The following is a 54,852-nucleotide window of genomic DNA, read 5'->3' as shown; positions in this document are numbered from 1 at the left end:
CACCCGCTCGCTCATCATCCACTCGGCCTCGACCACCCACCGGCAGCTGGACGAGAACCAGCAGCGCGCGGCGGGCGCTGACCCCGAGGTGGTGCGCGTCAGCATCGGGATCGAGGATCCCGACGACCTGATCGCCGACCTGGACCAGGCGCTGGCCAAGGCCACGGCATAGGGCGTTCGCCCGTTCAGCCCGGCTGCGCCACGTCGCGCGGGCTGAGCGGGCGTTCGGTCACCGTGTCCGAGCGCATGACCGGAAGGGCCAGCAGCGGCAAAGCCCCCGTGGCGAGGAACATCGTCGTGGTCCCCGCCGCGTCCGACAGCCAGCCCGCCAGCGCGGGGCCCACCACGCTGCCCACGGCCGACACCACCAGGATCGCGGTGAAGCTGAGCGACGGGAGCGACGGAAACAGCCGTTCCGACCAGAAGGCGAGCACGGCGCTGGTGGTCAGCACGAAGGCGCCCTGCAGACCGGCCGAGACCGACAGGCTCAGCCAGCCGGCCGGCCCCAGCACGACCAGCGCGCAGGAGACGGCCGATGCGACCAGCAGCACCCTGACGAGCCAGATCAGCCCCAGCCGGTTGTGCAGGCGGTCCGCCACCAGGCCCAGCAACCCGACGACACCGTAGATCATGAAGACCAGCGCCGGGATCGTCGCCTGCGGCACGCCCGCAAGCTCGCCCCGCCCGCGAAACGTGTCGGCGGCGAAGGACAGGTAGATCGCCGAGACGGTGCCGAAGACCAGCGACAGCACCACCACGGGGATCGTGCCCCGGCGCAGAAGGTCGCGCGCGTCGTCCTGCCGGGTCACGCGGTCCGCCGGCTCGATGGGGTGCAGCGAGATGCCGTTCACCACCAGCGTCACGATCGAGCAGCCCACGAAGACCAGCCAGCAGGTCCGCCAGTCCAGGTCGCTCAGCACCATGGCGAAGGCCAGTGCCCCCGCAAGGAAGATCCCCACGCCCGTCCCGCTGCTGATGCGCGACAGGGCCGCGGCGCGCGCGACCTCGCCCACCTTCTGGTTGACCGCGTGATTGAACGGGGTCCAGGCGAACCCCGCGCTGGCGGCGGCCAGGGCGACGCCCGCGGCCAGCACCCAGACGCTGGTGGCCGCGGCGACGATGCCCATGCCCAGCGTCGCGGCCAGAAGGCCCGCCAGCACGGGCCATTCGGGGCCGCGCCGATCCAGCAGCATCTGCGCCACGATCAGCGACACCAGGAAGGATCCGAAGGCCAGGCTCGAGATCAGGCCGACCGTGCTGGACGACAGGTCGAACGCCGCGCGGAACTCCGGCACGTAAAGTCCGAAGCCCATCCGCGCGGGGCCGAAGCTGATCGCCGTGGCCATGAAGCCCGAGGCCGAGAGCGATTGGAAAAAGGTGATGCCGTGCCTCCAGATCCCCCGACCGGCTTTCGGTCAGGTTCCGCGTGTCCTTCTTGCGGAAAACGATCCGGAGGGCGGGCCAGGTTCCCGCGCGGCGCTGTCGCAGGGGTCCTGCTTATGGGCGGATGGCGAAGCGCAATTCGACCTGTGCCGTGACCTCGAGCGATCCCGGCGCGGTGGGGATGGACCGGTCCATGCTGGCCATCTCCATCATCACCGGACCGGGCGGACGGCTGCCGCCCTGTTCGACCACGGCCAGGGGCGCGCCGATGGTCAGGCCCGCCGCTTCCGCCAGGACCGCCGCCTTGCGCAGCCCGTCCTCGACCGCGGCGGCCAGGGCCGCGTCGCGCACGGGCGCAGGATCCGACAGCCCGTAACTCAGACCGTCCAGCCGGTTGGTCCCGGCCCCCACCGCGCCATCCAGCACCGCGCTCAGATCGTCGAGCGCGCGGACCGAAACGGTCACGGTCGACGACGCAGTATAGCCGGTGATATGCGGCCCCTCCTCCAAGGGCTGGTCGCGATTTGCGTAGACGGGCCGCAGCGACAGGGTGCTGGTCTGGATATCGGCGGCCTCGACGCCGTCCTCGGCCAGCTGTTCGAGCAGGTCGCTCATCGGCGCCGCCATGGCATCGACCGCCTCCGAGGGGCTGACCGCCTCGGCCTCGACCCCCAGCCGGATGGTCGCCATGTCGGGTGCGGCGGACACGCGGCCCTCGCCGGTGACGTGCAGATAGGGCGGCTGGGCGTCCTGCGCCGCCGCTGGCGACGCCAGGCCCAGCGTCAGGACAAGGCCCATGACGGGCGCGGCAAGGTACGATAAGGTCTGCATGGCGGTCTCCTCCGATGGTGTCCAGACACGCCCGAACCACCGGGCGATGCTCAAACGCGGGCCGGGCAATGTGGTTGCCTCGGCGAAAAGCTGCTATAGAACAGTCGCAGGGATCAACGGGTCTCGGCAATCCCGCTTCGCGTGGTAAACGATTGACATGAGAACGACATTTCACCTCGACCTCGATCATACGGGGATCCGTCTCCGGCGTGGGTCCGGCAAGGGCCAGTCGATTCTCGGAGAGGTTGCGCTCGACGATCCGCATTTCGAGACCCGGGTCGAGGATCTGCGCCGCGAGGCGATGGCCAACACCGACGGTCCCCTGCTGACCGACATCACAATTCCGCAATCGGAAGTGCTGTATACCACGGTTGACCTGCCCGAGGACGCCAAGGACGACGCCGCGCGCAAGGCCGCGATCGAGGCCGAGCTCGACGGCATGACGCCCTACGCGATGGACGACCTGGTCTACGACTGGAAGCTCAAGGGCAAGTCCGAGGCTGCCGTCGCCGCCGTGGCGCGCGAAACCCTTGACCAGGCCGAGGATTTCGCCGTCGCGAACGGCTTCAACCCGCAGCGTTTCACGGCCGAGCCGCGCAAGGGTCTGTTCAGCGCGGGGCCCGACTTCGGCCAGACGACCTTCGCCGCCAGTGGCAGCGCCCCGGTGGCGCCTCCGCCCGAGGCGCCGGTCACCCGTATCGCCGACCTGTCCTTCGACGAGATCGACCATCCCGCCGACATGACGCCCCTGGCGGTTCCCGCCACACCCGAGAGCCCGCCCGAGTCCGAGTCCACACTGGCTGAGCCCGTCGAAGAGAAATCCGAGACGCAGGAAGCCTCCGCGCCATCCGACGCGTCGGAAGCCGAGACCGCCGAAGCGACGACGGACGCGGACAAGGCCTCCGAACGCGACGGTGCGCCTGCGAAGGTTGATGATCCGAACGACAAACCGGCGGCGTCCGGTAAGCCCCTGCGCGCGGCAGGCACCAAGTCGAAGGCGCCTGTCCCGGCAGCGAAGGAATCTTCCGAGAAATCCAGTCCGGATGATGCGCTCGAGGGGACAGGCGAGGTGGCACTCGCCGCGCAACCCGATACCACGACCGACGAGAGGCCCGCACCCAAGACACCGTCGGCCCCGTCCTTTTCGACCAGCCGGCCCGCGGCAGCCACAGGCGCCGCCGCCGGCAACTCGGCCCTGGGGTCCATCGCGTCTCGCATCGCCATGATGCCCGACGGCGGTGCAGGCCCGAGCGCGGATGCCAAGTCATCGCCCCGCCCGGCGCGCGCGGCACCGGTTCCGCCGCGCCCGAACGGGGCCGCCGCCCCAGCGCGCCGAAACAGCCCGACCCCGACCGTTCGCAAGGTGGCCCCGCCGCCGTCAAGCGCGTCGGCGGCCAGCCTCACGCCCGGGACCGCTTCCCCCGCCATTCACCCGTCGACCCCGATGGACGGCGATGTCGAGAGGTCAGAAGCCGAGCGCATGACCGTCTTCGGCGAGCGGAATGCCGGCGGTGCCGGTCTGTCGCTGGTTCCGCTGCTGGTGGGCATCGCCGTGGCGCTGGCGCTCGCCGTCGGGATCTGGGCTGCCTATCTGCTCCTGTCGCCGTCGCGCAATGCCTTGCTGCAACCCGGGGGCGGCACCGAAGCCGTGGTCGAAGATGGGATCGGCGCCATCGAACCTGCGGACGTGGCCCCGTCCGAGGACCTGGCGCCCGAGCTCGCTTCGCCCGTCGGGTCCGCATCTTCCGAGGATGCGCCGCAGACCGCGGCGCTGGATGATACGGCAGCGCCCGAGGCACCGTCGGAAGACAGCGCCCCCAGCCTGCCCGATGCCGCGGACACTGCGCAATCCGACGATCAGATGGCGGCCCTCAGCCAGCCCGACCAGACCGCGGCACCCGATACCGCGCCCGACCCCTTGCAGGCCGCGGCACCCGACAGCGCCGCAACGGAAGGCGAAGGTGCAAGCGAGAACGTGGCGGCTCCTGACACCACGCCCTCGCCTGAAGATCCGTTGCAGCGCCCCGCGGACGCGGACGAGACGTCACGCTATGCCGCCACCGGCGTCGAGGCGGCACCGCCCGCCAGCCCCGGAGCCCCCGGAGCCGACCGGATCGAGGATCTGTTCCTGTCACGCAGCGATAATCCCCTCCGCGCGCAGGACCGCGTTGCAGCCCTGTCCTTGCCGCAGGATACAGGCCCTGCCGCGCCCGACGCGCTGATGCCGCCGCCCGCGCCGGACGCTCGGTTCGAGCTGGACGAAGACGGCCTTGTCGTGGCGACCCCCGAAGGCGCGGTCAGTCCGCAGGGCGTGCTGGTGACCGCGGGCGCGCCGCCGGCCGTGCCCCCCGAGGCACCGGACCGCCCGGCCGCCGCGCCCGAGCCGCCCAGCGAGGACGACCTGGTCATCCCGGTCAACGCGGGCGAACCTGCCCTCCGACCCAGGACACGGCCAGGCGACGCGGGCCAGCGCGACGACGCCGCGCTGGAGGCGGATGCAGACCCTTCGCCCGCAGAGGGGGCCGAAACGTTGGTAACGCGCCTCGCCGGACTGAGTCCGATGCCGCGCCCGGCGCGCCCCGGCGACGCGCGCGACGAGGAGGAGCAGGCGGAAGAGCCGCTTGCGCCCCTCCCCGCGGTGCTGGTCAACAGCGCCCCTGACATTACCCCCGAGGCCCGTCCTGCCAGCCTGACCGCCGAACTGACCCAGGCCGACACCGAGGCCGGCACCGCCACGGGCAGCGCCGCCGCCAGCGCCGCGGCGGCCGCGCTCGCCGGTCTTGCCACGGCGCTCGAGGAGCCGATCAGCCCTTACGCCGTGGCCGCGTCCCAGCGTCCCGCCAACCGGCCCAGCGGCCTGGCCGCCAGGGTGGCCCGCGCCCGGGAAGAGCCTGTGCGCGTGGCCCAGGCCAGCGCTGTGGCGACGCCCAGTGCCCCCACACGCGGCAGCGTCGCCAGCCGCGCCACCGTCGCCAATGCAATCAACCTGCGCCGCGTGAACCTGGTGGGTGTCTACGGCACCCAGTCCAACCGCCGCGCGCTGGTGCGCCTGCCTTCGGGCCGGTTCGTGAAGGTCAAAGTCGGCGACCGGGTGGATGGTGGCCGTGTCCGCGCCATCGGCGACAGCCGGTTGAGCTACGTCAAGGGCGGCCGCCAGATCGTTCTGGAAATGCCCCGCGGCTAGGACGCTGGCGGCCATGCGTCGCGAGCGGCCCCCTGCCGGGGCCTGTCATGTGAATTCGGTCGGGACAGTGGGCCCGGCCACAAGGGGATCGTAAACGCGCAATGGAGTCGTTTCTTTACCAAGCCACGATCTATCTCGCCGCGTCCGTGATCGCCGTCCCCCTGGCAGCCCGCCTGGGCTTCGGATCCGTGCTGGGATACCTTGCGGCCGGCATCGCCGTCGGGCCGATTCTGGGGCTCGTTGGTTCAGAAACGCAAGACCTCCAGCATTTCGCCGAGTTCGGCGTCGTCATGATGCTGTTCCTCATCGGGCTCGAGCTTGAGCCCCGCGCGCTGTGGAACATGCGTCACAAGCTTCTGGGCCTCGGCGGCAGCCAGGTTGTCCTGACCATGGGTCTCATCACCGGCGGCATGTTTCTGCTGGGCCTGCCGCTGAACTCGTCGCTGGCCATCGGCATGATCTTCGCGCTGTCCTCGACCGCCATCGTGCTGCAGACTCTGAACGAGAAACGGCTGATGCAGACGGCCGGCGGACGCTCGTCCTTCTCGGTGCTGCTGACGCAGGATATCGCGGTGATCCCCATGCTCGCCGTGCTGCCGCTCCTAGCCATGCGCGGCGGGGGCGCATCGGTCCCCGGCGGGTCGGGCAGTGGTGGCCCGGCGGCCGAAACCACGGCGGCGCAGAACACCGAGGCCGCCCTGTCGCTGATCGAGTCGCTTCCGGGCTGGGGCATCACCCTTCTGACCATCGCGGCGATCGGCGTGATCATCGTGGGCGGCGTCTTCGGAATGCGGCCGGTCTTCCGCTTCATCCACCGCGCGAACCTGCGTGAGCTCTATACCGCCCTGGCCCTGCTGATCGTCATCTCCATCGCCTTCATGATGACGCTCGTGGGCCTGTCGCCCGCGCTCGGCACGTTCCTGGCGGGCGTGGTGCTGGCCAACTCCGAGTTCCGGCACGAGCTGGAATCCGACATCGAGCCGTTCAAGGGCCTGCTGCTGGGGCTGTTCTTCATCACCGTGGGCGCCGGTATCTCGTTCGACACGTTCTTCGCCGCGCCGTTCGTGATCCTCGGCCTCACCCTGGGCATGATGCTGTTGAAGGGCATCGTGCTTTTCGCGCTGGCCCTGATCTTCCGGCTGAAGCCGCGCGACCGGTGGCTGTTCACGCTCGGGCTGGCCGGCGCAGGGGAATTCGGCTTCGTGCTGGTGTCGTTCTCGCTCCAGACGGGCGTGCTGGGCGATGCGTTGGGCCAGCGGATCCTGCTGGTGGTGGCGCTGTCGATGCTGCTCACGCCGCTGTTCTTCATCGCGTGGGAGTACCTGTCGCAGCGCATGGCCGACGAGGACGACGGCCAGGAACTGCCGGCGGACGAGATCGACGAGAAGAAACCGATCATCATCGCGGGCATCGGCCGCTTCGGCCAGGTGGTGAACCGGATGCTGCAGCTCGCCGGGTTCGAGACCACGGTGCTGGACAACGACCTGGACACGATCCAGCTCATGCGGAAATTCGGCTTCAAGGGATTCTTCGGCGACCCGACCCGGCCCGAGTTGCTGCACGCCGCCGGGATCGAGACAGCGAAGGTCCTGGTCGTGACCATGGACGACCCCAAGCGCGTGACCGAGCTGGTGGAATACGCCCGCAAGCAGCGGCCCGACATCCACATCGTCGCGCGCGCCTACGACCGCAACCACGTCTACCAGCTCTACCAGGCGGGCGCCGACGACATCGTACGCGAGGTCTTCGACAGCTCGCTGCGCGCTGGCCGCTACGTGCTGGAGAATATCGGTCTGTCGGAATTCGAGGCCAACGAGCTGCAGAAGGCGTTCTTCAAGATCGACCGCTCGGCCCTGCGTGACCTGGCCGAGCTGTGGAAGCCCGGCGTGCCGATCTCGCGCAACGAGGCCTACATGGAGCGGGCCCGCGCGCTGAACAAGGATCTCGAGTCGGCCCTGTCGGCGAAATACGACGAGATGCGCCGGGACGACCCGCAAGGGGACGATGAGGAGGACGAGGACGAGTCGGACGAAACCGGCGCCGTCATCTCGACCCACCACACCGAAGAGCCGCAGGCCGGCCGCGCGAACTAGCCGTCGCTGACACCGGCCTCGGCGAAGCTCGCCATGCCGGAATGGCAGGCGAGCGCGCCCTGCAACACACCGATGGCCAGGGCCGCACCCGATCCCTCGCCCAGCCGCAGACCCAGCGACAGGATCGGCGCCTTGCCCAGCCGGTCGAGCAGCGCCGCGTGGGCGCCCTCGGCCGACAGGTGACCGGCCACGGCGTGATCCAGCGCGCCCGGCGCCGCGACCGCCAGCGGCGCGGCGGCGGCGCAGCAAATGAAGCCATCGAGGATCACCGGGATGCGCAAGTGCCGCGCGCGCAGGATCGCTGCCGCCATGGCGGCCAGCTCGCGCCCGCCCAGGGCCTGAAGCAGCGCGACCGGGTCGCCCGCCCGGTCTGCATGGCGCGCCAGCCCGGCATCGACAGTGGCGATCTTGGCCTCGAGCGCCGCGCCCGCGACCCCGGTGCCGACACCCGTCCAATCCGCGCCCGTCCCTCCGAACAGGGCCGCCGACAGCGCGGCGGCGGCGGTTGTGTTGCCGATGCCCATCTCGCCCACCACCAGCAGGTCGCATTGCGGATCCAGCGCCGACCAGCCTGTCGCCAGCGCGGCGACGAAATCATCGTCCTCCATGGCGGGCGACTCGGTGAAATCGGCGGTGGGCCTGTCCAGGTCCAGCGCGTGCACCGCCATGCCCGCGCCGGCCGTGGCGGCCATCTGGTTGATGGCAGCCCCGCCCGCGCGGAAGTTCTCGACCATCTGCGCCGTGACCTCGGGCGGGAAGGCCGAGACGCCGCGCTGCGCCACGCCGTGGTTCGCGGCGAAGATCAAGATCTGCGGCGACACCATCTTGGGCCGTGGATCGGCGCGCCAGCCCGCGTACCAGATGGCGAGGTCCTCCAGCCGTCCCAGCGCGCCGGCAGGCTTGGTGAGGGTGGCATTGCGCGCCGCGGCCCCGTCCAGCGCAGTGGCATCGGGCTGCGGTAGGCCGGCAAGGGCCGCGCGGAAATCGTCGATCGAGGTAATGGCGTCCATGGGTCTGGCTCCGGTCCGGGATTGCCAAGCCTGTTTACGCCTTGCGGGCGGCGGCGAAACCCCCGAAAACCGAACGCCATGAGCCGGATTACCCGCCCCTTCCGCGATATTGCCACCGCGCTGGCCCTCCTGACGCGGATCCCGGCACGGGCGCGGTTCGACCGCATGGCGCAGGCGTCCTGGGCCTGGCCGCTGGCCGGTCTTCCCGTGGCGCTGCTGGCCTGGGCACTCGGCATGGCCGCCCTGGCGCTCGGGCTGCCCCCCACGGTCGCGGCCGGCGTCGTGCTGGCGGCGCAGATGATCCTGACCGGCGCCATGCACGAGGACGGGCTGGCCGATTGCGCCGACGGCTTCTGGGGCGGGTTCGACCGCGACCGGCGGCTGGCGATCATGCGCGACAGCCAGGTGGGCAGCTACGGGGTTCTGGCGCTGATCCTGTCGCTGGGCCTGCGCTGGGCCGCGCTTGCCCCCCTGATGGATCTTTGGCCCTGGCAGGCGGGCGCGGCGTTGCTCGCAGTATCGCTTCTGTCACGCGCGGCCATGTTGCCCGTTGCGACCACCCTGCCCCACGCCCGCGATGACGGCTTGTCGAAGACCACCGGTCGTCCCACGCCGCGCGCGGCGCTCGTCGGTACCATCCTAGCCTTAGGGTTCGCGCTCGCCGCGCTGGGGGCCGCGGCCCTCGCCCCGATAGCGGCCGCGACCCTGGCGGCTGCGCTGGCAGCGCTGATCGCGCGGGCCAAGATCGGCGGGCAGACGGGCGACGTCCTGGGCGCAACGCAGCAACTGGCCGAGATCGCCGCGCTTGCCGCCCTCTGCGCGACGTTGCCCTAGGGGTCTAGTCGGCCCGGCACCGAAGCATCTGGTCCAATTCGCTGTGGCACATCGCGCCCCACCGCCGGAACGGTGCGCACTTCCCTGCATCACTGGTCCCAAAATACTCATGCTCCCCTGCCTGCCCGAAGCGCCGCGTCCGGGGTGGCAGCACCCACGAAAAAAGCCGCACCCGAAGGCGCGGCTTCCTTAATTTGCCGGACAAATTGGATCAGGCGGCAGCCTTGCGGCTGGTCAGCACCGAATCGATCTGGCTCTGCGCCGCGGTCTCGTCATCGCCGGACACGGCGGCAAACTCGCGGGTCAGACGCTCAAGCGCGGCTTCGTAAAGCTGACGCTCGGAATAGCTCTGCTCGCGCTGATCGTCGGTGCGGTGCAGGTCGCGCACCACCTCGGCGATGGCGATCAGGTCGCCCGAGTTGATCTTCTGCTCGTATTCCTGGGCGCGGCGGGACCACATGGCCTTCTTCACCTTGGCCTTGCCCTTCAGCGTGGTCATCGCCTTGGTGACGACATCGGGGCTCGACAGCTGGCGCATGCCGACCTCGGACGCCTTGTGGGTGGGTACACGGAGGGTCATCTTGTCCTTCTCGAACGAGATGACGAACAACTCCAACTCGATCCCCGCGATTTCCTGCTTCTCGATGCTGACGATCTGGCCGACCCCGTGAGCGGGGTAGACGACGTATTCGTTCGGACGGAATTCAGGATTCTTGGATTTACTCATGTTCAGACATTTCCTTTGCAGGCCCCAGTTCAGCGAACGACACGGGAGCCGGCGGGCAACACACAAAAACCACCAACCGGATCAACAAGCCAAAGGCATCCCCATCGGCCAAGGCCGACGATGAACGCCGTGTCGCAATCGCATTGATCGAAGCATAGCATAAAATCGCACCCTGCGAAAGTGCGCGTGCCGCAGGGCAGCATTGACGATTCACGGCACAGGGACCGTGCCGGCCGGGCTGGGATCAGCCGCCTTCGCCCGGGTTGGGCGAGAACAGCTCCATCTTGCCGTCCTTGCCGTCCATCTCCTCGGCGGTGGGCAGAGGGTCCTTCTTGGTGATGATGACCGGCCAGATCTCGGAATACTTGCGGTTGAACTCGACCCATTTCTCGGCGTCGGGCTCGGTATCCGGTAGGATCGCGTCGGCGGGGCATTCCGGTTCGCAGACGCCGCAATCGATGCATTCATCGGGGTGGATCACCAGCATGTTCTCCCCCTCGTAGAAGCAATCCACGGGGCAGACTTCGACGCAGTCGGTGTATTTGCAGGCGATGCAATTGTCGTTGACGATATAGGTCATGGGCGTCTCTCAGGGCTGGTCGCGGGTGGTCTAGCCGCCCGGTCGGGATCATTCAAGCGTGCGCCCCAAACCTTGTGCGTTCATGTCGCGCCGGTCCTTCTTGGTCGGCCGCGCACCCGGACGCGGGGCCGCTTCGGGCCGGGGCGGTACGGGCGGCGAGTGGTCCGCATAAAGCGCCTGCGCCTCGGGCGCGGGGCCGCGTCGCGTGCCGAGTTCGCGCACCTCGACCACCCGGATCGCGCGCCCCTGGGCGAAGGTCAGCGTGTCGCCCACCCCCACCGAGGCCGAGGGTTTCGACACGCGCACGCCGTTCACCCGCACGCCGCCCGCCGTCACCAGCTTGGCCGACAGCCCGCGCGTCTTGAAGAACCGCGCGAAGAACAGCCACTTGTCCAGCCGGATCGTCGGGCGCGGCTCCAAGCTACTTGTCGTCCTTCAGGCCCATGAGGGCCGCGGCGAAGGGGTTGTCGGGATCGATGGCCTTCTCGCGCTTGGGCGGGCGGGCCTGGTGAGTTTGCGGCTTGCCGTTCTTCGCGGGCTTGCCACCGCTCTTGCGCCGTCCGTCGCGCTTGCCCTTGGGTTTGCCCCCCTGACCACGGGGCTTGTTGCCCTGGCGATTGGGACGGTTGCCCCCCCAGGTGAAGGTGTAAAAGACCTCGGTCTCGGGCGCGGCGTCCGCCGTGTCGGCGTCCAGGCCGGCGCCATCGACATCCGCGTCGGTCGCGGCGGCGACGGCGTCGTCACCTTGCTTGACCGCATCGCCGGGCGTGTCGGTGGCGGGTTCCGGCGTCACCGGGTCGGTGCCGGCCTCCATGCTGGGCGCGCCGCCCGGGTCGGGCTGGGTCGGCACCTCGGCGGGCGGTGTGGCGGGGGCCTCGCCCGGGGTTTCCACGGGCGTCTCGTCCGGCGTGGCGGGCGGCGTCTCGGAGGGCGGATCGGCGGGCGTCTCGGCGGGCGCGTCGGGACGGTCGGGCGTATCGCTCGCGGCCTCGGCCGGGGCGGGTTTGACCTTATCGCGCTCGCCGCGCTCGGCCTTGTAGCCCAGCCCGCCCATCAGGTCGGCGAATTGCTCCAGCGTCATGCCCGTGATCGACAGCATGTCTGCCTTGGCCTCGAACCCGCCGCGGCTGTCCTCGCTGCGCAGCATGTCGGCCAGGCGTTCCAGCATGTCGATCCGGATGGCGCGGCTGCCGGCGGGGCGATAGCCGCTCATCAGGTGGGCGCCCTCCTGCGCGTCGGGGTCGACCGGGATCGTCACCAGGCCCGGCGGCGGGCTTTCGGGGAAACTGTCGAAGCCCTGCGACAACGACCACAGCACCAGTCGCAGGCGGGTGGGGGCGGGCTTCAGCAGGGCGGGCATGAAGATGGTAAACTGGCCGAAGCGGACCCCGTGCTTGCGCAGTGCGCCGCGCGCGTCCTGGTCCAGGTCCTTGACCTCGCCTGCCACGCCGTCGCGGGCCAGGATGCCGAAGCCCTCGACCATGCGGAAGGCGAAACCACGCGCCAGCCCGGTCAGCGCCTCGTCGTTCTTCATCGCGAGGAGCGGCTCGAACAGGGCCGCGATCTTGCGGTCGACGAAATGCTGCAGGCGACGCTGCACGCGTTCGGCCACGTCCGTCCCGGCCTCGTCGTCGACGAAGGCCTGAACGCCGGGCTTCAACGGGTCGTCGCCCTTGACCAGCTTGCCCACGGCGGCGTCGCCCCACATGAGGCCACCCTGCTCGGTAAAGTCGATCTCGGTGTCGGGGGCGTTGTAGAACCTGTCGGAGCGCAGGTGGAACTGCGGCGCCAGCGCGGCGGTCGCGGCCTGGCGCAGGGTCTTGGCCTCGTCCGGCGATGCGGATTGCGCCTGTCGGAAGCGGAATCCCTCGAGCCGCCCCAGGATCTGTCCTTCGACGGTCACTTCGCCGTTTTCGTTCACTTCGGCCAAAAGGCTCTCCTTCTGCTTGAGCCGGCGCAAAAGGACGCTTGTGCGCCGGTCCACGAATCTTTGCGTCAGACCCGCGTGAAGCGCGTCCGACAGGCGGTCTTCTACTGCGCGGGTCGCTTCGCGCCAATGTTTTTCGTCGTCGACCCATCCCTTGCGCTGCGCCACGTAAGTCCAGGTGCGGATATACGCCAGCCGCTTGGACAACGTGTCGATGTCGCCATCGGTTCGATCGATGCGCTTGACCTGCCGCGCCATCCAGTCGTCGGGCACGCGGCCGAGGTCGTGCAGGAAGCCGAAGATCCGCTCGAGCATGCCCGCGTGTTCGCCCGCGCTGATGCCGCGGAAATCGGGGATGCGGCAGACATCCCACAGAAGCTTCACGGCCTTGCCGCCGGCGCAGGCGTTGCGGATCTCGGGGATCGCGGATAGCCGCTTCAGCGCGGACAGGTCGTCGGCCTCGCGCGCGCGAGACAGGCGCGGATGATCGGCCCGCGCCTCCAGCGACGCGATCAGCGCCTCGGTCGAGCCGAATTGCAGCGCCGCGTTGCGCCAGTTCAGCACCTTCAGGGGCGCGAAACGGTGGTTGGTGATTGCCTCGACCACGCCTTCGTCCAGCGGCCGCGCCTCGCCCGTCACGCCGAAGGTGCCGTCGGACATGTAGCGCCCGGCACGGCCCGCGATCTGGGCCAGCTCGTTCGGCATCAGGTCGCGCATGCGGCGCCCGTCGAACTTGCTGGTCGAGGAAAACGCCACGTGGTCGATATCGAGGTTCAGACCCATCCCGATGGCGTCGGTGGCGACCAGGTAGTCCACGTCGCCGTTCTGGTACATCTCGACCTGCGCGTTACGCGTGCGCGGCGACAGCGCCCCCATGACCACGGCCGCGCCGCCCTTCTGGCGGCGGATGAGCTCGGCGATGGCGTAGACGTTGTCGACCGAGAATCCCACGATGGCCGAGCGCGGACGCATCCGCGACAACTTGCGCGAACCGGAATAGATCAGGGTCGAAAACCGCTCGCGCTTCATGAATTGCGCGCCGGGCACCAGCTCGGCGATGGCGCCGCGCATGGTCTCGGCGCCCATGAACAGGGTCTCGTGCGTTCCGCGGGCGCGCAGCAGGCGGTCGGTGAAGACGTGCCCCCGTTCGGGGTCGGCGCAAAGCTGAATCTCGTCGATGGCGACGAAATCGGCGCCCATGCCGTCGGGCATCGCCTCGACCGTGCAGACCCAGTACTGGGTGCGCTCGGGCACGATCCGCTCTTCCCCGGTGATGAGCGCCACGACCGACGGGCCCCGGATGGCGACGATCCGGTCGTAGACCTCGCGCGCCAACAGTCGCAGCGGCAGGCCGATGATGCCGGTGCGATATCCCAGCATCCGGTCGATGGCGTAATGGGTCTTGCCGGTATTCGTGGGCCCCAGGACCGCCGTGATCCGCCCTGTCTGCGATGTCATCGCGCGCCTTTCGCGGTGGCCGCCTGCCTGCTCCCTACTTGGCGTGCGCGGCGCGCGGGATCAACCCACCGGCAGGATTGTCCGGGACCAGGGCCGGACGTTACAGGCCCGGCAGCCGGTCCAGCAGCCCGCGCCGCGAGAAACGTGCGCCCTCGGAGGTGCCGAAGGCATAGCTTGCGCCGATCTCGATGAAGATGTCGTCGGCGCTCGACCCCATCACGGTGGCATCGGTGACACCCAATTCGCCCGATAGCCGCAGCGAGTCGGTCACGGCGTAGTCGATCCCGACGCCGACACGGGTCAGCTCGGTGGCGCCATCGAAATCCGCGTGATCGAGCCCGAGACCCATGAAGAGCTGCGGCTGCAACTCGTAATCGGCCTGCAGGCCAAGGACCGTGGCGTGGTCTCCGCGATACTCGGCCCAGCCCAGGTTCGCCTCGACATCGAACAGGGCGAAGCTGCGGCTGGCCTCGACGCCCAGCTCGTCCACGTTCGACGACAGCAACTCCTCGTGGGTGTAGTAGACCCCGACCGCAGTGGCCCAGTCGAGGTAATAGATCCCGTGCAGGCCCAGCGAGACCTCGGACTGGTCGACGCGGTTGAACTCGAAATAGGAGGCATCGACCTGGACGCCGAAATCCGGCGTGAGGTCGAACTGGAAGCTGCCCTGGACCGCGGTCTTGCCGAAGCTGGTACTGCTGCTGGGTCCGATCAGGTCATCCTCGAACCGCGAGAACGACAGCGAAACGTCGCCACCGTGGAATTCCACGGCATGGGCTGCGGGGGCGGCGATCGCCAACGCGCACGCCAAGGCGCAAATCTTGCACGGTTTCATGATATTTCCTGCTCAAGGATCGTTTATTCTTTGGCGATCCTTGTACAGTTTTTCCAAGTCTTGCGCAAATCATTGGAAGCGAATTTCCGCCAATCCAAACGCGACCCGTCAGCCGGTCAGAGCGTCTGCCCCTCGGCCAGCAATTCGAGCCGGTCGATGGCGGCCTGCGCGTCGGTGTTGCCGGGATAGAGTTCGACCACCTCGCGCCAGGCGCGCAGCGCCAGGTCCGGCTGGTCGAGATCCGCCAGGATGATGCCCAACCCCGACAGCGCCCCGAAATGGCGCGGGTTCAGCGACAGCGTGGCCTCGAGATCGGACATGGCGAGGCCCAGACGCCGCTGCTGGAAATAGGCGGTGGCCCGCGCGTGGTAGCCTTCGGCGAAGTCGGGGGCGTGGTCCACCAGCGCGCTCAGATGCATCACGGCGGCTTTCAGGTTGCCCTCTTCCATCGCGTCGCGGCCGCGCGTCAGCAGCACGTCCATGGCGGGCGAGCCGGATTGCGACCACTCGGTCAGGATCTTGTCGGCGATCCGCTCGGCATCCGTGCCCTCGGCAGTTGCAAGCGCGGTGAAAAGATCATCGACCCCGTCCTGCGCGGCCGCGGGCAGCGCCAGCGAAATCATGAATGCCGCAACGGCAGATTTGAGTCTTTGCACGGCAACCTCCATATCTTGTCATTGAAAACTCTAGCGCATCGCGCGCCGAATGCACGGGTGCGATGGCTCACAACCAAGGGAGATTCCACCATGAGCGACGTCATCAACGCCGCGGTCGAGCAACTGAACGCCAAGGTCGGCGGATCCTATGACGGGTCGGCCAAGTTCGTGATCGAGGACGAGGGTTCGATCATGCTCGACGATGCGGGCGCCCGGGCCGCCGACGAGGACGCGGAGGTGACGATGACCGCCGACGCCGACACCTTCAAGGAGATCATGGATGGCGAGCTGGACCCAACCCAGGCCTTCATGACCGGCCGGCTGACCATCGACGGCGACATGGGCCAGGCGATGAAGCTGGCGCAGGTCCTGTAAGGCCCAATGGAGCCCGCCCCCCTTTTCGACGACGTGGCCGACGCCCCCGCCGGGGGCGTGGCCGAGTGGCGGCAGGCCGCGGACGGGCAACGCCTGCGGCTGGCCCACTGGCGCCCCGAGGGCGCGCGCGGCACGGTCCTGATGCTGCCGGGCCGGACCGAGTATGTCGAGAAATACGGGCCTACGGCTGCCGAGTTCGCCAAGTCCGACCTGGCCATGATCGCAATCGACTGGCGCGGACAGGGCCTGTCGGACCGCATGCTGGACGACCCCATGGGCGGCCACGTGATGCATTTCGCCGATTTCCAGCAGGATTTCGACGTGATGCTGCAGGCAGCGGCCGATCACGACCTGCCGAAGCCCTGGTACCTGCTGGGCCACTCCATGGGTGGCGCCATCGGACTGCGCGCGCTCAACCGTGGCGCACCGGTGGAGCGCGCCGCGTTCTCCAGCCCCATGTGGGGGATCCAGATGTCGTCGTCGCTGCGCCCCATGGCCTGGGGACTCAGCTGGGTGGCACGCCGCGTGCGGATGGATCACACCTATGCGCCGGGCACGTCTGGCGCGTCCTACCCCAATGCCACGCCCTTCGACGGCAACATGCTGACCTGCGACCGCGACCAGTATGACTGGATGGCGCGGCAGGTGGAAAAACACCCCGAGCTTGGGCTGGGCGGCCCGTCTTTGCGCTGGCTGAACGAGGCTCTGGTGGAATGCCGGGCCCTGGCCGCGCTGGCCTCGCCCGACATTCCGTGCCTGACAGTGCTGGGCTCGGAAGAGATGATCGTCGACCCCGCGCGCATTCATAGCCGCATGGATCGCTGGCCGGGCGGACGGCTTATGATGGTCGAGGGCGGACGCCACGAATGCATGATGGAAATGCCCGAGCGTCGCGACGCGGTGTTCGACGCGCTGCGGGCGCATTTCACGGTGGACGGCTAAAGGCCCCGCCCCAGCGCGGCCTTCAGCGCCATTGCACAGAGGTGCCACATCCATAAAGATCTGCTCACGGGCGCCAGACGCCCCGAGCCTGGATTGCACCGCCATGAGCTGGGATCTCATCGTATTTGCCGCCGGTACGCCCACGACGACCGGGCCATCGGGCGCCGCGCATCTGCCGGACGATTTCGAGCCGACGGCGATCGGCACCGCCGCCGAGTTGCGGCGTGTCATCTCGGACATCTTCCCGGCCACGGACTGGAGCAATCCCGGCTTAGGTGTCCTCGACCGCGACGGCTTTTCCTTCGAGATCGCACTCGAATCGGACGGCCCGGTCACGTCATTCACGATATTCACACGCGGCGACGCCACGGGCGCGGCCGGGCTGCTCAGGGACCGGACGGGTTGGCAAATGATCGAAACCGGCGGCGGGAGCTGGCTGGGCGAGGCCCAGGCAGCCGAGGCCGGACGCGCAAAGGCCGCCGACTATCTCACCGATGCGGCAGGCCGCCACCGGTCATCAAAAGGCAGGTCGCTGTTCTCGAGGCTGTTCCGGCGCTGACCTGTCGGCGCAAGACCCGCGGCGCTTAGGCCGCCGAGTATCCCGGGATCTCGTCGCCACTGCTTTCCACCTCGATATTGGCAAAGGAGTGACGCAGCGCCACGGACCAGTCCGCCGACATCTTCTGGTAAACTTCGTCGTCGGCCTCGATCCGGCGCTGGCGGCTCACGCGGCAGCTGTCGGTTTCGATCACCACCAGGTCCAGGGGCATCCCCACCGACAGGTTCGACCGCAGGGTGGAATCCATCGACAGCAGGGCCGCCTTCTGCGCGTCGCCCAGGCTCGTCTCGGGCGTCACGACCCGGTCGAGAATCGGCTTCCCGTACTTGTGCTCACCGATCTGCAGGAACGGGGTGTCGGCCGTCGCCTCGATGAAGTTGCCCTCGGCATAGATCAGGAACATGCGCGGCTCGCCCCCGCGGCGTTGTCCCGCCACGATCATCGACGCGCGGGCCGATTGCGCCCGCTCGCCCAGCTTGTGGGCCACGTTCGCGCTGACGGTCGACAGGGTGTCGCCCACCATTTCCGCCACCTGAAGCATCGTGCCGGCCGTCATGATCGAGGTCGCATCGGGATCGTCGATGGCCTCTTGCAGGCGCGCGATCGTGGTCTGCGTGGTCGACAGCGACCCGGCGGTCATGATGGTGATGACCCGCTCGCCCGGGTCCTCGAAGGTGAACATCTTGCGGTAGGTCGAGATGTTGTCGATCCCCGCGTTGGTGCGTGTGTCGGACAGAAGGACCATGCCTTCGTTCAGAAGCAGGCCGACGCAATATGTCATGGTAAATAAGCTCGTTTTCGGCTTGCGGCCCGCCCAGAGGGGCCGCGTGGCATGTGTATACGCCGTCACACGACGTGGTGCGAGCAGCAACGCAGCGTTACGCCCCTCGGGTCCCCGCGAAATGCGGACAAGTGACGCAAACGCGCATCATTGCTGTTGCTGCGCGGCCTCCTGCACCTTCACATCCACGTCCAGATGCTCGTCCCCGCCGCCAAGGGCCATGCCCCGGATGGGTGCCGCCGCGACCGAGTCGAGCCCCGAGCCGACTCGGACGTATTTCTCGTCGGGGCAGCACCGGTTGGCCGCGTCGAATCCGACCCAGCCGATATCGTCCACCCAGATCTCGGCCCAAGCGTGGCTCGCTTCGTGGGCTGCGCCGTCGCTCGACGCGTGAAGGTAGCCGGTGACATAGCGCCCGGGCATCCCGGCGGCGCGGGCCACGGCGATCAGGGCGTGGGTCTGGTCCTGGCAGACGCCCTGCCCCAGTTCCAGCGCCTCGGCGGCCGTCGTCTCGGAACGGGTCGCGCCGGGCGTGTAGGGGATCGCGTCGCTGATCGCGTGGGCCAGCGCATGTGCCCGGTCCAGCGCGTTCCCGATCCCGTCGACCGCACCGGCCGACAGGTCGCGCAGGTCCTCGTTCAGCCGCGTCATGGGCGAGGCCCGCAAATAAGCCAGCGGCGGCACTTTCTCACGCAGCCCTTTGACGAAGCCGGTCAGGTCGCGGGTCTCGACCGTGCCGCTGACGGCGACGGTGACATCGCTGACGTGGCGCATGGACACCGTCTCGATCCAGTCGCCGGCGCCGTCGCGGAAGGCCGCGCCGCGCTGCGCGGTGTGACCCTCGATATCGACGGACCATGCCTCGACGGTCTGGCCCTCGAAGTCGGTGGGCCACAGGCGCAGGCTTTGCGTCAGCGAGACTTTCGGCGCGTCGAAGCGGTAGCGGGTGCGGTGGCTGATCTCGAGTCTCATCGTGCATCCCCGCTCAGGTAGGCGTCATGGACCGTGGCGCCCAGCCGGTTCACGTCGGCAATGATGCCGCGCAGGAACTGGTGCAGGCCGCGGTCGAAAATATCTTCGGTATCGGTGGCCTCGAGCCTGGCGACCAGGTCGCGTGCCCGGGCCTGCGCATCGGTCTCGCGCCCATAGGCGCGGGCCAGGCGGTCCAGGTGCACGCGAACCCCGTCGGCCGCGTTGATCAGCGACCGGGGCGCCTGGCGGTTCAGCACCAGGAAATCCACGATCTTGCCGGCCGTCACGTCGCCGCCATAGACCCAGTGGAAGGCGCGCGTGGCGTTCATGGCGCGCAGCACCGTGCGCCACTGGTAGTTGTCCAGCCCCGAGCCGACGAAGCCGATATCGGGCAGCAGGACGTAGTATTTCACGTCCAGTATACGCGCGGTGCTGTCAGCCCGCTCCAGATGGTGCCCGATATTGGTGAAGTCGTAGCCGTCGTTGCGCAATTGCGTGGCCAGGCCCGCGCCACGGATCAGCGAACAGGCGCGCAGGGTCCAGTCGATCAGGTCGGTGGTCGACAGGTTCGATCTTTCGGTCCGGGCCATTTCGCCCAGCTCGGCGTGGGCAGCATTCAGCGCTTCCCAGACCTGCGTGGTCAGGGCGGTGCGCACGATGCGCCCGTTCTCGCGCGCCGCCGACAGGCAGCTGGCCACCGATGAGGCGTTCTCGCGGTCGAAGAACAGGTGGGTTTCGACGTTGCGCTCGACCGCCTGGCCGTATTTCGCATCGAAGGCTTCCTTGGTGCCCGAGGCGAGAAGCACCGACTCCCACTCGTTTCGGTTGCCCCCGGCGGTGTCGGGCAGCATGGCGTTGCGCGCGCCGACTTCCAGCAGTCGGGCGTTGGTTTCGGCCCGCTCGATATAGCGGGCGATCCAGTAGAGGTTGTTCGCGGTTCTGCTCAGCATGATCTCAGTTCCCCGCGATGACCCAGGTGTCCTTGACCCCGCCGCCCTGCGACGAGTTTACCACCAGCGAGCCTTCCTTCAACGCGACCCGCGTCAGGCCGCCCGGCACAAGGTTCACCTCCTGCCCGACAAGGCAGTAGGGCCTCAGGTCCACGTGGCGCGGCGCGACGCCCTCGTCCACGAAGGTGGGACAGGCCGACAGGCTCAGCGTCGGCTGGGCGATGTAGTTGTCGGGGTTCTCGCGGATCTTGGTGGCGAAAAGCTCGATCTCGGACTTGGTGGATTTCGGCCCCACCAGCATTCCGTAGCCGCCCGAGCCATGGACCTCCTTCACCACCAGGTCGTCGAGGTTTTCCAGCACGTACTTGCAGTCATCCGCCTTGGCGCATTGCCAGGTCGGCACGTTCTTGAGGATCGGCTCCTCGCCCAGGTAAAAGCGGACCATGTCCGGCACGTAGGTATAGACGGCCTTGTCGTCGGCCACGCCCGCGCCCGGTGCGCTGCAAATGCTGACACCGCCCGAGCGATAGACGTTCATCAGGCCCGGGATGCCCAGCATGCTGTCGGGCCGGAAACACAGCGGGTCGATGAAGGCGTCGTCCAGGCGGCGATAGATCACGTCCACGCGCTTGGGGCCCTCGGTCGTGCGCATCCAGACGAATTCGCCCTCGACGAACAGGTCCTGCCCCTCGACCAGCTCGACCCCCATCATGTCGGCCAGGAAGCTGTGCTCGTAATAGGCCGAGTTGAAACTGCCGGGGGTAAGGATCACCACGCAGGGATCGCCCTCGCATTTTTTCGGCGCGACCGAGCGCAGGGTCCGCTTCAGCTGCGCCGGGTAGGTCTCGACCGGGGCGATGCGGTTCTCCTGGAACAGCGTGGGGAACATCCGCATCATGATCTCGCGGTTTTCCAGCATGTAGCTGACGCCCGACGGCGTGCGGCAATTGTCCTCCAGCACGAAGAACTCGTCCGGACCCGTGCGCACCAGGTCGATGCCCACGATGTGGCTGAACACGCCGGCCGGCGGGGTGAAGCCCGCGACAGCGACCTCGTAGGCGTCGTTCTGGTAGACCAGGTGCCCCGGGATGCGTCCGGCCCGCACCATTTCGCCGCGGTTGTACATGTCGCCGAGGAAGGCATTCAGCGCCCGCGCCCGCTGCTTGATGCCGCGATCCAGCACGTCCCACTCGGCCGCCGAGAAGACGCGCGGGAACATGTCGAACGGGATCAGCCGGTCGGGGCTGCCCCCCTCGCCGTAGACGGCGAAGGTGATGCCGATACGCCGAAACAGCGCCTCCGCCTCGGATTGCTTCATGCCGCGCAAATCGTCGGGCATGTCGCGCGCCCAGGCCTCGAGCCCGGCATAGGGCGCCCGCACGGCGCCGTTTTCGTACATTTCGTTAAAGCTGTCGGCCATCGGTCCCCCGGGCATTTGTTAACGACATCCTAGGTTGCGCGTCTGCAAGCGCAACCAATCGGCCAGGAAAGCGCTCGCCCGGTGGACACCTGCCCCTTTTTTGGGCACCTCGCGGCGCCCGACCCGAGGTCGGTCCGCGCCCCATCAAGCGTCGGCCCGACCGACGCTGGCGCCCTCTCGAGGCAGGCCTTCGAATATACCCAGGCCCATCACTGGTCCGAAAATACTCATGGGACGACAGCGCCGCGTGCGGCGACGCCGAAGCCGCGCGCTCACTTGGCAGCCTCCCGTCCCGCCCTACACCAACCCCCATGGCCGAGTCGCTTCTGAGCTTCACCGATCGCGGGATCTATTGCGCCGCGGGCGATTTCTTCATCGACCCGTGGCGGCCGGTGGACCGCGCGCTCATCACCCACGGGCACGCCGACCACTCGCGCCCGGGCATGGGCCGATACCTCGCGACGGGCGCCGCCGCGCCGGTGATGCGTCACCGCCTAGGCGATATCGCCATCGACACCATCGCATTCGGCGAACGGCGGCAGATCAACGATGTCATCGTGTCCTTCCACCCGGCCGGCCATGTCCCCGGCTCGGCCCAGATCCGGGTCGAGCATCGCGGCGAGGTCTGGGTCGTCTCGGGCGACTACAAGACCACGCCCGACGGCCTGTCCGAGCCGTTCGAGCCGGTGCGCTGCCATGCCTTCATATCCGAATGCACCTTCGGCCTGCCGGTGTTCAAATGGGCGCCCGAGGACGACGTGCGCGCCGAGCTGAACGACTGGTGGCGCCGGAACGCGGCCGATGGCAAGACCTCGATCATCGGGGCCTACGCGCTGGGCAAGGCGCAACGCCTGCTGACCAGCGTCGACCCCGGGATCGGACCGATCCTGACCCATGGCGCCGTCGAGAACACCAATACCGTCATGCGCCACCAGGGGATCGCCCTGCCCGACACGCTGCGCGTGACGCCGGACATGGACCCGAAGGCGCAGAAGGGCGCGCTGGTCGTCGCGCCGCCCTCGGCGCTCGGCACGCCCTGGGCGCGGCGGTTCGGGCCAAGCTCTACCGCCTTCGCCAGCGGCTGGATGGCCATGCGCGGCGTGCGGCGGCGGCGGGCGGCCGACCGGGGCTTCGTCATCTCGGATCACGCCGACTGGCCGGGTCTGAACGCGGCCATCGCCGAGACGGGGGCCGAGCGCATCTTCGTCACCCACGGATACACCTCGATCTTCCGGCGCTGGCTGGAAAGCCAGGGCTACGACGCCGCCATCGTCGAGACCGAGTACGAGGGCGAAAGCCTGGACGCCGCCGAGCCCGAGGACGCGGCATGAGCGGCTGGCCGACCTTCCGCAGCAAAACCGGGGCCGCGCGGTGAAACGCTTCGCAGCCCTTTTCACCGCGCTCGACCAGACGACGAAGACCAACGCCAAGGTCGACGCGCTCGCCGCCTATTTCACCGCGGCGCCCGAGGACGACAAGCTCTGGACCATCGCGCTGCTTTCCGGGCGGCGCCCCAAGCGCACGGTCGTCGCCACGCGCCTGCGCGAATGGGCCGCCGACCGCGCGGGCCTGCCGCTGTGGCTGTTCGAGGAATGCTATCCCATCGTGGGCGACCTGGCCGAGACCATGGCGCTGATCCTGCCCGACGCCACCCGCGACAGCGACCGCAGCCTGACGCACTGGATCGGCGAGATCCGCGCGCTGGCCAAGCTGGACGACCCCGAGAAACGCGCACGTATCCTCGACGCCTGGGACCAGCTGCCCAAGATCGAACGCTTCGTGTTCAACAAGCTCATCACCGGCGGCTTCCGCATGGGCGTGAGCCAAAAGCTGATGACCCGCGCGCTCAGCCGCGCCACCGGTATCGACGAGCCGGACCTCGCCCATCGGCTCATGGGCGACTGGCAACCCGACAGCACCAGCTTCGAGTCGCTGATCCTGACCCACGACCCCGAGGCGGACCTGTCGAAGCCCTATCCCTTCTACCTCGCCTACCAGCTCGACGGCGGCCCCGCGACGCTGGACGCCCCGCCCGGCGACTGGGCGGCCGAGCGCAAGTGGGATGGCATCCGCGGCCAGCTGATCCTGCGCGGTGGCAACCACTACCTGTGGTCGCGCGGTGAAGAGCTGATGACCGACCGCTTCCCCGAGCTCGCGCGCCTCATCGACCACGTTCCCCCAGGCACGGTGCTGGACGGCGAAGTCCTTGCCTGGAAGGACGGCGCGCCCCTGCCCTTCAACGCGCTGCAAAAGCGCATTGGCCGCAAGACGGTCCCCAAGGCGCTTCTGCGCGACGCGCCGGTGATCCTGTATGCCTACGACCTGCTGGAATGGGACGGGCAGGACATCCGCGCGCGGCCCTTCGACGACAGGCGCGGGCTGCTCGAGGACGTGGCGTCCGGGGTGCCGGAAGACATGCCGCTTCGCCTGTCGCCATTGGTGAGCTTCGACGACTGGGACCGGCTCGCCAAGATCCGCGACGGCTCGCGCGAGCATATGAGCGAGGGGATCATGCTGAAACGCCGCGACAGCCCCTATCGCGACGGGCGCAAGCGCGGCGACTGGTGGAAATGGAAGGTCGATCCACTGACCATCGACGCGGTGATGATCTATGCCCAGCAGGGCCACGGCCGCCGCGCCAACCTGTTCACCGATTTCACCTTCGCGGTCTGGGACGGCGATCAACTGGTGCCCTTCACCAAGGCCTATTCCGGCCTGACGGATGCCGAGTTCCGCAAGATCACCGCCTGGGTGCGCAAGAACACGCTCGAACGCTATGGCCCCGTGCGGCAGGTGACGCCGCAGCACGTGTTCGAAATCGCCTTCGAAGGGATCCAGGAAAGCCCGCGCCACAAGTCGGGCGTCGCGCTGCGCTTTCCACGCATGAGCCGCTGGCGCCACGACAAGCCCCTGTCCGAGGCCAACACCCTGGCCGACCTGAAGGACATGCTGGCGGCATATGGCTGACGCCGCCCGGGCCGCTCCGCGCGTGCGGAGCGTCGCGACATGAGTATTTCCGGACCAGTGATGCAGGGCGCGTGCGGGGGCTGAACCGCCCGTCGCGCCCCTGCCCCGCATCACTGGTCTGAAAATACTCGATCCGACGCTTTCCGCCGGAGCGCGGCCCTGTCATCACTGGTACCCGAGTACCTTTGCGCAATTTCGCCGGCCGCGCGCGGTCGGCCGTTCGGAACCTGCCCCCGCCGCCCGCGTGTTGGGACCGCAATACCGGACCCCGAAGGACACCCCATGGACGACGACAGCGACCTGCCCCACGCCACGCCCGACCGGGACTACGACACGATCGGCGAGAAGCCGGCCGGCGCCGCGCCGGTGCCCCGCCCGAAGGTGCCCGGCACCCTGCCCCCGCGCGGTGCCTGCGACGCGCATGTACACATCCTCTCGGGCCGCGACGAGTTCGAGCTCTGGGAAGGCCGGAGCGAGGATCCGCCGCCGGGGCGCGGGCTGGACGACTGGCTGGACCTGCTGAACGCGCATCTCAGCACGCTCGAGATCGACCGCGTCGTGCTGGTGCACTCGATCCTCTACGGCACCGACAATGCCGTGACGCTGGCCGCGCTGAAACGGCTGGGCGACCGCGCCCGCGGCGTGGGCCTGGTGAGCGACGACGCGACGGCGGCCGAGCTCGACCGCTTCGCCGATGCGGGCGTGCGGGCCATCCGGCTGAACCACGTGCATGGCGGCGTGATCTCGTGGGCCGGCGTGCAGCGCCTGGCGCCGATGCTGGCCGAACGCGGGATGCACGTGCAGATGCTGGTGCACGCGCATCAGCACCTGGACGACCTGGCCGACGGCATCGCCGCGCTGCCCTGCCCGGTCGTGCTCGACCACCTGGCCTGGCCCGAGCTGGGCGATGACCGCGGCCTCGACACGCTGGAAAGGCTCGTGGGCGACGGCCACGCGGTGACCAAGCTCAGCGGCATCTACCGCTTCAGCGACGCGCCCTGGCACGCGGCGGACCCGCTCGTCCATCGGCTGGTGCAGGCGAACCCGGACGGGATCCTGTGGGGCTCGGACTGGCCGCATATCATGCTGAACGGCGCCCCCATGCCCGATGCCGGCATGCTGCTCGACGCCTTCTTCCGCGCCGTCACCGACAGCGATGCGCGGCAGAAGACGCTGGTCGACACCCCGGCACGGCTGTTCGGCTTCTAGGCGGGGCCTTCCACCCGGGCGTCGCGGCCCCTATGTCGAGGGGCAAGAGACATCCCAACAGGAGCCGCCATGCCCATCGCCACACCGCTTTTCGACGCCAACGCCTCGGCAGGGGGCCGCGACCTGGGCGATCTGCCCGAATGGGACCTGAGCGATCTCTACGCCGCGCCGGACGCGCCCGAGCTGAAGCGCGACATGGACTGGCTGGAAAAGGCCTGCGCGGATTTCGCGTCGGATTACCAGGGCAAGCTGGCCGATCTCGACGCCGTCGGCTGGCGCGACTGCATTGCCCGGTACGAGCGGATCGACATGGTCGGCGGGCGCATCATGTCCTACGCGGGCCTGCGCTATTACCAGCAGACCACCGACGCCGGACGCGCCGCGTTCCTGTCGGACTGCCAGGACAAGATCACCGGCTATACCACGCCGCTCGTGTTCTTCAGCCTCGAGGTGAACCGCATCCCGGACGAGACGCTGGACGCCGTGTTCGAGGCGGATGCCGAGGTCGCCCGCTACAAGCCGGTGTTCGAGCGCCTGCGCGCCATGCGCCCCCACCAGCTGAGCGATGAGCTCGAGCAGTTCCTGCACGACCAGTCCGTCGTGGGCGCCACCGCCTGGAACAAGCTGTTCGACGAGACCATCTCGGGCCTCGAATTCGACGTGCAGGGCGAGGTGCTGGGCATCGAGTCGACGCTGAACCTTCTGACCGATCGCGACCGCGCCAAGCGCGAGGCCGCCGCGCGCGAGCTGGGGCGTGTCTTTTCGGCCAACGTGAAAACCTTCGCGCGCGTGCATAACACGCTGGTGAAGGAGAAGGAGGTCGAGGATCGCTGGCGCAAGATGCCCACGCCGCAGACCGGCCGTCACCTGGCCAACCACGTGGAGCCCGAGGTGGTCGAGGCGCTGCGCGACGCAGTGGTCGATGCCTACCCGCGTCTGTCGCACCGCTACTACGAGCTGAAGCGCAAGTGGCTGGGGCTCGACACACTGCAGGTCTGGGACCGCAACGCACCCCTGCCGATGGAATCGGACCGGGTCGTCGACTGGCCGGCCGCGCGCGGCATGGTGATGGACGCCTACGCCGATTTCTCGCCCAAGCTGGCCGAGCTGGCCGAGCCGTTCTTCGACCGCGGCTGGATCGATGCCGCGGTGAAGCCCGGCAAGGCGCCCGGCGCCTTCGCGCACCCGACGGTCACCGACGCGCATCCCTACGTCATGCTCAACTACCTGGGCAAACCGCGTGACGTGATGACGCTCGCCCACGAGCTGGGCCACGGCGTGCACCAGCGCCTTGCCGCCGCGCAGGGCGAAATGCTGGCCTCCACGCCGCTGACGCTTGCCGAGACGGCCAGCGTCTTCGGCGAGATGCTGACCTTCCGCAAGCTGCTGGCGGGCGCGAAGGACAAGGCCGAGCGCAAGGTCCTGCTGGCCGGCAAGGTCGAGGACATGATCAACACCGTCGTCCGGCAGATCGCGTTCTACGATTTCGAGTGCAAGCTGCACGAGGCCCGCAAGGGCGGCGAGCTGACGCCTGATGCCATCAACGCCCTGTGGATGAGCGTGCAGGCCGAAAGCCTGGGGCCCGCGTTCGAGTTCATGGACGACTACCAGGTCTACTGGGCCTACATCCCGCACTTCGTCCACTCGCGCTTCTACGTCTACGCCTACGCGTTCGGCGACGGGCTGGTGAACGCGCTGTATGCCGCCTACGAGGACGCGCCCGAAGGCTTCCAGGACAAGTATTTCGAGATGCTGAAGGCCGGTGGATCGAAGCACCACAAGGAGCTTCTGGCGCCCTTCGGGCTGGACGCGTCCGACCCGGCCTTCTGGCAAAAGGGCCTGTCGATGATCGAAGAGATGATCGACGAGCTGGAAACGATCGACGACTAACGCCGCGATCGTGTCCAAATGACGCCATCTTGCGCGGGCAAACCGGGCCCAGACCCGAGTTTTCCCGCGCAAGGCCCGCCATGCTGTTCGACCCCATGCTCCTAGGTAATGCCGCCCTGTTCGCCGGCATTTTCGGAGCGAGCTTCCTCGATCTCGACGAGCTGTTCGGCGGTGATGACGATGATGGCGCGACCGTGCCCGAGGACGCGTCTGACACCGGCACCGGCGAGAGCCCGCTGTCGGTGGTCATGGGCACTTCCGGTGACGATCTGATCGAGGAAACCGCGCCCGCAGCGCGGGACTACGACATGGGCGACGGCAACGACACGGTGGATGCCAATGTCGGTGATGACACGATCCGCGCTGGCGATGGCGACGACAGTGTCCTGGGCCGGTTGGGCGACGACGAGATCGACATGGGCGCCGGGGCGGACGTGGCCGAGGGCGGATTCGGCGACGACCTGATCGTCGGCGGTGACGCCGCCGACGACGGCAACGACACGCTTTCTGGCGAATCAGGCGACGATACACTTGTGGGGGGCGCGGGCGAGGACCTGCTCAGGGGCGGCAAGGACAGCGACAGCCTTCAGGGCGACGCCGGCAACGACACGCTCGAAGGCGGCGAAGGCGCCGACCTGCTGGTGGGCGGTGACGGTGACGATTCGCTGAACGGAACCTACGGGACCAGCACGCTGTCGCGGACGGTGGCCGAGGACCTGTCCGATACGCTCGAAGGCGGCGCGGGCGACGACATCCTGCGCCTTGGCGCCGGCGATTTCGGCAGCGGCGGCGACGGGTCCGATACGTTCCTCATCGACGCGGCCATCCTCGACGCCGCGCCGGGCGGCGCGGCCGACCCGACGGTGATCCGCGACTTCACCGCCGGGCTGGACCTGATCGAGGTCGAGTACGAGGGCCGCACCGAACCCGACAGCGTGGTGATCCAGTCGCGGGGCGACGGATCGGGGTCGGCCATCATCGTCGACGGTGTGACGGTCGCCTTCGTCGAAGGCGATTCCGTACTGACGCCCGCCCAGATTCGGCTGGTTCAGGCGCCCTGATCGACCTTGCCGGCCAGCGCGGCATCGAGCATCGCCTGCGTGCCGCGCGCGTCCTCCAGCGTCCACGCGTAGGGCGTACCCTCGCTCAGGGTGCGGCAATAGGCTTCGACCTGTAGGACGTACTGGTTCACCTCCGGGAAGCGGATGGTCCGGCGTTCGGTGCCCGAAGGCTCGATGCAGATCTCGGCCTGGTCGTAAGCGCCGGCGTTGAAGGGGGCCTTCATGGTGATCGTGCCGGTGGTGCCGTGGAAACTCACATGCTGATAGCGCGCCATGCGCATCGAAACCATCGACTGGAAGCCGAAACGGGGGAAGCGCGCGTCGATCCGGGCCACGGTGTCGAAATCGGACTCCATGGTCAGGTGTGCGCTCAGCTCGGACGGCTCTTGTCCGGTGGCCAGACGCGCACAGCCCATGGCGTAGACGCCGATGTCGCGGATACCGCCGCCGCCCATCCCGGGCTGGTTTCGCACGTTCTCGGGCTTGTCGGCGTTGTTGTAGCAGAACACCGCATTCACATGGCACAGATCGCCGATGGTGCCGTCCGCGAGCAACTCGCGCACCATCTTCCACTGCGGATGATGCGCGATCATATAGGCCTCGGTCGCCATCAGCCCCGACTCGTCGCGCGCCGCGATCAGGTCGTCGTACTGTTCCGCGGTCATCGCCATGGGCTTTTCGCACAGCACGTGCTTGCCCGCCGCCAGCGCCTTCAGCGACCATTCGACATGCAGGTGGTTTGGCAGCGGGATGTAGACCGCGTCGATGCTGTCCGAGGCCAGCAGCGCGTCGTAGCTGTCGAACACGTCAAGATCGGGCTCGATCCCCTGGAACGGCGCGGCCTTGTCGGACGAGCGCGTGGCCAGCCCCGCCAGCCGCGCGCCGCGCGCCGCGTGGATGGCCGGTGCCATTTGCGACAGTGCGAAGCTCGACGCGCCGAGAATCCCGAAGTTTACCGTTTTCATGGTCGGTCCCCCTATCCTGTTTCGCGCCGACCCTAGGGGGCATCGCCGGCAGTGTCAGCGGCAAACGCGAAGGGCCGGAACCGCTGATCGCGCGGTCCCGGCCCTTTCACCTTATCAGTTGTGCCGCGATCAGGCGTCCGCGGTCATGCCCTTCTCGGCCGCGAGCTCAGTCATGCGCTTTTGCAGCTTTTCGAAGGCGCGCACCTCGATCTGGCGGATGCGCTCGCGGCTGACATCGTACTGCCCGCTCAGGTCTTCCAGCGTGATCGGCTGGTCCTGCAGCCGACGCTGGGTAAGAATGTCCTTCTCGCGGTCGTTGAGCACATCCATGGCCTGCGCCAGAAGCGCCCGACGCGACTCAAGCTCGTCACGCTCCTCGTACTCGGTGGCCTGGTCGGCATCCTCATCCTCTAGCCAGTCCTGCCACTGGGCCGTGCCCTCGCCATCGGCACTGATCGTCGCGTTCAGAGAGGCGTCACCACCCGACATGCGCCGGTTCATCGAGATCACCTCGTCCTCGGTCACGCCGAGATCGTTGGCGATCTGCTTCACGTTCTCGGGCCGAAGGTCGCCGTCTTCCAAGGCACCGATGCGGTTCTTCGCCTTGCGCAGGTTGAAGAACAGCTTCTTCTGCGCGCTGGTGGTGCCCAGCTTCACCAGCGACCACGACCGCAGGATGTATTCCTGGATCGACGCGCGGATCCACCACATGGCGTAGGTCGCGAGGCGGAAGCCCTTGTCGGGGTCAAAGCGTTTGACCGCCTGCATCAGGCCCACGTTCGCCTCGGAAATCACCTCGGCCTGGGGCAGGCCGTAGCCGCGGTAGCCCATGGCGATCTTCGCGGCGAGGCGCAGGTGCGACGTCACCATCTTGTGCGCGGCTTCCGTATCGCCGTGATCGACCCAGCGCTTGGCCAGCATGAATTCCTCTTCCGGCTCCAGCATGGGGAACCGGCGGATTTCCTGAAGGTAACGGTTCAGTCCCTGTTCCGGCGACGGGGCCGGTAGGTTCGCGTAGCTTGCCATGGTCACTCCCTATCTTTGGGCGTGGACGCCCTTGCATCCGAAATGGTGAACCGATCGGTTCAGTTCAAGATGCCAAGGGCCGTTTTCGTATTGCTCACGAAGATTAAGAAACTGCGAAGACGAAAGGTCCAGCAAGGCGCCGCAACGTGTCGTCGCACTCACGCGGTTGTGTCGTCCCGTGCGCCCGCCAGTGCTTCGACCAAAGCTTCAAGATCATCCGGCAAAGCACTGTTAAAGAACATTTCTTCGCCTGTTCCAGGATGCTCGAAGCCCAATCTCTCGGCGTGCAGCGCCTGCCGCGGGAATGCCGCCGCCTCGGCCGCGCCGGGCAGCTTGGGGGAAACCTTGCGGGTGCCGCCGTAGACCGGATCGCCGATCAGCGCGTGGCCGGCGTGGCGCATGTGCACCCGGATCTGGTGGGTGCGCCCCGTCTCCAGCCGGCACGACACCAGCGCGGCCGAGGGTCCCAGCGCCCGCTCGACCGAGACGCGCGTGACCGCGTGACGCCCGCCGCTGAAGGTCACCGCCTGGCGCTGCCGGTCGTGGGGGTGGCGCCCAAGACCCGTGGTGATCTTCAGGACCGCACCCTCGGCGCTGATGCCCGGCAAGCCCAGAAGCCGCGCGTCGGCGGGGTCGGGCACGCCGTGGCAGACCGCGAGATATCGCCGGTCGACGCTGTGGGCGGCGAATTGCGCCGACAGCCCGTGATGGGCGCGGTCCGATTTCGCGACCACCAGCAGGCCGCTGGTGTCCTTGTCGATGCGGTGCACGATGCCCGGCCGCTTCTCGCCCCCGACGCCGGACAGGGCATCGCCGAAATGGTGCAGCAGACCGTTGACCAGCGTTCCCGTGGGCGTGCCCGGGGCGGGATGCACCACCAGACCGGCGGGCTTGTCGACCACGGCCAGATCGTCATCCTCGTAGACGATGGCCAGGTCCATGGGCTCGGGCGCCATGTGGCTTTCGGCCTCCTGCGGGACGGTCACGGTGATCTCGTCGCCCTCGGAGACCGCTGCCTTGGGGCTGGTCAGAACCACGCCATCGCGGCTGACCGCGCCATCCGCGATCAGCCGGGCCAGCCGCGAGCGGCTGAGATGCGCTTCCTCTGGCACGTCACGCGCCAGCGCCTTATCAAGGCGCGGCGGCGGCGTTTCCCCGAGGATCACGGTCCAGATGACAGACGACATGCAACAGGCTCCCGAACCCCGCGACGGGGCGTTGACGGTGCTCAAATGGCTGGTGATCGCCCTGACCGCAACCATGCTGGTGGGGATGATGGCGCTGGTGTGGCTGTTCTTCACCCGCTTCCCGGCACCCGGACCCGCCCTGCCCGATCAGATCGCCCTGCCCGAGGGCGCGCGCGCGACCGCCTTCACCCGCGGGTCGGGCTGGCTGGCCGTGGTCACGGGGGACAACGAGATCCTGATCTTCTCGCCCGATGGGGAAACCCTGCGCCAGCGCATTCGTATCGAACAGCCCTGACGGATCGCATCTGTCCGAACACAGGCGCAGGCGGACATCAGCTGCCGTGCCGGGGTATGAGAAGTTAGGTGGAGAGTGGTACCACCTCCCCGGCTCGAACGGGGGACCTCCTGATCCACAATCAGGCGCTCTAACCAACTGAGCTAAGGCGGCACTCGACGTCCAAATAGCCATGCGGCGCGGGCTCTGCAACCCCAAACCGGGCCGCTTGGCGCTTGCGGGTTCGCCCGTCAGGCGCTAGGCGACGGGGATCAAAGACGGAGGCCAGCATGGGCATCAACGACCCCTCGGACACCAGCGCGAACCTGCAGATCGGGCCCACCGACGCGGGCATGGTGCGGCTTTACGTGTCCGCCGATGGCGGGATCGAGGTGCCCATGGATTTCGATCCGGAAGAGGCCGAGGAGATCGCCGAAGAGATCCGCGCCGCCGCTTCGGCGGCCCGCAGCGCCAGCCGCAAGAAGAAGCGCTAAAGCGACAGCGCCGCGCCGGGATCCCGCAGCGTCTGCAACCGGCGCGCGGCGTGGAAGGCGAACTTGCGCATCATCACCTTGCGCCGCGCGGGGGCCAGCCTTGTTTCGGGCCCCATGGTCAGGATCTCGGCGTCATAGGCATCGGCGATGATCAGCCCCGTGCCCTCGGGCAGCAGGTCGGTCGGAAACTCGGCATCCACCGCCCAGAAATAGCGGTCGCACCATTCTAGGTAGCCCTGCCACTTGCCGTCCGACATGAAATCGGCGCGGCTGGACTTGCACTCGACGATCCACACCTCGTCCTTGGGCCCCAGCGCCATGACGTCCACGCGCAGGCCTCGGGTCGGCACCAGTTCCTCGACGCAGGCGAAGCCGTGGCTGGCGAGGTGACGGCACACGCCGCGGCCCAGCAATTGTCCGGGCATCAGGGTGTTGAGGGTCGCATCGTCGGCCATCCGGGAAGTGTGAACAAAAGGTAAACGCATTTCAAGCCCCCCACGCGCGGCGAAATGACCGACGCACCCCCTTGCCGGAAAATCGGGGCGGGCCTAGATGTGGGTCAGGCGGGCACTGCCCTTCCCGTGCCGGGGTCCAATTCCAGTGGCCTTAAGCAATTCCGAGGGAGCTGGCTCTGACCGGGCCGTGGTCTGGTTACCCGGCGCCCACCTGTAAATACAGGTCCTCGGGAATTTACGTACCCTGACGGTCGTGGTGGTCCCGCCGATCCCACCCCCTAAATCGTCTGACGCGTCGGTGAATTGGCTTACCGGCCGCAGGTCGGCATACTGTCGCGACGCCAAACGCCCGGGGGGGCCCATGTCAGACAGCCAATCCAATCCGCGCCATGTCCGCGAGCTCGAGGATCACCTGGGCGTGCTCGACACCCTGTCGGGCACCGCGCTGGGCGTGCTTTCGGCCGCGTCGGGGATCTATACCTACCTGGGTGTCCGGTCTCTGCTGGACAGTGACGGCGCGCTTTCGGTGTTCGCCGCGCTGGCCTACTCCATCGCGGTCAGCGTCGGGATCTTCGTGTTCTGGACGTACCTCATGCGGCTTCTGCCGGCCATGCGCACGGCGCGGGCGCGCCTGGGGCTGATGGGGGCGATGGCGCTGGGATCGGTGGCCATCATCGCCATGTCGTCCTGGCTGAACGCCGCCGCGCTGGCCGGGTCCGCGGCGGTCGAGCAGCATCTCGCCCGCACGGTGCAGGACTACCAGACCTCGCTGGAACGCTCGCACACGATCGCCGTCGCATCACTTGGGTTGGAGCGCGACGTGAGCCGGGTGCGACAGTCGTTCCAGGACCTGAGCGAACAGGAAGCCACCGGCAACCTGTCGGGCATCGCGGGACGCGGCGCCGTATTCCGCGTGCTGCGGCAGAAGGCCGAGGAATTGCAGGGGCTCGAAAACCAGATCGGCACGGTGACCCCGGCGGTCGAGCAGGCCTTTGCCGAGGGCAACGCGATCCTCAGCCGCATGCGCGCGCTGACGGTCGAGCCCGGCCCGGTCGAGGCACGCAGCGTCGAGTTCAGCGAAGAGGCCGTGCGCCTTGCCGGGCTCATCACCCAGCTGCGGCAATTGTCGGTGGCACCGCTCGTGACGCGCGCCGCGCAGGACCTGTCCGCCTCGGTCGTGCTGCCCACGCTGAGCGACGAGGCCGATACCGCCGCCGGGCAGCAGGCCACCATCACGTCGGTGCTGGAAGTGCTGGGCCAGCGGGCCGAGACGCTGGCCGTGGCCGCCCGCGCGGTCGAGGGCATGACGCCCCCGCCCGAGGTGAGCTACACACCGATTTCCGCCGCCGACGCGGTCATTCGCTATGGCCGCAACTTCGTGCCCAGCTGGGCCGGCGCCATTGCCATCGATCTGTTGCCCGCGGTGCTGGTCTTCATCCTGATGGTCACGCAGGGCGCGATCCGCGCGGGACGCGAACGCACACCCATCGAGGACAGCATGACCCTGGCCGAGCTGCGCGCCGCCGTCTCGGCCATCCGCCGGGTCGAGGACGACATGCCGCCCGAGCCCAAGCTGTCGGCGCCCACCCGCCTGCGCGAGCCCGCGGAATGAGGATCGGCGTCGCGGGGATGCTGAAGGGGATCCTGGGCCTTCAGCTGGTGATCGGCGGGCTCCTGGTGCTGGGCGACATGGCGCCGGGGATGCAGGGGCTGCGCTTCGCCCCCGATGCCCCCGCGCTGGACCAGCCGGTGGCCCCCGGGGACCAGACCCGCCGCTATCGCCCCGCCGACCTGCCGCGCCCCGCCCCCGGCGCGCCGTTCCCGCCGGTGGGCGACATGCCCGCGCGGCTGACCGTCTCGTCCGTCGAAGTGGATGGCGCGGCGGCGTTGCGGCTGATGGGGCGCATCGCGGCGGGCGACGCGGACCGGCTGACCGACATCCTGGCGACCCGCTGGGAGGACGGCGCCCCGAGGCGGGTCTTCCTGCATTCGCCCGGCGGATCGGTCTCGGACGCGCTGGTGTTGGGCCGCTTCCTGCGGGCAGAAGGGGTCACGACGATGATCGCGGCCGGAGACGTGTGCCTGTCGGCCTGCCCCTACCTTTTGGCGGGCGGCGAGACGCGCGAGATCGACGATGACGGGTCGGTGGGCGTGCACCAGCACTATTTCGGGCAGAACAGCGTGCAGCCCGCCTTCATGGCCGTGGAGGACATCCAGCGCGGCCAGGGGCAGGTGATGGGCTACCTGGTGGAAATGGGGATCGATCCGCGGATCATGCAGCACGCCCTGGTGACGCCACCGGGCGAGATCTACATCCTGCTGCCCGAGGAACTGCGCGAATACGGAATGATCGTCGAGACCGACGAGGACGCCGCCTGACTTACTCGGCGGGGTGGCTTCGCTGCTCACGCAGCTTCCTGACAAGGCGTTTCTCGGCGAAGTGGATATAGACCACACCGCCCATCGCGATGGCCAGAAGGACCAGCGGCGCAGTGAATTCATAGAAGGTCATGATCCGTCCTCCTTGTGCATGTACCTCAGAACATAATGCGCCACACCGTGAATTGCGAGTCCGACGATCAACCACCAGAAGGCGTTGAGGTCCCAGTTGGACAGCGATTCGGTCAATGGCCGCAGCACGGCGAAGCCGATGGCGCCCAGCGCGATGGCGTTCAGGAACTGCGCGAGGATCTTCACCCGCTCGTTGAAGCTGGCCAATGGGTCGCGCTGGCGGGCGCGCCGGGTCACGCGAAGGCCTCGGGCCGCGCCTCCCGTGCCATGTGGTCCAGAACGGCGTTCACGAACTTGGGCTCGCGGCCCTCGGGAAAGAACGCCTTGGCCACGTCCACGTATTCGACGATGACCACCTTGGGCGGCGTCTGCTCGGCCGTCAGCTCGGCCCCCGCGGCGCGGAACAGCGCGCGCAGGGTCGGGTCGATCCGGTCGATGGGCCATTTCGCGACCAGCGCGCGGTCGGTCATCTTGTCGATGCGGCCCTGACGTTCGACAACGCCTTCCAGGATGGCGCGGAACAGGTCGATGTTGCCTTCGGCCATCTCGCCCTCGTCGTAGACGGCGCCGAAGCGGTGATCCTCGAATTCCACGCGTACGCGGTCGAGGCTCAGGTCGGAATGCTCCATCTGGAACAGGGCCTGCACCGCGTAGAGACGCGCGGCGGATTTCATCTGTCGCTTGTCGGTGCTCATGCCAGCAACGTGTCCTCGCCCCGCGGTTTGAAACCGATGCCCTTGCCCTGGCCGCGCCACTTGCGCGACAGCGCCACCAGGTGCAGCGCGGCGGCCGCAGCGCCGCCGCCCTTGTTCTGCTCGCCCGCGCGCACGGCGGCCTGTTCGTGGGTCTCGACGGTCAGGATGCCGTTGCCGATGCAGCAGCCGTCCAGCCCCAGCAGCGTCAGCGCGCGGCTGCTGTCGTTGCAGACCGTCTCGTAATGGGTCGTTTCCCCCCGGATCACGCAGCCCAGCGCGACGTAGCCGTCGTAATCGGCGGTGCGCTGCGCCAGGCGGATCGCGGTGGGGATCTCCAGCGCGCCGGGCACCTCGACCAGGTCGCAGGTCGCGCCGGCGGACTCGGCCTGCGCCCTCGCGCCGGCGACCAGGTCGTCGGCGATGTCCTTGTAATAGGGCGCCACCACGATCAGCAGCTTCACCGGTACGTCGAACGCGGGCATCGGCGGGGTGTAGTGGGATTGTCCGGCCATCAGCCGATCTCCGATATCTTGCGCGTGCCGGTGATCTCGAGCCCGTAGGCCTCGAGCCCGACCACCTTGGGTTTGGGCGAATTGGTGAGCAGCACCAGCTTGTGCAGGCCGAGCGAGCTGAGGATCTGCGCGCCCAGCCCGTATTGCCGCAGGGTTTGGGGCGACACGTCGTCATGGTCGGCGACCTTCATGGTCAGGTCGCGCAGCAGGACCAGCACGCCGCGGCCCTCGGCGGCGATCTGCTCCATGGCGTCACCGAACTCGCGGGCGCGCCCGGCCCCGCCGGTGCCCACCACGTCCAGCATCGGATCCATGGCATGCATCCGCACCAGCACCGGCTCGTCGGTGGCGATGTCGCCCTTGATGAGCACGATATGCTCGGAGCCCTGGGTCTCGTCCGTGTAGATGCGCATCTGCCATTCGCCGCCGAACTCGGACGTGATCGTCCGCTCCTGGCTCTTGCGGACGAGGTTGTCGTTGCGGCGGCGGTACCCGATCAGGTCGCTGATGGTGCCGATCTTCAGCCCGTGGCGCTGGGCGAAGGCCACGAGGTCGGGCAGCCGCGCCATGGTGCCGTCGTCGTTCATGATCTCGCAGATGACGCTGGAGGGGTTCAGACCCGCCAGCCGGGCGATGTCGACGCCCGCCTCGGTATGACCCGCGCGCACCAGCACGCCGCCCTCGCGCGCGCGCAGCGGGAACACGTGGCCAGGCGTCGCGATATCGGCGGGCGTGCTGTCGCCGTCGATGGCCACCGCCACCGTGCGGGCGCGATCGTGGGCCGAGATGCCGGTCGACACGCCCTCGCGCGCCTCGATCGAGATGGTGAAGTTCGTCTCGTGCCGCGACGAGTTCTGGGACGCCATGAGTTGCAGACCCAGGGCGTCGCAGCGCTTGCCGGTCAGGGTCAGGCAGATCAGGCCGCGCCCGTGGGTCGCCATGAAGTTGATCGCATCCGGCGTCGCCATCTGCGCGGGGATGACCAGGTCGCCCTCGTTCTCGCGGTCCTCGTGGTCGACGAGGATGAACATGCGCCCGTTGCGGGCGTCCTCGATGATCTCCTCGATGGGCGAGATCGCGTCGTGGTAATGGGCGGTGTCGGACATCGCGGGTATCCCTTGGGGTTCGGGCTGCCAGATAGACCCCGTGCGCCGAAAAGACCAGTGGGCGCGCGGGGTGCCGGTGCGTCCCGGGGGGCGCTGCCCCCGGCGCTTGCGCGCCTCCCCCGAGGTATTTCAGGAAAGATGAAGCCGGGGGCGGCGCGCGAGGGGTGGACCGGCTCAGGCGGCCAGCTTGCCGGCGAGCGCCTGGTCGATCAGCGCCCGGGTTTCGTCCACGCCGTAGAGCGCGATGAACCCGCCGAAGCGCGGCCCCTGGCTCGCCCCCAGCAGCACCTCGTAGAGCGCCTTGAACCAGTCGCGCAGCGGCTCGAATCCGTGGGCCTTGCCGACGGCGAAGACCTCGGATTGCAGGGCCTCGGCGTCCAGCGGGCCGTCCCACGCGGCGAGACGGTCGCGCAGGTCGATCAGCGCAGCCCGTTCGCGGTCGTCGGGGGCGCGATACGTCTTCTCGGGCTTCACGAAGTCGTTGTAATATCGCACGGCGTATCCCGCCGCCGCGTCCAGGTCTGGATGCGTATCGGGGCCCGCCTCGGGCGCGTAGCGGCGGATGAAGCCCCACAGGGTCTCGGCATCCTCGGCACCGGCGACCGATGCCAGGTTCAGCAGCATGGAGAACGGCACGACCATTCGGCTTTCGGGAACGTCGCCACCGTGGATGTGGAACACCGGGTTCGCCAGGCGTTGCGTCGCGTCCTGTTCGGGATAGGCGCGCAGCTGCTGATGGTATTCGTCCACCGCCTTGGGGATCACGTCGAAATACAGCCGCTTGGCCGTCTTGGGCTTCTGGAACATGAAATAGCCGAGCGATTCCGGCGCGGCGTAGCGCAGCCATTCCTCCATGCTAAGGCCGTTTCCCTTCGACTTGCTGATCTTCTGGCCCAGCTCGTCGTTGAACAGCTCGTAGGTCAGCGTCTCGGGCGCGGCCCGGCCCAGCGCGCGGCAGATCTTGCTGGCCTGCGTCACCGAATCGATCAGGTCCTTGCCCGACATCTCGTAATCCACGCCCAGCGCGTACCAGCGCATGGCCCAGTCGGGCTTCCACTGCACCTTCACATTGCCCCCGGTCACCGGGACCTCGACCCGTTCGCCGTCGGGCTCGGCATAGACGATGGTGCCTTTCTCGACGTTGCGCTCCAGCGTCGGCACCTGCAGCACGTGGCCGGTCTTGGGGCTGACGGGCAGGAAGGGCGAGTATGTCGCGCGCCGCTCCTCGCCCAGGGTGGGCAGCATGATCTCCATGATCTTGTCGAACTGCTCGAGCATCCGCAGCAGCGCGGTGTCGAACTTGCCGCTGGTGTAGTACTCGGTCGAGGACGCGAACTCGTATTCGAAGCCGAAGCTGTCGAGAAACGCGTTCAGACGCGCGTTGTTGTGCGCGCCGAAGCTGTCATGCGTGCCGAACGGGTCGCGCACGCGCGACAGCGGCAGGTGCAGATCCTCGCGCATCTGGTCCTGATTGGGTACGTTGCCCGGCACCTTGCGCAGGCCGTCCATATCGTCGGAGAAACAGATCAGCTTGGTGGGGATGTCGCTGATCGTCTCGAACGCGCGGCGCACCATGGTGGTGCGCGCCACTTCGCCGAAGGTGCCGATATGCGGCAGCCCCGACGGGCCATAGCCCGTTTCGAACAGCACATAGCCCTTCTCGGGTGGCGCCTTCTGGAACCGTTTGACCAGGCGACGGGCCTCTTCAAAGGGCCAGGCCTTCGAGTTGAGCGCGGTGTCGCGTAGGTCGGTCATCGGTGGTGCCTCCTTGGGCTGCTGATCAGGCGCGGTAGCTATTGCCGCACACCGCCGAGGTCAATAAACCTTGGCTGCGGAGAGAGTGGGAAAAATGAACGACATCAGCCATTCCATGACGGTGCCCGATTGCCTTGTGGCGGTGATGATCGCCGTGTCCGCATCGGACGAGAACCTGCGCACGAGCGAGCTGATCACGATCGAGCGGATCGTGAACCACCTGCCGGTGTTCGCCGATTACGACCAGGACCGCATCCGCACGATGGCCGAAACGGTGTTCGACCTCTTCTCCGAGGAGGACGGGCTGGATGCGCTTTTCGGCCTGCTGCGCGACAACCTACCCGAGCGGTTCCACGAAACCGCCTACGCGCTGGCCTGCGACGTGGCGGTGGCGGACGGATCGCTGGCCGATACCGAGATCCGCCTGCTCGAGGAAATCCGGTTCGAGCTGAAGGTCACCCGCCTGGCGGCCGCCGCGATCGAGCTGGCCGCCCGGGCGCGCCATATTTCGCTGGTCGGCAACGAAGACTCCTAGATCAGGGAACTTTCGGGCGGGGCTGCGGCGTTTTGTCCGCATCCTGCAAAACGAAAGGCAGACCAATGGAATATGGAATTCTGGGACTCATCGTCCTGATCGCCGACATCTACGCGCTTTACAACATCATCACCAGCGGCGCCTCGACCCTGGGCAAGATCATCTGGTGCCTCGTGGTCCTGATCCTGCCGGTCCTGGGCTTCATCGCCTGGCTGATCGCCGGTCCGCGGGGCGGCACCGCCCGGGTCTGACGCTCAGGTCCGATACCACGTGTTCCAGTGCGCGATGAGCGCGCGCTGGAGCGTTCTCGCGCGCCCCGCCCAGGCCCTGCCGCCGGCGGGGCGTTCGCGTTCCGCCATGCTCAGCGCGTCGCGCCGGTCGATATCCGAGCAGAAGACGGCGAAAGCCAGCGGCCGCCTACCATCATCGCTTCCGATGAAACCGGTCAGCGCCGACACGAAATTGAGCGTGCCGGTCTTCGCGGCCACCTGGATGGTCGTATCATCGGTGCGGAAGGGCTTCATAAGCGGCCGCAACGCGCCATCGGGTCCCGATGCGACCATGGCCCGGCACATGTCCGACGCGGTGATGCGGCTGTCGTCGCCCAGGCCCGAATGATCCTCGAGCGCAACCGACCGCAGCCCCATCTCCGATTTCAGCCATTCGTTCATCCGCGCGGCCGAGCCGGCCAGCGTCTCGACATCGCCGTCGGACTTGCTGGCCGACAGGCCCATGATCTCGGCGGTGAGGTTGGTGGAATATTCCAGCATGTCCTCAAGGATCACGCGGCTTTCGGCGCTGTCGACGCGGGCCAGCTCATCGCCCTCGGGCGCGTCGGCGCGCAGGACCGGGCCGCCGATCATCAGGCCGTTCGACCGTGCGAGCGTCTGGAACACCTCGCCCGCGTAGAGGCCCGGAAACCGGACCGGCAGCCAGCGCGACCCGTTGCTGCCCAGCGCACCGCGCGCCACGGTCCAGTCATCGCGCGCCTCGCCGCGGGCGTATGTATAGACGGGGCCGCTTCGGTCGACGACCTGCATCCGCGCCATGGCGACGCCGGGAATTCGCGTGGCCGAGCGGGCATCCATGCTGACCTGGTAGTCGCCGCCCTTGCGCTCCCATCCGAAATGCACCCGGTTGAAGTTCAGGTTCAGCCCGCCCACCGCCGGGTTGTAGCCCACGTGGTCGGGTTGCTCGACGTCGATCTCGTGCAGGTTCGGCAGCGCGCCCGTCCAGATCCGCAGGTTGCCTGCGACCTCGCGCACGCCCGCATCCTTCAGTTGCGACGCCAGCCTCGCCAGGCCGTCGGTGTCGAGCGTGGGGTCCCCTCCGCCGGCGAGGATCAGGTCGCCGTCGATGCGCCCGTTGACGACCGGGCCGGTCGCCAGCAGCCGGGTCGAGAAGCGGTGAGTGGGACCGAGCCGGTCCAGGTGGTAAAGCGTGGTAAGGGCCTTGGCGGTGCTGGCGGGCGGTTGCGGCAACAGCGGCGCGCGCGATTCCAGAATCTCGCCGGTCGTGGCGTCGGCCACCACGAAGGCGACCTTGCCGGCGCCAAGGCCCGCGCGGGCCACCAGGTCGTCGCCGGTGGGCAGGGCGCGCTTGAAGAAATCGGCGGCGCGCGCCCGCGGCCGCAGCGACGTGGCCGGCGCCTCGGCCAATGCCCCGCCCGCCGCGCTGGCCAGCAGACCGGTCAAAATCGTACGTCGTGTCAGCCGCAAATCGGCGCTCCTGTTACAGCCCTGCCTCGATATGGTCAGAGGTTGAGACGGATCAACGGCAAAATCGCGTCGCTCACGGATCGTTTTGGGGCCAGGCCCCGCTTTCGCGCAAGGCCGTCGAGCTTTCGGGCCGCAAGGGAAGGTTCACGAAGGCCCAGGCGGGTATCGGCCGGTGGGCAAGCCCGCGCGCGGTGTCCGGTGTCACACGGGCCGCGCGAAAAGCCCGCGCCGCGGGCGAGGTCAGCGCCGCCAGCCGGTCGCCGGGCCGCGCCACCACTCCCACGGGCATGGTGTGCAGGATCTGCTTCCAGTCCTCCCACTTGTGCAGGGTCGCCATGTTGTCCGCGCCCATAAGCCAGACGAAGCGAACGCCCGGATAACGTGCCACCAGCGCGCCGAGCGTGCGCGCCGTGTGCCGCACGCCCATATGCGCCTCGATGTCCGTGATTTCGACATGCGGATGGTCCATGACCTTTCGCGCACGGTCCATCCGTTGCGCCATCGGGGCGGGACCGCTGGGCTTCAGCGGATTGCCCGGGCTGACCAGCCACCACACGGCATCCAGCCCGAAGCGCGCCAGCGCCGCGCGGGTCAGGTGCGCGTGGCCCGCGTGCGCCGGATCGAACGATCCGCCCAGAAGCCCCACGGCCATGCCGGGCCGGGCCATTGGCCAACCGGGGCCCCATCCCATCGCGCGTCCTTTCGCTGCTACGCCGGGTTGAGCTACCGCCCGGGCCGCTGCTTTGCAATCAAAGGGATGCGCCCTGTGCCGGGGTCAGCTTCGCCACCTCCTGCGCGATGATGCGGCCGATCAGGTCGCAATCCTCGACCGAGAAGGTCAGCGGCAGGCGCATGTCGAACAGCGTCGCGAGGATCCGGTCGGTCTGCGGCAGATCCTGCCGGTCGACATAGCGCCAGCTGGGATGGGCCGAGGTAAACCCCTCGGGCACGTCGCGGCCGAACCATTTCAGCACGACGCCCCGCGCGGCACAGCCCTGCACCAGGGCGTCACAGCCGCCGGCGTCGAGCGACGGCACCCGGAACTGGATCGACGAGCCCACGCGCCGCATCTCGGGCCGCATCGCGGGCAGCGAAACCGCCGGATTGGCGGCCAGCGGGGCCGCAGCGGCCTCGAATCGCCGGGCCCAGCGGTCGATATTCCGCGGCAGGTCCGGCAACTGCGTGCGCAGCAGGGCCGCGCGCATCATGTCCATCCGCGCGCTGCAATTGGGCATGTCCAGCCGGGCGTCGGCGAAATCGGGATCGTCGGGCCTTGTGCCGTGGGTGGCGTGGTTCATGTAGCTGCCTGACAGGATGATCGCCCGGGCCATGAACCCCGCGTCGTCCGAGGTCACCAGCCCGCCCTCGCCCGAGTTCATGTGCTTGTAGGTCTGGGTCGAGAAGCACGCGGCGTGGCCGAAATTGCCGGACTTCACCCCGTTCCATTCCGCCCCCATCGTGTGGGCGCAATCCTCGATCACGGTCAGTCCAAGCGTGGACGCAAGCGCCACCAGCTTGTCCATATCGCACAAATGGCCCCGCATATGGGACAGCAAAAGGCAGGGTGCCTTGCAGATTTCCCACTTCCGCCGCAAGTCGTCCAGGTCGATGCACAGCGTGTCGTCCACCTCGACCAGGACCGGCCGCGCCCCGATGGCCGCGATGGCGCCCGGCACCGGGGCCAGCGTGAAGGCGTTGGTCAGCACCGGGTCGCCGGGCCGTACGCCCGCCGCGCGCAGGGCGATCTGCATCCCCTGCCCGCCCGACGTCACGGCGAGACAATGGCGCGCGCCCTGCCAAGCGGCGTATTCCTCTTCCAATGCCGCCACGGCCCCCCGCTCGCCCCCGGCGAGGTTGTAGCGGTGCAGGCGCCCCGACCGCAGGATGTCGCCCACCGCCGCGATTCCCGCCTCGGAGATCGGTTCCTGCTGCGTGAAGTTGCCGGTGAAGCGTTCTTCCATGCCGCGACATTGCGGCGCGGCCCGCGCCCGCACAAGGGCGACCACATATGCGAAAATTTGAATTGATAACCCCGGTTTCGGCCGGAATCGCGACGAAACGCAGCGGATTCCGGGATTCCGGGGCCCGACAAGCATCCCTGCCCGCGTCACTTTTTCCCGAATGCAGGCCTTTTGCGTCATTGCCCCCTTGGGCGCGCGCCAGTAAACACGAGCGCGTAAACGTGTCGGCCGCCGCCCGGCGCGAAGCTAACGGGAACCTTGAGGAGGCACGACATGGCTGACGCAGCCGTTCACGGCCACGACGGGCACGACGAGCGGGGATTCTTCACCCGCTGGTTCATGTCCACCAATCACAAAGACATCGGTATTCTGTACCTGTTCACGGCCGGCCTGACCGGTTTCATCTCGGTGGCCTTCACCGTGTACATGCGCATGGAGCTGATGAGCCCCGGCGTGCAGTACATGTGCATGGAAGGCGCGCGCCTGCTGCCCGCCGCCGTCGAGAATTGTACGCCCAACGGCCACTTGTGGAACGTGATGATCACGGCCCACGGCATCCTGATGATGTTCTTCGTGGTTATCCCGGCCCTGTTCGGCGGTTTCGGCAACTACCTGATGCCGTTGCAGATCGGCGCGCCCGACATGGCGTTCCCGCGTCTGAACAACCTCAGCTACTGGCTGTTCGTCGCCGGTTCGACCCTCGCGGTCAGCTCGGTCTTCGCACCGGGCGGGAATGGCCAGCTCGGATCGGGCATCGGCTGGGTGCTTTACCCACCGCTTTCGACGACCGAAGGCGGCTATTCCACCGACCTCGCGATCTTCGCGGTGCACGTCTCGGGCGCCTCGTCGATCCTGGGTGCGATCAACATCATCACCACCTTCCTGAACATGCGGGCCCCGGGCATGAGCCTGTTCAAGGTGCCGCTGTTCTCGTGGTCGATCTTCGTGACCGCGTGGCTCATCCTGCTGTCGCTGCCGGTTCTGGCGGGCGCCATCACCATGCTGCTGACCGACCGGAACTTCGGCACGACGTTCTTCGATCCGGCCGGCGGCGGTGACCCGGTTCTTTACCAGCACATCCTGTGGTTCTTCGGACACCCCGAGGTCTACATCGTGATCCTGCCGGGCTTCGGCATCATCAGCCACGTGATCAGCACCTTCTCGCGCAAGCCGATCTTCGGCTACCTGCCGATGGTCTGGGCGCTGATCGCCATCGGCGTGCTGGGCTTCGTCGTCTGGGCTCACCACATGTACACCGTCGGCATGTCGCTGACCCAGCAGAGCTACTTCATGCTGGCGACCATGGTCATCGCGGTGCCCACGGGCATCAAGATCTTCTCGTGGATCGCGACCATGTGGGGCGGCTCGGTCCAGCTGAAGACCCCGATGCTCTGGGCCTTCGGTTTCCTGGTGTTGTTCACCGCCGGTGGCGTTACCGGCATCGTGCTGAGCCAGGCCGCCGTGGACCGCGTCTATCACGACACCTACTACGTCGTGGCGCACTTCCACTACGTGATGAGCCTCGGGGCCGTCTTCGCCATCTTTGCCGGGATCTATTTCTACTTCCCGAAATTCACCGGCAAGATCATCCCCGAGTGGATCGGCCACACGCACTTCTGGGCGATGTTCATCGGCTCGAACCTGACGTTCTTCCCCCAGCACTTCCTGGGCCGCCAGGGCATGCCGCGCCGCTACATCGACTACCCCGACGCGTTCGCGCTGTGGCACTCGGTGTCGTCCTGGGGCGCGTTCCTGAGCTTCGCGTCGTTCCTGTTCTTCATCGGCGCCATCTTCTGGGTGCTGATCAAGGTGCCGAAGACCGCCGGTGCCAACCCTTGGAACGAGCATGCGGACACGCTGGAGTGGACCCTGCCCTCGCCCCCGCCCGAGCACACGTTCGAGATCCTGCCCAAGCAGGAAGAGTGGGATAAGGGCGCCGCGCACTGACCATGCCGGTGGTTTGGACGAAATCCGAAAAGGCCCCGGCATCGTCCGGGGCCTTCTCGCATGCGGCGGGTGACCAGCCGCTGGCCCGGGTCCGGCTCTGGCCCAACCGGTCCCTGCCCCGAAGCGGCTTCGTCGCTTTCATCGGATTCACCTACGTGATGATCCTGCTGCCCCTGCTCGGGGTGCTCGGCACGCCGGTCCTGTGGGGGCTCCTGCCCTTCATGATGCTGGCGCTGTGGGGGATCTACGCCGCGATCCAGCGCAATTACCGCGACGGCGAGACGACCGAAGAACTGTGCCTCTGGTCCGACCACCTGGCGCTTCGGCGCGAGGATCGCAATCGCCCGCCCCGCCTGTGGGAGGCGAACCCGTTCTGGGTGAAGGTGAACCTGATCGAGCGGGCCGGCCCGGTGCCGTTCTACCTGACCCTGTCTGGCGCGGGCCGCGAGGTGGAAGTCGGCGCCTTCCTGTCGGCCGAAGAGCGCCAGTCGCTCTACGACGACCTGTCGCGGGTGCTGAAGCAGGTCTGAATCGGTACGTCCCATCGCGCCGCCATGCGGCTGCCATCAAAGCAACGCCACGAACTCGCGAAAATCTCGCGGACAGCCGCGCCTAGGCTAAGGCGCGGCTAGCCATTTGTGAAACTGAGAGGGCGACGAGCCCCCCGCCGCTCGCGGGATCAGCTCAGGCGCGTCTTCACGCGCGGGCCGACCTTCCCGAAATCCATCTGGCCAGTGTAGCGCGACTTCAGCAGGCCGATCACCTTGCCCATGTCGCGGATCGAGCTGGCATTGGTCTCGGCGATGGCCTCGTCGACAGCACGGTCGACCTCGTCGTCGCTCAGCTGGCGGGGCAGGAATTCCTCGATCACCGCGATTTCCTCGCGCTCGGCATCGGCCAGTTCCAGCCGGCCGCCCTCCTCGTAGGCGCGGACGCTTTCCTGGCGCTGTTTCACCATGCGCCCGAGGATCTGGAGCAGGTCGGCCTCGGACATCTCGCCGGGGGCGTCGTCGCTGCCGCGCGCGGCGATATCGCGGTCCTTGATGGCGGCGTTGATCAGCCGCAGCGTGCTCAGCCGGTCGGACTGCCGTTCCTTCATGGCGGTCTTGAGCGCGGTGTTCAGCCGGGATCGAATGTCCATGGGCACCCCTTGAAGTGGTGTTGATTGACCCGGTCACACCTATCTTATGCCAACGGGCGCAGCAACAGCACCCGTGGAGCTGCATGTCATTGTAATATATACGTTTTAATTTGCACCCGCGCTGCCTTGACCCTTCGGGGCCGAATCCATAATTTGCCGCAGATTTGGCCGCAGCCCGTCCCAGGAGACCGCCCATGCCCCGCCCCAAGCCCACCGCCTGCCTCGCCCTGGCCGACGGCACGTTGTTCTACGGGCACGGCTTCGGCGCCACCGGCGACACCACGGCCGAGCTGTGCTTCAACACCGCCATGACCGGATACCAGGAGATCATGACAGACCCGTCCTACGCCGGGCAGATCGTGACCTTCACCTTCCCCCATATCGGCAACACCGGCACCACGCCCGAGGATGACGAGGCCATGCAGCCCCACGCGGCGGGCATGGTGGTGAAGTGGGACCCGACCGAGCCCAGCAACTGGCGCGCGACCGGCACGCTGCAGGACTGGCTCCGGCGGATGGGACGCATCGGGATCGGCGGCGTCGACACGCGGCGGCTGACCCGGGCGATCCGGCAGCAGGGCGCCCCCCATGTGGCGCTGGCCCATGACCCCGAGGGCAAGTTCGACATCGAGGCGCTGGTCGCCAAGGCCCGTGGCTTCAAGGGGCTCGAGGGCCTGGACCTGGCGCGCGACGTGACCTGCGCGCAATCCTACCGTTGGGACGAAATGCGCTGGGCCTGGCCGGACGGCTATACCAAGCGCGAGGGGCCGGGCCACAAGGTCGTGGCCATCGACTACGGCGCCAAGCGCAACATCCTGCGCTGCCTGGCCAGCGCCGGCTGCGACGTGACCGTCCTGCCTGCGTCGGCCACCGCGGAAGAGGTCCTGGCCCACAACCCCGAGGGGCTGTTCCTGTCCAACGGTCCCGGCGACCCGGCGGCCACCGGCATCTACGCCGTGCCGATGATCCAGAAGGTCCTGAACACCACCGACATTCCGGTGTTCGGCATCTGCCTCGGCCACCAGCTGCTGGCGCTGGCCCTGGGCGGGCGCACGGTCAAGATGAACCACGGCCACCACGGCGCGAACCACCCGGTGAAGGACCACGAGACCGGCAAGGTCGAGATCACGTCGATGAACCATGGCTTTACCGTGGACAGCCAGACCCTGCCCGAGGGTGTGGTCGAGACGCATACCTCGCTGTTCGACGGGTCGAATTGCGGCATCCGTCTGAAGGACCGCCCGGTTTACTCGGTGCAGCAGCATCCAGAGGCCAGCCCCGGACCGCAGGACAGCTTCTACCTGTTCGAACGCTTCGCCCAGGCCATGAAGGATCGCGCCGCCGCCCCGGCCTGACCCGGGCCACGGTCCGGTCTTAACTTTCGATTAACCCTCACGGGCTTAGCCTGACCCCCTCGATGCAGAGGGTCGGTCGCCGTTGAACTACCTCTCGATACCACTGCCCAGCGGGGTCCGCCCGGTCTGGGCCGCGCCCCGTGATGAGACGCGGCTGGGGACGATCCTGGTAGAAGCCGGTGTCCTTTCGGCCGAGGCACTCGAAACGGCGCTGGTCCAACAACGGCGCAGCTTGTGCCGGTTGGGCGAGTTGCTGATCCGCCGCGGACTCGCCACCGAGGATGACGTCTATGACGCACTGGCCCGGCAGGCCGGCGTGCCGCGATGGGACCCGGCGACGGCACCCGCCGCGCCCGACCTGATTGACCGGCTTGGCGCCGCCGCGTGCGCGCGCGACGGCTGCCTGCCCTTGGCAACCGCGGGGGCCATTACGCCCGTCGCCACCTGCAATCCGCAGACGTTCGACGCTTGGCGCGCAAGGATCGAAAAGACGCTCGGCCCGGTGGCCATGGTGATGGCGAGCCGCGGCGAGATCGACGCGGGCCTGCTGGGCACACGGCGCCAGGCCCTCGTGCGCGCTGCCGAGGCCGTCCCACCGCCGCACATGTCCTGCCGCAGTTTCGGAACAGCGCCCGTTCGCCGTCAGGCTGTTCTGGCCGGACTGGCTGGGCTGCTCATGCTGCTCGCACTCCTCGCCGTCGTGGCGCCGGTCACGTTCTTCGTCGCGATTGCATCGGTCGCCATCCTGCTGCTTTTGGTTAATATCGGTCTGCTGGGCGTCGGATTGATCGGTGCTGCAAAGCCCGCAGGGACGTCGCCCACCGCACCAGCGATCGCCCGCCTTCCACGCATATCCGTGCTCGTCCCGTTGTTCCACGAATGCCGGATCGCCGAAATGCTGGTCCGGCGGCTGTCACAGCTCGACTACCCGCGCGAGCTGACCGAGATCTGCCTCGTGACCGAGGCCAGCGATTCGGTCACGGCAGACGCCATTGCCCAAACGACCCTGCCAGACCAAATGCGTGTTTTCGTGGTGCCGGACGGCACGGTGAAGACCAAGCCGCGTGCGATGAACTTCGCGCTTCCGTTCTGCAGCGGGGACATCATCGGTATCTACGATGCCGAAGACGCGCCCCCGGCTGATCAGCTTCACCGCGTGGTGCGGGGCTTCGCAGCCTCCCCGCCCGACGTGGGCTGTCTCCAGGCCCGGTTGAACTTCTACAACCCGCAGGCCTCGTGGCTTTCGCGTTGCTTTTGCGTGGACTACGCGACCTGGTTCGCGCTGGTCCTCCCCGGCCTGCGGCGGCTGGGCTGGCCGATCCCCCTGGGCGGGACATCGGTGTTTTTTCGCCGTGACGTGCTTGAGCGGGTCGGCGCGTGGGATGCCCATAACGTGACGGAGGATGCCGACCTGGGCCTGCGCCTGGCCCGCTATGGATATCGGGTCGGGCTTCTGACGTCGACGACCATGGAAGAGGCGCCATTTCGCACGCACGCGTGGATCCGGCAGAGGTCACGCTGGCAGAAGGGCTACGCGATGACCTGGGCCGTGCACATGCGCGCGCCCCGCAGGCTTTGGCAGGACCTTGGCCCGTGGCGGTTCATGGGCGTGCAGACCCTGCTGCTCGGATCACTTGGCGGCGCACTGACTGCGCCCGTGCTGTGGTCATTCGGGCTGCTCTGGCTCGGGTTACCGCACCCGCTTTCGGGTCACTTGACAAGTGGCCAGGGCCTTGCCCTGATGGTCCTGCTGTTCCTTGGCGCTGTGATCCAGGCGCTCGGCCACTGGGTCGGCCTGTCGATCACCGGGCGTCGCGGGTTGTGGGCGTCCATCGGCCTGATGCCGGTCTACGCCGCGCTATCGACCGTCTCGATCACCAAGGCACTTTACGAGGTCGCCGCGCGCCCCTTCTTCTGGGACAAGACCGAGCACGGGATCAGTCCGCCGACGACACCCACTATTGACGCGCCTCACGACCCGAGTCGTGCTTGAGCCGCGTCTCGAACGCCTTGGAGATATGGGCCCGCAGCGCTTCGTAGGCTGCACCCCCGTCGCCCGCCGCGATGGCTTCGACGATGCGCGCATGCTCGGCCAGCGCATCCTGGCCGCGCCCGTCCACGGCCAGCGACGTGGTCGCCAGCAACGCCATGGACCGGTGCACAAGGTCCAGCTGCTGCACGAGGTAGCGGTTATGCGACGCCAGGTGGATCTGCTTGTGAAACCGCCGGTTCGCCCGCGCAAGCGCGTCGGGGTCCCCGATCAGCGCGCGGTCTTCCTCGACCATCTGGCGCAGCACGCGCACCTCTTCGTCGGTGGCGTGCTTGGCCGCGAGCCGCGCGGCCAGCCCCTCGAGCTCGGCGCGCACGATATAAAGCTCGGCCAGCTGGTTGTGATCCAGCGACGCCACGATCAGGCTGCGCCCGTCGCGGGTCAGGAGCGACTGGGTCTCCAACCGCTGCAACGCCTCGCGGATGGGCGTGCGCGACACGCCGAAGCGCTCGGCCAACTCGTTCTCCACAAGCCGGTCGCCGGGCTTGTACTGGCCGGTGTCGATCGCCTCGAGGATCATGCCGTAGGCGTCCCTCTGGCTCAGTTTCATGTCCTTGAGCTTCATGTCCTTCATCGTGTCCTCCCGCCCCGTTTCATTCTGCGCACGCGTGCCGGGCCGTGTAAACGATTGCGGACGGGTCTGCGTCGGGGTAGCGCAGGCTCATGCAGGATTTCAGCCACGTCCGTACCTGGATCTTCGATCTCGACAACACCCTCTACCCGCCCGAGGCCGACCTGTTCGCGCAGATCGAGACGCGGATGACCGATTGGGTGATGACCGCGCTGAAGCTGGACCGCGCGCGGGCCGACGCGCTGCGTCACCAGTACTGGCAAAGCCATGGCACCACGCTGGCGGGGCTCATGGACGAGCACGGGGTCGATCCCGGCCCCTACCTGCACGAGGTGCACGACATCTCGCTCGACCATCTTGTGCGCGATGCGCCCTTGGCCGCCGCCATCATGGCGCTGCCGGGCCGCAAGATCGTCTTCACCAACGGATCCGGGCCCTATGCCGAACGTGTCCTTGCCGCGCGCGGCCTGAGCGATGGGCTGTTCGATGCGGTTTACGGGGTCGAACATGCGGATTTCCGGCCCAAGCCCGAACCCGCCGCCTTCACCGCGGTGCTGGCCCGAGACGGCAGCGAGGCGACCACCGCCGCGATGTTCGAGGACATGGCCCGCAATCTCGAAGCGCCCCACGCCATGGGCATGCGCACGGTGCACGTGGCGCCCGCGCCCGAGCCCGCGCCGCATATCCACCACCACACCGACGACCTTGCGGCTTTTCTGTCGCGGCTGGTGTGATTTCGCCCCCGTGCGCCTAGATCCACATCCATGACCTTCGACACCGACATCTTCATCTCGGGCGCCGGGCTGGCCGGCATGATGCTGGCCGCGCGGCTGTCGGCCCGGGGGTTCCGCGTGATCGTCTGCGACCCGTCGACCCCGCCCGAGGGCGCGACGGTCGAAGGCTCCGACCTGCGCTCGACCGCCTATCTCGAGCCGTCCTGCCGCGTGCTGGAACAGGCGGGCGTCTGGGACGCGTTGGCGCCCCATGCAACCCCCCTCGCCGCGTTGCAGGTCATCGACAGCGACGGCTGGCCCCCCACCGAGCGCGCGCGGCGGACGTTCCAGCCCGGTGACCTGGGGCTCGACACCTTCGGGCGCAACATTCCCAACTGGCGCGCGCACCTGTCGCTGATGGACGTGCTGAAGGCCCGCGAAAACGTGGACCTGCGGCTGGGCGTGGGATTTTCGGACCTGGTGACGCGCGACGACGCGGCCTTCGTGACCCTGACCGACGGCACCCGGCTGCGGGCCCGGCTGGTCATCGGGGCCGACGGCCGCAATTCACCCGTCCGCGCGGCGGCGGAAATCGACGTGACCACGCGACGCTATGGCCAGAAGGCCTTCGCCTTCGCCGTGACGCACGATCTGCCGCATGACGACGTCTCGACCGAGATCTACAATTCCGGCGGCGCCTTCACGACCGTGCCGCTGGTGGATCACGAGGGACAGCCGGCCTCGGCCATCGTATGGATGAACGCGGCCGAGCGGTCGCGCGCGCTGGCGGCCGCACCGGCCGAGGACTTCGCGCAGGTCCTGAACGACCGGTCGCTGGGCATCCTCGGGCGGATGACCCCGGTCTCGCCCATCCGCAGCTGGCCGATCATCACCCAGACCGCCCACCGCGTGACAGCCAGGCGCACGGTGATCCTGGCCGAGGCCGCCCACGTGCTGCCGCCCATCGGCGCGCAGGGGCTGAACACCTCGATCGCCGATATCGCCGCGCTGAGCGAGGTGCTGGGCGACGATCCCGGCGACGCGGCGACGCTCGACCGCTACGCGCGGGGCCGGCTGCGGGACATGAGGCTGCGCGCGGGGGCGATCGACCTTTTCAACCGGGTCTGCCAGTCGGGCAACCCGGCCGTGCAGGCCACCCGCCGCGCGGGTCTGGCGGCGGTGCACGACATAGCCCCGCTGCGCCAGCGCATCATGATGGCAGGCATGGGCGGCGCGGCCTAGAAGACGCGGTCGAGCACCTGGTCCAGCCGCGCCACAGCCGCGTCCGGGTCTGCCAGCTTGTCGAGACCGAAAAGCCCGATGCGGAACGCCTTGTAGTCGTCGCCTTCGCCCACCATCAGCGGCACGCCGGCGGCGATCTGCATCCCCTGCTCGGCGAAGGCCTTGCCGGACTTCACGTCGTCGCGGTCGGTATAGCTGACCACCACGCCCGGCGCGCCGAACTCGGCCGCGGCGACGGACGGGATGCCGCGATCAGACAAGGTGCGGCGCACCTTCCGGCCCAGGTCCCACTGCGCCGCCTTCACCTGCTCGAAGCCAAGGCTTTCGGTTTCGCGCATGGTGTCACGGAACCGCTTCAGCGCGTCGGTGGGCATGGTGGCGTGGTAGGCGTGGCCGCCGCCCTCGTAGGCCTCCATGATCTGCAACCACTTGCCCAGGTCCACGGCGAAACTGTCGGACTGGCGCGCCTTCACGACCTGCACCGCGCGGTCCGACATCATCACGCAGCCCGCGGCGGGCGAGGCCGACCACCCCTTTTGCGGCGCCGAGATCAGCACGTCGACGCCGGTGGCCTTCATGTCGACCCAGACGCAGCCCGAGGCGATGCAGTCCAGCACCATCAGCCCGCCCACGTCATGAACGGCCTTGGCCAGGCGGGCGATATAGTCGTCGGGCAGGATCATGCCCGCGCTGGTCTCCACGTGGGGTGCGAACACGACCGACGGCCGCGCCTCGGCGATCCGTGCTTCGACCTCGTCGATGGGCGGCGGCGCGAAGGGCGATTGCGGACTGTTGCCCTGCCGGCGCGCGGTCATCACGATCTCGTCCGACGGGAGGCGGCCCATCTCGAAGATCTGCGTCCAGCGATACGAGAACCAGCCGTTGCGGATGACCATCACGGTCTCGTCCTTGGCCAGCTGGCGGGCCACCGCCTCCATCCCGAAGGTGCCGCCGCCGGGGACCAGCGCCACCGCATCGGCATTGTAGACGCCCTTCAGCATCTCCGAGAGGTCGCGCATCACCTGCTGGAACGCGCCGGACATGGAGTTCAGGGACCGGTCGGTGAAGACCACCGAGTACTCCATCAGGCCATCGGGATCGATATCGGGCAGCAGCGCGGGCATGGGATGTCCTTTCGTTTTGTTCTTGGTAAGCGCCGCGCGCAGGCCACGCAAAGCCTATCTGGACCGGCGCCGGGGCCACGGTGTCACAGCGGGCCGGGCCGACGTTCCTCGCTCAGCAGGACGTTGGCCTCGACCTCGCCCACGCCGGGCAGGGTCATGATCCGGCGGCGCAGCAGGCGCTCGAAATCGGCCAGGTCGCGGGCGACCACGCGCAGGCGATAGTCGTACAGGCCCAGGACATGCTCGACCGTCTGGATCTCGGGGATTGCGCCCAGCGCGCGTTCGAAATCGGGCAGCGCCACCCGGCCCTTGGTGGCCAGCTTCACGCCCAGGAACACCGTGACGCCGAAGCCCAACGCGTCGAGGTCCAGGTCCAGCCGCCGCCCGGCGATGATGCCGGCGTCTTCCAGCCGCCGGATGCGGCGCCACGCCACCGGCTGGCTCAGCCCCACCAGCGCGGCCAGCGCGGCCGAACTTCGGGTGGCATCCTCCTGCATCGCGCGCAGCAGCGCGCGGTCGGTGTCGTCGATCTCGGTCAAAGTGGCAGCCGTTCGTCGGTCTTCAGCGTGGCGATCTGCATCAGCGCCTCGACATCCGAGATATGCGGCAGCGTCACGATCCGCTGCCGGTACAGGCGATGATAATGCTCGAGATCCCGCGCGATGACGGACAGGCGCACGTCCACGCGGCCCAGGAAGGTCTGGATCTCGATCACCTCGGGCACCTCGCGCGCGGCGGCGATGAACTCGTCGAAGGCGCGGGGGGCGGCCTTGTCCAGGGTGAACCGCAGGCTGACCTCGACGCTGTAGCCCAGCGCACGCCAGTCGATCCGCGCGCGCTGGCCGCGCAGCACGCCGTCGCGGCGCAGCCG

55 protein-coding genes, 1 tRNA gene and 1 other RNA gene (2 of these 57 only partly in view) are annotated in these 54,852 nt (G+C 68.1%); 25 read left to right on the top strand and 32 right to left on the bottom strand.

Annotated features, from left to right (window positions below; all coding sequences use genetic code 11):
* Window positions 1–172 carry the 3' portion of an O-acetylhomoserine aminocarboxypropyltransferase/cysteine synthase family protein gene (locus BMX96_RS16170; RefSeq protein ID WP_091846421.1) on the top strand. The gene continues 1,118 nt to the left of window position 1, outside the view, so the window shows 172 of its 1,290 coding nt (coding positions 1,119–1,290); the start codon falls outside the window, past its left edge; the stop codon is at window positions 170–172.
* 13 nt (window positions 173–185) lie between these two features.
* Here BMX96_RS16170 and BMX96_RS16165 read toward each other — a convergent pair whose 3' ends face one another.
* Both BMX96_RS16165 and BMX96_RS16160 read right to left on the bottom strand, forming a co-directional pair.
* Complete coding sequence (locus BMX96_RS16165; RefSeq protein ID WP_091846420.1) at window positions 186–1,346, bottom strand: MFS transporter; 1,161 nt, start codon at window positions 1,344–1,346, stop codon at window positions 186–188.
* A 151-nt stretch (window positions 1,347–1,497) separates the two neighbouring features.
* Complete coding sequence (locus tag BMX96_RS16160; RefSeq protein WP_091846419.1) at window positions 1,498–2,214, bottom strand: SIMPL domain-containing protein; 717 nt, start codon at window positions 2,212–2,214, stop codon at window positions 1,498–1,500.
* Between the two features lie 157 nt (window positions 2,215–2,371).
* On the opposite strand from BMX96_RS16160, the gene BMX96_RS16155 reads away from it, so the two are divergent.
* Both BMX96_RS16155 and BMX96_RS16150 read left to right on the top strand, forming a co-directional pair.
* Complete coding sequence (locus BMX96_RS16155; RefSeq protein ID WP_091846418.1) at window positions 2,372–5,398, top strand: hypothetical protein; 3,027 nt, start codon at window positions 2,372–2,374, stop codon at window positions 5,396–5,398.
* A gap of 101 nt (window positions 5,399–5,499) precedes the next feature.
* Window positions 5,500–7,491, top strand: a complete 1,992-nt coding sequence (locus BMX96_RS16150; RefSeq protein ID WP_091846417.1) for a cation:proton antiporter domain-containing protein — start codon at window positions 5,500–5,502, stop codon at window positions 7,489–7,491.
* Here BMX96_RS16150 and cobT read toward each other — a convergent pair.
* Window positions 7,488–8,501 (bottom strand): nicotinate-nucleotide--dimethylbenzimidazole phosphoribosyltransferase, encoded by a 1,014-nt coding sequence (cobT, locus tag BMX96_RS16145; RefSeq protein WP_091846416.1) that lies wholly within the window; start codon window positions 8,499–8,501, stop codon window positions 7,488–7,490. The genes BMX96_RS16150 and cobT overlap by 4 nt on opposite strands.
* Window positions 8,502–8,579: 78 nt before the next feature.
* On the opposite strand from cobT, the gene cobS reads away from it, so the two are divergent.
* Entirely contained in the window at window positions 8,580–9,335 is a 756-nt protein-coding gene (gene cobS, locus BMX96_RS16140; protein WP_091846415.1) for an adenosylcobinamide-GDP ribazoletransferase, read from the top strand.
* A gap of 211 nt (window positions 9,336–9,546) precedes the next feature.
* Here cobS and BMX96_RS16135 read toward each other — a convergent pair whose 3' ends face one another.
* From BMX96_RS16135 to BMX96_RS16110, 6 genes are all read right to left on the bottom strand, one after another.
* On the bottom strand, window positions 9,547–10,062 hold the full coding sequence (locus BMX96_RS16135; protein ID WP_091846414.1) for a CarD family transcriptional regulator: 516 nt from the start codon (window positions 10,060–10,062) through the stop codon (window positions 9,547–9,549).
* 244 nt (window positions 10,063–10,306) lie between these two features.
* Window positions 10,307–10,642, bottom strand: coding sequence for a ferredoxin FdxA (gene fdxA / locus BMX96_RS16130; RefSeq protein ID WP_073129230.1), 336 nt, complete (start codon window positions 10,640–10,642; stop codon window positions 10,307–10,309).
* Between the two features lie 48 nt (window positions 10,643–10,690).
* Complete coding sequence (locus BMX96_RS16125) at window positions 10,691–11,062, bottom strand: RNA-binding S4 domain-containing protein (protein WP_091846413.1); 372 nt, start codon at window positions 11,060–11,062, stop codon at window positions 10,691–10,693.
* Window position 11,063: 1 nt separating this feature from the next.
* Window positions 11,064–14,027, bottom strand: coding sequence for a helicase-related protein (locus BMX96_RS16120; RefSeq protein WP_091846412.1), 2,964 nt, complete (start codon window positions 14,025–14,027; stop codon window positions 11,064–11,066).
* Window positions 14,028–14,127: 100 nt separating this feature from the next.
* Complete coding sequence (locus BMX96_RS16115; RefSeq protein ID WP_407944675.1) at window positions 14,128–14,862, bottom strand: outer membrane beta-barrel protein; 735 nt, start codon at window positions 14,860–14,862, stop codon at window positions 14,128–14,130.
* A gap of 116 nt (window positions 14,863–14,978) precedes the next feature.
* Window positions 14,979–15,518 (bottom strand): tetratricopeptide repeat protein, encoded by a 540-nt coding sequence (locus tag BMX96_RS16110; protein WP_084140660.1) that lies wholly within the window; start codon window positions 15,516–15,518, stop codon window positions 14,979–14,981.
* Window positions 15,519–15,608: 90 nt separating this feature from the next.
* Between BMX96_RS16110 and BMX96_RS16105 the strand changes: the two genes are divergently transcribed.
* The 3 genes from BMX96_RS16105 (at window position 15,609) to BMX96_RS16095 (ending at window position 17,394) form a co-directional block, all read left to right on the top strand.
* Window positions 15,609–15,893 carry an SCP2 sterol-binding domain-containing protein gene (locus tag BMX96_RS16105; protein ID WP_073129225.1) on the top strand — a complete coding sequence of 95 codons (285 nt, stop codon included), beginning with the start codon at window positions 15,609–15,611 and terminating at the stop codon, window positions 15,891–15,893.
* Between the two features lie 6 nt (window positions 15,894–15,899).
* Window positions 15,900–16,835, top strand: a complete 936-nt coding sequence (locus BMX96_RS16100; RefSeq protein ID WP_091846410.1) for an alpha/beta fold hydrolase — start codon at window positions 15,900–15,902, stop codon at window positions 16,833–16,835.
* A gap of 103 nt (window positions 16,836–16,938) precedes the next feature.
* On the top strand, window positions 16,939–17,394 hold the full coding sequence (locus BMX96_RS16095) for a hypothetical protein (RefSeq protein ID WP_091846409.1): 456 nt from the start codon (window positions 16,939–16,941) through the stop codon (window positions 17,392–17,394).
* A 25-nt stretch (window positions 17,395–17,419) separates the two neighbouring features.
* Here BMX96_RS16095 and BMX96_RS16090 read toward each other — a convergent pair whose 3' ends face one another.
* The 4 genes from BMX96_RS16090 to BMX96_RS16075 all read right to left on the bottom strand — a co-directional run bounded on the left by BMX96_RS16090 (window position 17,420) and on the right by BMX96_RS16075 (window position 21,517).
* Window positions 17,420–18,175, bottom strand: a complete 756-nt coding sequence (locus tag BMX96_RS16090) for a proteasome-type protease (protein WP_091846408.1) — start codon at window positions 18,173–18,175, stop codon at window positions 17,420–17,422.
* 147 nt (window positions 18,176–18,322) lie between these two features.
* The gene (locus tag BMX96_RS16085) at window positions 18,323–19,147 is read right to left on the bottom strand and encodes a transglutaminase family protein (RefSeq protein WP_091846407.1); all 825 of its coding nucleotides are present in this window, start codon (window positions 19,145–19,147) and stop codon (window positions 18,323–18,325) included.
* Complete coding sequence (locus BMX96_RS16080; protein WP_073129220.1) at window positions 19,144–20,097, bottom strand: alpha-E domain-containing protein; 954 nt, start codon at window positions 20,095–20,097, stop codon at window positions 19,144–19,146. The genes BMX96_RS16085 and BMX96_RS16080 overlap by 4 nt, the downstream gene beginning before the upstream one ends.
* Before the next feature lie 4 nt (window positions 20,098–20,101).
* On the bottom strand, window positions 20,102–21,517 hold the full coding sequence (locus BMX96_RS16075) for a circularly permuted type 2 ATP-grasp protein (RefSeq protein WP_073129219.1): 1,416 nt from the start codon (window positions 21,515–21,517) through the stop codon (window positions 20,102–20,104).
* A gap of 311 nt (window positions 21,518–21,828) precedes the next feature.
* On the opposite strand from BMX96_RS16075, the gene BMX96_RS16070 reads away from it, so the two are divergent.
* From BMX96_RS16070 to BMX96_RS16050, 5 genes are all read left to right on the top strand, one after another.
* Complete coding sequence (locus tag BMX96_RS16070; protein ID WP_091846406.1) at window positions 21,829–22,848, top strand: ligase-associated DNA damage response exonuclease; 1,020 nt, start codon at window positions 21,829–21,831, stop codon at window positions 22,846–22,848.
* Window positions 22,849–22,888: 40 nt separating this feature from the next.
* Window positions 22,889–24,484 carry an ATP-dependent DNA ligase gene (locus tag BMX96_RS16065; RefSeq protein WP_091846405.1) on the top strand — a complete coding sequence of 532 codons (1,596 nt, stop codon included), beginning with the start codon at window positions 22,889–22,891 and terminating at the stop codon, window positions 24,482–24,484.
* Between the two features lie 282 nt (window positions 24,485–24,766).
* A complete protein-coding gene (locus BMX96_RS16060) occupies window positions 24,767–25,693 on the top strand; it encodes an amidohydrolase family protein (RefSeq protein WP_091846404.1) in 927 nt (308 codons plus the stop codon).
* Window positions 25,694–25,762: 69 nt separating this feature from the next.
* Window positions 25,763–27,583, top strand: a complete 1,821-nt coding sequence (locus tag BMX96_RS16055) for a M3 family oligoendopeptidase (protein ID WP_091846403.1) — start codon at window positions 25,763–25,765, stop codon at window positions 27,581–27,583.
* A gap of 80 nt (window positions 27,584–27,663) precedes the next feature.
* The gene (locus tag BMX96_RS16050) at window positions 27,664–28,644 is read left to right on the top strand and encodes a calcium-binding protein (protein WP_091846402.1); all 981 of its coding nucleotides are present in this window, start codon (window positions 27,664–27,666) and stop codon (window positions 28,642–28,644) included.
* Here BMX96_RS16050 and BMX96_RS16045 read toward each other — a convergent pair.
* From BMX96_RS16045 to BMX96_RS16035, 3 genes are all read right to left on the bottom strand, one after another.
* Window positions 28,632–29,609, bottom strand: a complete 978-nt coding sequence (locus BMX96_RS16045) for a Gfo/Idh/MocA family protein (RefSeq protein ID WP_091846401.1) — start codon at window positions 29,607–29,609, stop codon at window positions 28,632–28,634. The two genes, BMX96_RS16050 and BMX96_RS16045, sit on opposite strands and share 13 nt — an antisense overlap.
* Before the next feature lie 129 nt (window positions 29,610–29,738).
* The gene (gene rpoH, locus BMX96_RS16040; RefSeq protein WP_073129251.1) at window positions 29,739–30,635 is read right to left on the bottom strand and encodes an RNA polymerase sigma factor RpoH; all 897 of its coding nucleotides are present in this window, start codon (window positions 30,633–30,635) and stop codon (window positions 29,739–29,741) included.
* 158 nt (window positions 30,636–30,793) lie between these two features.
* Window positions 30,794–31,822 (bottom strand): RluA family pseudouridine synthase, encoded by a 1,029-nt coding sequence (locus BMX96_RS16035; protein WP_091846400.1) that lies wholly within the window; start codon window positions 31,820–31,822, stop codon window positions 30,794–30,796.
* Here BMX96_RS16035 and BMX96_RS16030 point away from each other — a divergent pair.
* Window positions 31,809–32,117: a DUF6476 family protein gene (locus tag BMX96_RS16030; protein ID WP_236737101.1), complete on the top strand. Its 309-nt coding sequence runs from the start codon at window positions 31,809–31,811 to the stop codon at window positions 32,115–32,117. The genes BMX96_RS16035 and BMX96_RS16030 overlap by 14 nt on opposite strands.
* A 76-nt stretch (window positions 32,118–32,193) precedes the next feature.
* Here BMX96_RS16030 and BMX96_RS16025 read toward each other — a convergent pair.
* Window positions 32,194–32,270: transfer RNA gene (locus BMX96_RS16025), tRNA-His, on the bottom strand.
* Between the two features lie 116 nt (window positions 32,271–32,386).
* Between BMX96_RS16025 and BMX96_RS16020 the strand changes: the two genes are divergently transcribed.
* Complete coding sequence (locus BMX96_RS16020; protein WP_073129211.1) at window positions 32,387–32,590, top strand: DUF6324 family protein; 204 nt, start codon at window positions 32,387–32,389, stop codon at window positions 32,588–32,590.
* Here the strand turns inward: BMX96_RS16020 and BMX96_RS16015 are convergent.
* Entirely contained in the window at window positions 32,587–33,045 is a 459-nt protein-coding gene (locus BMX96_RS16015) for an MmcB family DNA repair protein (protein ID WP_091846398.1), read from the bottom strand. The two genes, BMX96_RS16020 and BMX96_RS16015, sit on opposite strands and share 4 nt — an antisense overlap.
* Window positions 33,046–33,154: 109 nt before the next feature.
* Between BMX96_RS16015 and ssrS the strand changes: the two genes are divergently transcribed.
* The 3 genes from ssrS to BMX96_RS16005 all read left to right on the top strand — a co-directional run bounded on the left by ssrS (window position 33,155) and on the right by BMX96_RS16005 (window position 35,424).
* A non-coding RNA gene (gene ssrS, locus BMX96_RS20215) (6S RNA) lies at window positions 33,155–33,312 on the top strand.
* Window positions 33,313–33,406: 94 nt separating this feature from the next.
* Complete coding sequence (locus BMX96_RS16010; RefSeq protein ID WP_091846397.1) at window positions 33,407–34,657, top strand: hypothetical protein; 1,251 nt, start codon at window positions 33,407–33,409, stop codon at window positions 34,655–34,657.
* Window positions 34,654–35,424 (top strand): COG3904 family protein, encoded by a 771-nt coding sequence (locus BMX96_RS16005; RefSeq protein WP_091846396.1) that lies wholly within the window; start codon window positions 34,654–34,656, stop codon window positions 35,422–35,424. The genes BMX96_RS16010 and BMX96_RS16005 overlap by 4 nt, the downstream gene beginning before the upstream one ends.
* Window position 35,425: 1 nt before the next feature.
* Here the strand turns inward: BMX96_RS16005 and BMX96_RS20095 are convergent, their stop codons facing one another.
* The 6 genes from BMX96_RS20095 to BMX96_RS15980 form a co-directional block, all read right to left on the bottom strand.
* Window positions 35,426–35,557: a hypothetical protein gene (locus BMX96_RS20095; RefSeq protein ID WP_269085824.1), complete on the bottom strand. Its 132-nt coding sequence runs from the start codon at window positions 35,555–35,557 to the stop codon at window positions 35,426–35,428.
* Window positions 35,554–35,793: a hypothetical protein gene (locus tag BMX96_RS16000; RefSeq protein ID WP_091846395.1), complete on the bottom strand. Its 240-nt coding sequence runs from the start codon at window positions 35,791–35,793 to the stop codon at window positions 35,554–35,556. Before BMX96_RS16000 ends, BMX96_RS20095 begins: the two co-directional genes overlap by 4 nt.
* Window positions 35,790–36,251: a transcription antitermination factor NusB gene (gene nusB, locus BMX96_RS15995; protein ID WP_073129206.1), complete on the bottom strand. Its 462-nt coding sequence runs from the start codon at window positions 36,249–36,251 to the stop codon at window positions 35,790–35,792. The genes BMX96_RS16000 and nusB overlap by 4 nt, the downstream gene beginning before the upstream one ends.
* Complete coding sequence (locus tag BMX96_RS15990) at window positions 36,248–36,763, bottom strand: 6,7-dimethyl-8-ribityllumazine synthase (protein WP_091846394.1); 516 nt, start codon at window positions 36,761–36,763, stop codon at window positions 36,248–36,250. Before BMX96_RS15990 ends, nusB begins: the two co-directional genes overlap by 4 nt.
* Complete coding sequence (ribB, locus tag BMX96_RS15985) at window positions 36,763–37,869, bottom strand: 3,4-dihydroxy-2-butanone-4-phosphate synthase (RefSeq protein ID WP_091846393.1); 1,107 nt, start codon at window positions 37,867–37,869, stop codon at window positions 36,763–36,765. The genes BMX96_RS15990 and ribB overlap by 1 nt, the downstream gene beginning before the upstream one ends.
* A 174-nt stretch (window positions 37,870–38,043) precedes the next feature.
* The gene (locus BMX96_RS15980; protein ID WP_091846392.1) at window positions 38,044–39,624 is read right to left on the bottom strand and encodes a lysine--tRNA ligase; all 1,581 of its coding nucleotides are present in this window, start codon (window positions 39,622–39,624) and stop codon (window positions 38,044–38,046) included.
* Window positions 39,625–39,718: 94 nt separating this feature from the next.
* Between BMX96_RS15980 and BMX96_RS15975 the strand changes: the two genes are divergently transcribed.
* Window positions 39,719–40,159 carry a tellurite resistance TerB family protein gene (locus tag BMX96_RS15975; RefSeq protein WP_073129202.1) on the top strand — a complete coding sequence of 147 codons (441 nt, stop codon included), beginning with the start codon at window positions 39,719–39,721 and terminating at the stop codon, window positions 40,157–40,159.
* Between the two features lie 65 nt (window positions 40,160–40,224).
* Window positions 40,225–40,410, top strand: a complete 186-nt coding sequence (locus BMX96_RS15970; protein ID WP_073129201.1) for a PLD nuclease N-terminal domain-containing protein — start codon at window positions 40,225–40,227, stop codon at window positions 40,408–40,410.
* Window positions 40,411–40,413: 3 nt separating this feature from the next.
* Here BMX96_RS15970 and dacB read toward each other — a convergent pair whose 3' ends face one another.
* From dacB to BMX96_RS15955, 3 genes are all read right to left on the bottom strand, one after another.
* On the bottom strand, window positions 40,414–41,853 hold the full coding sequence (dacB, locus tag BMX96_RS15965) for a D-alanyl-D-alanine carboxypeptidase/D-alanyl-D-alanine endopeptidase (protein WP_236737100.1): 1,440 nt from the start codon (window positions 41,851–41,853) through the stop codon (window positions 40,414–40,416).
* 97 nt (window positions 41,854–41,950) lie between these two features.
* Window positions 41,951–42,568, bottom strand: a complete 618-nt coding sequence (locus BMX96_RS15960) for a nicotinate-nucleotide adenylyltransferase (RefSeq protein WP_091846390.1) — start codon at window positions 42,566–42,568, stop codon at window positions 41,951–41,953.
* Between the two features lie 58 nt (window positions 42,569–42,626).
* On the bottom strand, window positions 42,627–43,838 hold the full coding sequence (locus BMX96_RS15955) for a DegT/DnrJ/EryC1/StrS family aminotransferase (RefSeq protein ID WP_091846389.1): 1,212 nt from the start codon (window positions 43,836–43,838) through the stop codon (window positions 42,627–42,629).
* Between the two features lie 273 nt (window positions 43,839–44,111).
* On the opposite strand from BMX96_RS15955, the gene ctaD reads away from it, so the two are divergent.
* Together ctaD and BMX96_RS15945 are read left to right on the top strand one after the other, a co-directional pair.
* Window positions 44,112–45,785 (top strand): cytochrome c oxidase subunit I, encoded by a 1,674-nt coding sequence (ctaD, locus tag BMX96_RS15950; protein ID WP_091846388.1) that lies wholly within the window; start codon window positions 44,112–44,114, stop codon window positions 45,783–45,785.
* 2 nt (window positions 45,786–45,787) lie between these two features.
* Window positions 45,788–46,315 (top strand): DUF2244 domain-containing protein, encoded by a 528-nt coding sequence (locus BMX96_RS15945; protein ID WP_073129196.1) that lies wholly within the window; start codon window positions 45,788–45,790, stop codon window positions 46,313–46,315.
* Window positions 46,316–46,464: 149 nt separating this feature from the next.
* On the opposite strand, the gene BMX96_RS15940 is transcribed toward BMX96_RS15945, so the two are convergent.
* A complete protein-coding gene (locus BMX96_RS15940; RefSeq protein WP_073129195.1) occupies window positions 46,465–46,926 on the bottom strand; it encodes a GatB/YqeY domain-containing protein in 462 nt (153 codons plus the stop codon).
* Between the two features lie 194 nt (window positions 46,927–47,120).
* Between BMX96_RS15940 and carA the strand changes: the two genes are divergently transcribed.
* The gene (carA, locus tag BMX96_RS15935) at window positions 47,121–48,281 is read left to right on the top strand and encodes a glutamine-hydrolyzing carbamoyl-phosphate synthase small subunit (RefSeq protein ID WP_091846387.1); all 1,161 of its coding nucleotides are present in this window, start codon (window positions 47,121–47,123) and stop codon (window positions 48,279–48,281) included.
* Window positions 48,282–48,363: 82 nt separating this feature from the next.
* The gene (locus BMX96_RS15930) at window positions 48,364–50,274 is read left to right on the top strand and encodes a glycosyltransferase family 2 protein (protein WP_091846386.1); all 1,911 of its coding nucleotides are present in this window, start codon (window positions 48,364–48,366) and stop codon (window positions 50,272–50,274) included.
* Here BMX96_RS15930 and BMX96_RS15925 read toward each other — a convergent pair.
* Complete coding sequence (locus tag BMX96_RS15925; RefSeq protein ID WP_236737099.1) at window positions 50,240–50,905, bottom strand: GntR family transcriptional regulator; 666 nt, start codon at window positions 50,903–50,905, stop codon at window positions 50,240–50,242. The genes BMX96_RS15930 and BMX96_RS15925 overlap by 35 nt on opposite strands.
* 89 nt (window positions 50,906–50,994) lie before the next feature.
* Between BMX96_RS15925 and BMX96_RS15920 the strand changes: the two genes are divergently transcribed.
* A complete protein-coding gene (locus BMX96_RS15920; protein WP_091846385.1) occupies window positions 50,995–51,636 on the top strand; it encodes a pyrimidine 5'-nucleotidase in 642 nt (213 codons plus the stop codon).
* Between the two features lie 30 nt (window positions 51,637–51,666).
* Entirely contained in the window at window positions 51,667–52,857 is a 1,191-nt protein-coding gene (locus BMX96_RS15915; protein WP_091846384.1) for an FAD-dependent monooxygenase, read from the top strand.
* Here BMX96_RS15915 and BMX96_RS15910 read toward each other — a convergent pair.
* From BMX96_RS15910 to BMX96_RS15900, 3 genes are all read right to left on the bottom strand, one after another.
* Window positions 52,854–53,981 (bottom strand): aminotransferase class V-fold PLP-dependent enzyme, encoded by a 1,128-nt coding sequence (locus tag BMX96_RS15910; RefSeq protein ID WP_091846383.1) that lies wholly within the window; start codon window positions 53,979–53,981, stop codon window positions 52,854–52,856. The genes BMX96_RS15915 and BMX96_RS15910 overlap by 4 nt on opposite strands.
* 83 nt (window positions 53,982–54,064) lie before the next feature.
* Window positions 54,065–54,520 (bottom strand): Lrp/AsnC family transcriptional regulator, encoded by a 456-nt coding sequence (locus BMX96_RS15905; RefSeq protein ID WP_091846382.1) that lies wholly within the window; start codon window positions 54,518–54,520, stop codon window positions 54,065–54,067.
* On the bottom strand, window positions 54,517–54,852 hold the 3' portion of the coding sequence (locus BMX96_RS15900) for an Lrp/AsnC family transcriptional regulator (protein WP_073129188.1). The gene runs 120 nt beyond the window's last position; the window shows 336 of its 456 coding nt (coding positions 121–456); its start codon lies beyond the right edge, outside the window; it ends in the stop codon at window positions 54,517–54,519. Before BMX96_RS15900 ends, BMX96_RS15905 begins: the two co-directional genes overlap by 4 nt.

The sequence above is a fragment of the Palleronia pelagia genome (assembly GCF_900110115.1).
Taxonomy (GTDB): domain Bacteria; phylum Pseudomonadota; class Alphaproteobacteria; order Rhodobacterales; family Rhodobacteraceae; genus Palleronia; species Palleronia pelagia.
Note: the sequence above shows the minus strand (reverse complement) of the source record. Positions and strands in the feature narration are given on the sequence as shown.

What these genes read in the sequence shown, in the direction of transcription:
- BMX96_RS16165 (WP_091846420.1), bottom strand. Translation starts at nt 1,346, where the DNA reads ATGGCCACGGCGATCAGCTTCGGCCCCGCGCGGATGGGCTTCGGACTT.
- BMX96_RS16160 (WP_091846419.1), bottom strand. Translation starts at nt 2,214, where the DNA reads ATGCAGACCTTATCGTACCTTGCCGCGCCCGTCATGGGCCTTGTCCTG.
- BMX96_RS16155 (WP_091846418.1), top strand. Translation starts at nt 2,372, where the DNA reads ATGAGAACGACATTTCACCTCGACCTCGATCATACGGGGATCCGTCTC.
- BMX96_RS16150 (WP_091846417.1), top strand. Translation starts at nt 5,500, where the DNA reads ATGGAGTCGTTTCTTTACCAAGCCACGATCTATCTCGCCGCGTCCGTG.
- cobT (WP_091846416.1), bottom strand. Translation starts at nt 8,501, where the DNA reads ATGGACGCCATTACCTCGATCGACGATTTCCGCGCGGCCCTTGCCGGC.
- cobS (WP_091846415.1), top strand. Translation starts at nt 8,580, where the DNA reads ATGAGCCGGATTACCCGCCCCTTCCGCGATATTGCCACCGCGCTGGCC.
- BMX96_RS16135 (WP_091846414.1), bottom strand. Translation starts at nt 10,062, where the DNA reads ATGAGTAAATCCAAGAATCCTGAATTCCGTCCGAACGAATACGTCGTC.
- fdxA (WP_073129230.1), bottom strand. Translation starts at nt 10,642, where the DNA reads ATGACCTATATCGTCAACGACAATTGCATCGCCTGCAAATACACCGAC.
- BMX96_RS16120 (WP_091846412.1), bottom strand. Translation starts at nt 14,027, where the DNA reads ATGACATCGCAGACAGGGCGGATCACGGCGGTCCTGGGGCCCACGAAT.
- BMX96_RS16115 (WP_407944675.1), bottom strand. Translation starts at nt 14,862, where the DNA reads ATGAAACCGTGCAAGATTTGCGCCTTGGCGTGCGCGTTGGCGATCGCC.
- BMX96_RS16105 (WP_073129225.1), top strand. Translation starts at nt 15,609, where the DNA reads ATGAGCGACGTCATCAACGCCGCGGTCGAGCAACTGAACGCCAAGGTC.
- BMX96_RS16100 (WP_091846410.1), top strand. Translation starts at nt 15,900, where the DNA reads ATGGAGCCCGCCCCCCTTTTCGACGACGTGGCCGACGCCCCCGCCGGG.
- BMX96_RS16095 (WP_091846409.1), top strand. Translation starts at nt 16,939, where the DNA reads ATGAGCTGGGATCTCATCGTATTTGCCGCCGGTACGCCCACGACGACC.
- BMX96_RS16090 (WP_091846408.1), bottom strand. Translation starts at nt 18,175, where the DNA reads ATGACATATTGCGTCGGCCTGCTTCTGAACGAAGGCATGGTCCTTCTG.
- BMX96_RS16085 (WP_091846407.1), bottom strand. Translation starts at nt 19,147, where the DNA reads ATGAGACTCGAGATCAGCCACCGCACCCGCTACCGCTTCGACGCGCCG.
- BMX96_RS16080 (WP_073129220.1), bottom strand. Translation starts at nt 20,097, where the DNA reads ATGCTGAGCAGAACCGCGAACAACCTCTACTGGATCGCCCGCTATATC.
- BMX96_RS16075 (WP_073129219.1), bottom strand. Translation starts at nt 21,517, where the DNA reads ATGGCCGACAGCTTTAACGAAATGTACGAAAACGGCGCCGTGCGGGCG.
- BMX96_RS16070 (WP_091846406.1), top strand. Translation starts at nt 21,829, where the DNA reads ATGGCCGAGTCGCTTCTGAGCTTCACCGATCGCGGGATCTATTGCGCC.
- BMX96_RS16060 (WP_091846404.1), top strand. Translation starts at nt 24,767, where the DNA reads ATGGACGACGACAGCGACCTGCCCCACGCCACGCCCGACCGGGACTAC.
- BMX96_RS16055 (WP_091846403.1), top strand. Translation starts at nt 25,763, where the DNA reads ATGCCCATCGCCACACCGCTTTTCGACGCCAACGCCTCGGCAGGGGGC.
- BMX96_RS16050 (WP_091846402.1), top strand. Translation starts at nt 27,664, where the DNA reads ATGCTGTTCGACCCCATGCTCCTAGGTAATGCCGCCCTGTTCGCCGGC.
- BMX96_RS16045 (WP_091846401.1), bottom strand. Translation starts at nt 29,609, where the DNA reads ATGAAAACGGTAAACTTCGGGATTCTCGGCGCGTCGAGCTTCGCACTG.
- rpoH (WP_073129251.1), bottom strand. Translation starts at nt 30,635, where the DNA reads ATGGCAAGCTACGCGAACCTACCGGCCCCGTCGCCGGAACAGGGACTG.
- BMX96_RS16030 (WP_236737101.1), top strand. Translation starts at nt 31,809, where the DNA reads ATGACAGACGACATGCAACAGGCTCCCGAACCCCGCGACGGGGCGTTG.
- BMX96_RS16035 (WP_091846400.1), bottom strand. Translation starts at nt 31,822, where the DNA reads ATGTCGTCTGTCATCTGGACCGTGATCCTCGGGGAAACGCCGCCGCCG.
- BMX96_RS16020 (WP_073129211.1), top strand. Translation starts at nt 32,387, where the DNA reads ATGGGCATCAACGACCCCTCGGACACCAGCGCGAACCTGCAGATCGGG.
- BMX96_RS16015 (WP_091846398.1), bottom strand. Translation starts at nt 33,045, where the DNA reads ATGGCCGACGATGCGACCCTCAACACCCTGATGCCCGGACAATTGCTG.
- BMX96_RS16010 (WP_091846397.1), top strand. Translation starts at nt 33,407, where the DNA reads ATGTCAGACAGCCAATCCAATCCGCGCCATGTCCGCGAGCTCGAGGAT.
- BMX96_RS16005 (WP_091846396.1), top strand. Translation starts at nt 34,654, where the DNA reads ATGAGGATCGGCGTCGCGGGGATGCTGAAGGGGATCCTGGGCCTTCAG.
- BMX96_RS20095 (WP_269085824.1), bottom strand. Translation starts at nt 35,557, where the DNA reads ATGACCTTCTATGAATTCACTGCGCCGCTGGTCCTTCTGGCCATCGCG.
- nusB (WP_073129206.1), bottom strand. Translation starts at nt 36,251, where the DNA reads ATGAGCACCGACAAGCGACAGATGAAATCCGCCGCGCGTCTCTACGCG.
- BMX96_RS15990 (WP_091846394.1), bottom strand. Translation starts at nt 36,763, where the DNA reads ATGGCCGGACAATCCCACTACACCCCGCCGATGCCCGCGTTCGACGTA.
- ribB (WP_091846393.1), bottom strand. Translation starts at nt 37,869, where the DNA reads ATGTCCGACACCGCCCATTACCACGACGCGATCTCGCCCATCGAGGAG.
- BMX96_RS15980 (WP_091846392.1), bottom strand. Translation starts at nt 39,624, where the DNA reads ATGACCGACCTACGCGACACCGCGCTCAACTCGAAGGCCTGGCCCTTT.
- BMX96_RS15975 (WP_073129202.1), top strand. Translation starts at nt 39,719, where the DNA reads ATGAACGACATCAGCCATTCCATGACGGTGCCCGATTGCCTTGTGGCG.
- BMX96_RS15970 (WP_073129201.1), top strand. Translation starts at nt 40,225, where the DNA reads ATGGAATATGGAATTCTGGGACTCATCGTCCTGATCGCCGACATCTAC.
- BMX96_RS15960 (WP_091846390.1), bottom strand. Translation starts at nt 42,568, where the DNA reads ATGGGATGGGGCCCCGGTTGGCCAATGGCCCGGCCCGGCATGGCCGTG.
- BMX96_RS15955 (WP_091846389.1), bottom strand. Translation starts at nt 43,838, where the DNA reads ATGGAAGAACGCTTCACCGGCAACTTCACGCAGCAGGAACCGATCTCC.
- ctaD (WP_091846388.1), top strand. Translation starts at nt 44,112, where the DNA reads ATGGCTGACGCAGCCGTTCACGGCCACGACGGGCACGACGAGCGGGGA.
- BMX96_RS15945 (WP_073129196.1), top strand. Translation starts at nt 45,788, where the DNA reads ATGCCGGTGGTTTGGACGAAATCCGAAAAGGCCCCGGCATCGTCCGGG.
- BMX96_RS15940 (WP_073129195.1), bottom strand. Translation starts at nt 46,926, where the DNA reads ATGGACATTCGATCCCGGCTGAACACCGCGCTCAAGACCGCCATGAAG.
- carA (WP_091846387.1), top strand. Translation starts at nt 47,121, where the DNA reads ATGCCCCGCCCCAAGCCCACCGCCTGCCTCGCCCTGGCCGACGGCACG.
- BMX96_RS15925 (WP_236737099.1), bottom strand. Translation starts at nt 50,905, where the DNA reads ATGAAGGACATGAAGCTCAAGGACATGAAACTGAGCCAGAGGGACGCC.
- BMX96_RS15920 (WP_091846385.1), top strand. Translation starts at nt 50,995, where the DNA reads ATGCAGGATTTCAGCCACGTCCGTACCTGGATCTTCGATCTCGACAAC.
- BMX96_RS15915 (WP_091846384.1), top strand. Translation starts at nt 51,667, where the DNA reads ATGACCTTCGACACCGACATCTTCATCTCGGGCGCCGGGCTGGCCGGC.
- BMX96_RS15910 (WP_091846383.1), bottom strand. Translation starts at nt 53,981, where the DNA reads ATGCCCGCGCTGCTGCCCGATATCGATCCCGATGGCCTGATGGAGTAC.